The sequence below is a fragment of the Gordonia sp. VNK21 genome (assembly GCF_046098115.1).
GTDB lineage: Bacteria > Actinomycetota > Actinomycetes > Mycobacteriales > Mycobacteriaceae > Gordonia.
The window spans coordinates 131799-187560 of record NZ_JBJURU010000005.1; the positions used below are offsets into that span (position 1 = coordinate 131799).

General features: G+C 69.8%; 59 protein-coding genes (2 of these 59 only partly in view). 17 read left to right on the plus strand and 42 right to left on the minus strand.

Going from position 1 to position 55762, the window contains the following annotated elements:
* The 8 genes from ACJMNC_RS07455 to mtrA form a co-directional block, all read right to left on the minus strand.
* A protein-coding gene (locus ACJMNC_RS07455) for a wax ester/triacylglycerol synthase family O-acyltransferase (protein WP_408947309.1) crosses the window boundary here: on the minus strand, positions 1-1035 show its 5' portion. 462 nt of this gene lie to the left of the window's left edge; only the first 1035 of its 1497 coding nucleotides appear in the window; the start codon lies at positions 1033-1035; its stop codon lies off the left edge, out of view.
* A gap of 75 nt (positions 1036-1110) precedes the next feature.
* On the minus strand, positions 1111-1638 hold the full coding sequence (locus ACJMNC_RS07460) for an Rv3235 family protein (RefSeq protein ID WP_408947310.1): 528 nt from the start codon (positions 1636-1638) through the stop codon (positions 1111-1113).
* Between the two features lie 75 nt (positions 1639-1713).
* Positions 1714-4464, minus strand: a complete 2751-nt coding sequence (gene secA / locus ACJMNC_RS07465) for a preprotein translocase subunit SecA (protein WP_408947311.1) — start codon at positions 4462-4464, stop codon at positions 1714-1716.
* Between the two features lie 116 nt (positions 4465-4580).
* On the minus strand, positions 4581-5318 hold the full coding sequence (hpf, locus tag ACJMNC_RS07470; protein WP_408947312.1) for a ribosome hibernation-promoting factor, HPF/YfiA family: 738 nt from the start codon (positions 5316-5318) through the stop codon (positions 4581-4583).
* A 228-nt stretch (positions 5319-5546) separates the two neighbouring features.
* Positions 5547-6239 (minus strand): ComF family protein, encoded by a 693-nt coding sequence (locus ACJMNC_RS07475; RefSeq protein WP_408947395.1) that lies wholly within the window; start codon positions 6237-6239, stop codon positions 5547-5549.
* Positions 6240-6321: 82 nt separating this feature from the next.
* Entirely contained in the window at positions 6322-8046 is a 1725-nt protein-coding gene (locus tag ACJMNC_RS07480) for an LpqB family beta-propeller domain-containing protein (protein WP_408947313.1), read from the minus strand.
* Positions 8043-9653, minus strand: coding sequence for an MtrAB system histidine kinase MtrB (gene mtrB, locus ACJMNC_RS07485; RefSeq protein WP_408947314.1), 1611 nt, complete (start codon positions 9651-9653; stop codon positions 8043-8045). Before mtrB ends, ACJMNC_RS07480 begins: the two co-directional genes overlap by 4 nt.
* A complete protein-coding gene (mtrA, locus tag ACJMNC_RS07490) occupies positions 9650-10336 on the minus strand; it encodes an MtrAB system response regulator MtrA (RefSeq protein ID WP_408947315.1) in 687 nt (228 codons plus the stop codon). The genes mtrB and mtrA overlap by 4 nt, the downstream gene beginning before the upstream one ends.
* An 88-nt stretch (positions 10337-10424) precedes the next feature.
* On the opposite strand from mtrA, the gene ACJMNC_RS07495 reads away from it, so the two are divergent.
* Positions 10425-11060: a dTMP kinase gene (locus ACJMNC_RS07495; RefSeq protein WP_408947316.1), complete on the plus strand. Its 636-nt coding sequence runs from the start codon at positions 10425-10427 to the stop codon at positions 11058-11060.
* Positions 11061-11326: 266 nt separating this feature from the next.
* On the opposite strand, the gene ahcY is transcribed toward ACJMNC_RS07495, so the two are convergent.
* The 10 genes from ahcY to ACJMNC_RS07545 form a co-directional block, all read right to left on the minus strand.
* Positions 11327-12805, minus strand: a complete 1479-nt coding sequence (gene ahcY / locus ACJMNC_RS07500; RefSeq protein ID WP_408947317.1) for an adenosylhomocysteinase — start codon at positions 12803-12805, stop codon at positions 11327-11329.
* An 88-nt stretch (positions 12806-12893) separates the two neighbouring features.
* Positions 12894-13076: a MetS family NSS transporter small subunit gene (locus tag ACJMNC_RS07505; protein WP_408947318.1), complete on the minus strand. Its 183-nt coding sequence runs from the start codon at positions 13074-13076 to the stop codon at positions 12894-12896.
* Complete coding sequence (locus tag ACJMNC_RS07510; RefSeq protein ID WP_408947319.1) at positions 13073-14614, minus strand: sodium-dependent transporter; 1542 nt, start codon at positions 14612-14614, stop codon at positions 13073-13075. Before ACJMNC_RS07510 ends, ACJMNC_RS07505 begins: the two co-directional genes overlap by 4 nt.
* A gap of 106 nt (positions 14615-14720) precedes the next feature.
* Positions 14721-15650, minus strand: coding sequence for a cation diffusion facilitator family transporter (locus ACJMNC_RS07515; RefSeq protein WP_408947320.1), 930 nt, complete (start codon positions 15648-15650; stop codon positions 14721-14723).
* Between the two features lie 138 nt (positions 15651-15788).
* The gene (locus tag ACJMNC_RS07520) at positions 15789-16082 is read right to left on the minus strand and encodes a WXG100 family type VII secretion target (RefSeq protein WP_408947321.1); all 294 of its coding nucleotides are present in this window, start codon (positions 16080-16082) and stop codon (positions 15789-15791) included.
* Between the two features lie 105 nt (positions 16083-16187).
* Positions 16188-16496, minus strand: a complete 309-nt coding sequence (locus ACJMNC_RS07525) for a WXG100 family type VII secretion target (protein ID WP_408947322.1) — start codon at positions 16494-16496, stop codon at positions 16188-16190.
* Between the two features lie 67 nt (positions 16497-16563).
* Entirely contained in the window at positions 16564-17808 is a 1245-nt protein-coding gene (locus tag ACJMNC_RS07530) for a hypothetical protein (RefSeq protein WP_408947323.1), read from the minus strand.
* Positions 17805-18110 carry a type VII secretion target gene (locus ACJMNC_RS07535; protein ID WP_408947324.1) on the minus strand — a complete coding sequence of 102 codons (306 nt, stop codon included), beginning with the start codon at positions 18108-18110 and terminating at the stop codon, positions 17805-17807. Before ACJMNC_RS07535 ends, ACJMNC_RS07530 begins: the two co-directional genes overlap by 4 nt.
* Positions 18107-18472: a YbaB/EbfC family nucleoid-associated protein gene (locus ACJMNC_RS07540; protein ID WP_408947325.1), complete on the minus strand. Its 366-nt coding sequence runs from the start codon at positions 18470-18472 to the stop codon at positions 18107-18109. Before ACJMNC_RS07540 ends, ACJMNC_RS07535 begins: the two co-directional genes overlap by 4 nt.
* A 55-nt stretch (positions 18473-18527) precedes the next feature.
* The gene (locus tag ACJMNC_RS07545) at positions 18528-18878 is read right to left on the minus strand and encodes a hypothetical protein (protein WP_408947326.1); all 351 of its coding nucleotides are present in this window, start codon (positions 18876-18878) and stop codon (positions 18528-18530) included.
* Here ACJMNC_RS07545 and ACJMNC_RS07550 point away from each other — a divergent pair.
* Positions 18871-20304 carry a MinD/ParA family protein gene (locus ACJMNC_RS07550; RefSeq protein WP_408947327.1) on the plus strand — a complete coding sequence of 478 codons (1434 nt, stop codon included), beginning with the start codon at positions 18871-18873 and terminating at the stop codon, positions 20302-20304. The genes ACJMNC_RS07545 and ACJMNC_RS07550 overlap by 8 nt on opposite strands.
* A 119-nt stretch (positions 20305-20423) precedes the next feature.
* Positions 20424-21455: an alpha/beta fold hydrolase gene (locus ACJMNC_RS07555; RefSeq protein ID WP_408947328.1), complete on the plus strand. Its 1032-nt coding sequence runs from the start codon at positions 20424-20426 to the stop codon at positions 21453-21455.
* Here the strand turns inward: ACJMNC_RS07555 and ACJMNC_RS07560 are convergent.
* Positions 21448-22821, minus strand: coding sequence for an NAD(P)/FAD-dependent oxidoreductase (locus ACJMNC_RS07560; RefSeq protein ID WP_408947329.1), 1374 nt, complete (start codon positions 22819-22821; stop codon positions 21448-21450). The two genes, ACJMNC_RS07555 and ACJMNC_RS07560, sit on opposite strands and share 8 nt — an antisense overlap.
* A gap of 122 nt (positions 22822-22943) precedes the next feature.
* Between ACJMNC_RS07560 and ACJMNC_RS07565 the strand changes: the two genes are divergently transcribed.
* The gene (locus ACJMNC_RS07565) at positions 22944-23810 is read left to right on the plus strand and encodes a LysR family transcriptional regulator (protein ID WP_408947330.1); all 867 of its coding nucleotides are present in this window, start codon (positions 22944-22946) and stop codon (positions 23808-23810) included.
* A gap of 7 nt (positions 23811-23817) precedes the next feature.
* On the opposite strand, the gene truA is transcribed toward ACJMNC_RS07565, so the two are convergent.
* From truA to infA, 8 genes are all read right to left on the minus strand, one after another.
* A complete protein-coding gene (truA, locus tag ACJMNC_RS07570; RefSeq protein ID WP_408947331.1) occupies positions 23818-24723 on the minus strand; it encodes a tRNA pseudouridine(38-40) synthase TruA in 906 nt (301 codons plus the stop codon).
* Positions 24724-24734: 11 nt separating this feature from the next.
* Positions 24735-25325, minus strand: a complete 591-nt coding sequence (rplQ, locus tag ACJMNC_RS07575) for a 50S ribosomal protein L17 (protein ID WP_408947332.1) — start codon at positions 25323-25325, stop codon at positions 24735-24737.
* 63 nt (positions 25326-25388) lie between these two features.
* Complete coding sequence (locus ACJMNC_RS07580; RefSeq protein WP_408947333.1) at positions 25389-26441, minus strand: DNA-directed RNA polymerase subunit alpha; 1053 nt, start codon at positions 26439-26441, stop codon at positions 25389-25391.
* A 79-nt stretch (positions 26442-26520) separates the two neighbouring features.
* A complete protein-coding gene (rpsD, locus tag ACJMNC_RS07585) occupies positions 26521-27126 on the minus strand; it encodes a 30S ribosomal protein S4 (RefSeq protein ID WP_408947334.1) in 606 nt (201 codons plus the stop codon).
* Positions 27127-27149: 23 nt separating this feature from the next.
* Positions 27150-27557, minus strand: a complete 408-nt coding sequence (gene rpsK, locus ACJMNC_RS07590) for a 30S ribosomal protein S11 (protein WP_408947335.1) — start codon at positions 27555-27557, stop codon at positions 27150-27152.
* Complete coding sequence (rpsM, locus tag ACJMNC_RS07595) at positions 27557-27925, minus strand: 30S ribosomal protein S13 (RefSeq protein WP_408947336.1); 369 nt, start codon at positions 27923-27925, stop codon at positions 27557-27559. The genes rpsK and rpsM overlap by 1 nt, the downstream gene beginning before the upstream one ends.
* A 172-nt stretch (positions 27926-28097) precedes the next feature.
* Positions 28098-28211 (minus strand): 50S ribosomal protein L36, encoded by a 114-nt coding sequence (rpmJ, locus tag ACJMNC_RS07600; protein WP_026917227.1) that lies wholly within the window; start codon positions 28209-28211, stop codon positions 28098-28100.
* Positions 28212-28256: 45 nt separating this feature from the next.
* A complete protein-coding gene (infA, locus tag ACJMNC_RS07605; RefSeq protein WP_005187701.1) occupies positions 28257-28478 on the minus strand; it encodes a translation initiation factor IF-1 in 222 nt (73 codons plus the stop codon).
* Positions 28479-28780: 302 nt separating this feature from the next.
* Here infA and ACJMNC_RS07610 point away from each other — a divergent pair, with 302 nt between their 5' ends.
* From ACJMNC_RS07610 to dtd, 5 genes are all read left to right on the plus strand, one after another.
* Positions 28781-29188: a phage holin family protein gene (locus ACJMNC_RS07610; protein WP_408947337.1), complete on the plus strand. Its 408-nt coding sequence runs from the start codon at positions 28781-28783 to the stop codon at positions 29186-29188.
* A gap of 3 nt (positions 29189-29191) precedes the next feature.
* Positions 29192-30097 carry a DUF4396 domain-containing protein gene (locus ACJMNC_RS07615; protein ID WP_408947338.1) on the plus strand — a complete coding sequence of 302 codons (906 nt, stop codon included), beginning with the start codon at positions 29192-29194 and terminating at the stop codon, positions 30095-30097.
* Between the two features lie 38 nt (positions 30098-30135).
* The gene (gene fdhD, locus ACJMNC_RS07620; RefSeq protein ID WP_408947339.1) at positions 30136-31002 is read left to right on the plus strand and encodes a formate dehydrogenase accessory sulfurtransferase FdhD; all 867 of its coding nucleotides are present in this window, start codon (positions 30136-30138) and stop codon (positions 31000-31002) included.
* A 66-nt stretch (positions 31003-31068) separates the two neighbouring features.
* A complete protein-coding gene (locus ACJMNC_RS07625) occupies positions 31069-33393 on the plus strand; it encodes an FdhF/YdeP family oxidoreductase (protein ID WP_408947340.1) in 2325 nt (774 codons plus the stop codon).
* 27 nt (positions 33394-33420) lie between these two features.
* On the plus strand, positions 33421-33867 hold the full coding sequence (gene dtd / locus ACJMNC_RS07630) for a D-aminoacyl-tRNA deacylase (protein WP_408947341.1): 447 nt from the start codon (positions 33421-33423) through the stop codon (positions 33865-33867).
* On the opposite strand, the gene ACJMNC_RS07635 is transcribed toward dtd, so the two are convergent.
* The 10 genes from ACJMNC_RS07635 to rpsH all read right to left on the minus strand — a co-directional run bounded on the left by ACJMNC_RS07635 (position 33772) and on the right by rpsH (position 40744).
* Positions 33772-35130 carry a glycosyltransferase 87 family protein gene (locus ACJMNC_RS07635; protein ID WP_408947342.1) on the minus strand — a complete coding sequence of 453 codons (1359 nt, stop codon included), beginning with the start codon at positions 35128-35130 and terminating at the stop codon, positions 33772-33774. The two genes, dtd and ACJMNC_RS07635, sit on opposite strands and share 96 nt — an antisense overlap.
* Positions 35131-35141: 11 nt before the next feature.
* Entirely contained in the window at positions 35142-35936 is a 795-nt protein-coding gene (map, locus tag ACJMNC_RS07640; protein WP_408947343.1) for a type I methionyl aminopeptidase, read from the minus strand.
* Between the two features lie 6 nt (positions 35937-35942).
* Entirely contained in the window at positions 35943-36491 is a 549-nt protein-coding gene (locus ACJMNC_RS07645) for an adenylate kinase (protein WP_408947344.1), read from the minus strand.
* A complete protein-coding gene (gene secY, locus ACJMNC_RS07650) occupies positions 36488-37822 on the minus strand; it encodes a preprotein translocase subunit SecY (RefSeq protein WP_408947345.1) in 1335 nt (444 codons plus the stop codon). The genes ACJMNC_RS07645 and secY overlap by 4 nt, the downstream gene beginning before the upstream one ends.
* A 241-nt stretch (positions 37823-38063) precedes the next feature.
* The gene (gene rplO / locus ACJMNC_RS07655; RefSeq protein ID WP_408947346.1) at positions 38064-38507 is read right to left on the minus strand and encodes a 50S ribosomal protein L15; all 444 of its coding nucleotides are present in this window, start codon (positions 38505-38507) and stop codon (positions 38064-38066) included.
* The gene (gene rpmD / locus ACJMNC_RS07660) at positions 38507-38689 is read right to left on the minus strand and encodes a 50S ribosomal protein L30 (RefSeq protein WP_408947347.1); all 183 of its coding nucleotides are present in this window, start codon (positions 38687-38689) and stop codon (positions 38507-38509) included. The genes rplO and rpmD overlap by 1 nt, the downstream gene beginning before the upstream one ends.
* 2 nt (positions 38690-38691) lie before the next feature.
* Positions 38692-39348 carry a 30S ribosomal protein S5 gene (gene rpsE, locus ACJMNC_RS07665; RefSeq protein WP_408947348.1) on the minus strand — a complete coding sequence of 219 codons (657 nt, stop codon included), beginning with the start codon at positions 39346-39348 and terminating at the stop codon, positions 38692-38694.
* Between the two features lie 46 nt (positions 39349-39394).
* Positions 39395-39790, minus strand: coding sequence for a 50S ribosomal protein L18 (gene rplR, locus ACJMNC_RS07670; RefSeq protein ID WP_408947349.1), 396 nt, complete (start codon positions 39788-39790; stop codon positions 39395-39397).
* A gap of 3 nt (positions 39791-39793) precedes the next feature.
* Positions 39794-40330, minus strand: coding sequence for a 50S ribosomal protein L6 (rplF, locus tag ACJMNC_RS07675; protein WP_408947350.1), 537 nt, complete (start codon positions 40328-40330; stop codon positions 39794-39796).
* Between the two features lie 15 nt (positions 40331-40345).
* A complete protein-coding gene (rpsH, locus tag ACJMNC_RS07680) occupies positions 40346-40744 on the minus strand; it encodes a 30S ribosomal protein S8 (RefSeq protein WP_408947351.1) in 399 nt (132 codons plus the stop codon).
* A gap of 518 nt (positions 40745-41262) precedes the next feature.
* Between rpsH and ACJMNC_RS07685 the strand changes: the two genes are divergently transcribed.
* On the plus strand, positions 41263-41745 hold the full coding sequence (locus tag ACJMNC_RS07685) for a Dps family protein (protein ID WP_408947352.1): 483 nt from the start codon (positions 41263-41265) through the stop codon (positions 41743-41745).
* A gap of 164 nt (positions 41746-41909) precedes the next feature.
* Here ACJMNC_RS07685 and ACJMNC_RS07690 read toward each other — a convergent pair whose 3' ends face one another.
* Positions 41910-42776: a universal stress protein gene (locus tag ACJMNC_RS07690; RefSeq protein ID WP_408947353.1), complete on the minus strand. Its 867-nt coding sequence runs from the start codon at positions 42774-42776 to the stop codon at positions 41910-41912.
* A 122-nt stretch (positions 42777-42898) separates the two neighbouring features.
* Positions 42899-44005, minus strand: coding sequence for a tellurite resistance/C4-dicarboxylate transporter family protein (locus tag ACJMNC_RS07695; protein ID WP_408947354.1), 1107 nt, complete (start codon positions 44003-44005; stop codon positions 42899-42901).
* Positions 44006-44239: 234 nt separating this feature from the next.
* On the opposite strand from ACJMNC_RS07695, the gene ACJMNC_RS07700 reads away from it, so the two are divergent.
* The 7 genes from ACJMNC_RS07700 (at position 44240) to ACJMNC_RS07730 (ending at position 53875) form a co-directional block, all read left to right on the plus strand.
* Positions 44240-45070 carry a DUF2127 domain-containing protein gene (locus ACJMNC_RS07700; protein ID WP_408947355.1) on the plus strand — a complete coding sequence of 277 codons (831 nt, stop codon included), beginning with the start codon at positions 44240-44242 and terminating at the stop codon, positions 45068-45070.
* Between the two features lie 282 nt (positions 45071-45352).
* The gene (locus ACJMNC_RS07705) at positions 45353-49078 is read left to right on the plus strand and encodes a nitrate reductase subunit alpha (RefSeq protein WP_408947356.1); all 3726 of its coding nucleotides are present in this window, start codon (positions 45353-45355) and stop codon (positions 49076-49078) included.
* The gene (narH, locus tag ACJMNC_RS07710; RefSeq protein WP_408947357.1) at positions 49078-50736 is read left to right on the plus strand and encodes a nitrate reductase subunit beta; all 1659 of its coding nucleotides are present in this window, start codon (positions 49078-49080) and stop codon (positions 50734-50736) included. The genes ACJMNC_RS07705 and narH overlap by 1 nt, the downstream gene beginning before the upstream one ends.
* A complete protein-coding gene (gene narJ, locus ACJMNC_RS07715; protein WP_408947358.1) occupies positions 50736-51476 on the plus strand; it encodes a nitrate reductase molybdenum cofactor assembly chaperone in 741 nt (246 codons plus the stop codon). The genes narH and narJ overlap by 1 nt, the downstream gene beginning before the upstream one ends.
* A 6-nt stretch (positions 51477-51482) precedes the next feature.
* Positions 51483-52229 carry a respiratory nitrate reductase subunit gamma gene (narI, locus tag ACJMNC_RS07720; RefSeq protein WP_408947359.1) on the plus strand — a complete coding sequence of 249 codons (747 nt, stop codon included), beginning with the start codon at positions 51483-51485 and terminating at the stop codon, positions 52227-52229.
* Positions 52226-53461: a nitrate/nitrite transporter gene (locus tag ACJMNC_RS07725; protein WP_408947360.1), complete on the plus strand. Its 1236-nt coding sequence runs from the start codon at positions 52226-52228 to the stop codon at positions 53459-53461. Before narI ends, ACJMNC_RS07725 begins: the two co-directional genes overlap by 4 nt.
* Before the next feature lie 81 nt (positions 53462-53542).
* Positions 53543-53875: a cupin gene (locus tag ACJMNC_RS07730; protein ID WP_408947361.1), complete on the plus strand. Its 333-nt coding sequence runs from the start codon at positions 53543-53545 to the stop codon at positions 53873-53875.
* A gap of 77 nt (positions 53876-53952) precedes the next feature.
* Here the strand turns inward: ACJMNC_RS07730 and ACJMNC_RS07735 are convergent, their stop codons facing one another.
* The 3 genes from ACJMNC_RS07735 to ACJMNC_RS07745 all read right to left on the minus strand — a co-directional run.
* Complete coding sequence (locus ACJMNC_RS07735; RefSeq protein WP_408947362.1) at positions 53953-54849, minus strand: type IV toxin-antitoxin system AbiEi family antitoxin domain-containing protein; 897 nt, start codon at positions 54847-54849, stop codon at positions 53953-53955.
* Between the two features lie 142 nt (positions 54850-54991).
* Positions 54992-55636: a CE1759 family FMN reductase gene (locus ACJMNC_RS07740; RefSeq protein WP_408947363.1), complete on the minus strand. Its 645-nt coding sequence runs from the start codon at positions 55634-55636 to the stop codon at positions 54992-54994.
* On the minus strand, positions 55633-55762 hold the final stretch of the coding sequence (locus tag ACJMNC_RS07745; protein WP_408947364.1) for an LLM class flavin-dependent oxidoreductase. It continues 1001 nt past the right edge of the window; only the last 130 of its 1131 coding nucleotides appear in the window; the start codon falls outside the window, past its right edge; its stop codon occupies positions 55633-55635. The genes ACJMNC_RS07740 and ACJMNC_RS07745 overlap by 4 nt, the downstream gene beginning before the upstream one ends.

A 55762-nucleotide genomic window follows, 5' to 3' on the forward strand; every position in this document is an offset into this window, starting at 1 on the left:
CGCCGGCGCGTCCTCGCCCACCGGCAGATCGGTGACGAAGTCCTGTTCGCCCTCGCAGGTCCAGCCCGCGGTCTCGGCGGCCGCCCGGTCGTCGCCGGCCGACGGGTCCCGGGTGATCAGCGGCAGCACCGCGCGCACCGTCTCCCCGTGGCCCACCGTCTCCTGGATCGAGAGCAGCCAGCGCCGCAGCACGCCGGTCACGATGCCCAGCACCACATCGGTGAAGCTGCATTCGAAGCGCTCCGCCACCTTTCGGCACTCGTCGCGGCCGATGGTGGCGAAGGTGACCAGTCGGGCCGCACCCACCGTGTTGTTGAGCGGGCTGTCCGGCGCGCTGTTGACCAGGTTGCCCACCGCCGAGCCGACGAATCGCGCCGACCGGTCGGTGAGGGCGAGCAGATCGGCCACCGGGCCGTTGCCCCGGAGCACTGAGTCGGCCACTTCGCCGGGCCGGGCGAAGGCCTCGGCCAGCGCCCCCATGGCCACCGCGGAACCGCCCGGACGGCTGTCGGGAGACCACAGTTCCTCGGGTAGCGGCGGCGCATCCGGCCGCGGATCGGCGAGCACCTCGGACAGTTCCCGGTTCGCCTCGCCGTCGACGAGCGCCCGATGCGACTTGACCAGCACCGCCATCCGGCCGCCGGAGAGACCTTCGATCAGGTTCAGCTCCCACAGCGGACGGCGCCGGTCCAGACTCCGCGACATGACCCGGGCGATCAGCTCCTGCAACTGCTCGTCGGTGCCCGGCTGCGGCAGCGCCGAGAGCCGGACGTGGTAGGTGATGTCGAAGTCGACGTCGTCCACCCAGAGCGGCCGAGCCAGACCCAGCGGCACCTCGACCACCACCTGCCGGTACCGCGGCACCAGCTGGAGGCGGTTCTCCACCAGCGAGACCAGCCGGCCGTAGTCGAGCGGGCCGGTGCCGCTGTCCCGCGCACCCGGATCCAGCACGAACAGCACACCCAGGTGGGTACTGCTGTTCGGGCCGTCCAGGAAGTAGTACATCGCCGCTTCGGGCGACAGTCGGTTGACCATGATGACGTTGATGTTAGGCGCCCCGGCGCATTTCGTGGAACTCGCCACCGCGGCGGCGCACCCGGGCACCGATCGTCAGACGATGGCGAACTCGGTGAGGATCCAGCGGTCCTCCAGCTTCCGCGGCAGGGTGCCCGCCGGCGAGACCCTCACCGGCCGCAGTTCCATCCGTCCGGCCACCGCCCGCACCCGTCCGCCGCGCACATAGGAGCCGAAGTAGTCGGCCAGCGCCGCATCGTGCAGTTGCACGTGCACCCGGCACAGCCGGGCGCAGTCGTCACCGGGACCGACCACCCGATGCTGGATGAGCGCGGTCAGCTGGGCGAGCACCTGTTCGTCGACGCACCGGCTGAGCAGACCGCGCGGCCGCCGGCCGTCGAGGACCTCCAGTACTCGTTGCAGCGCGCCGAGAGCCGCCGCCCGCACCGCGGTGGCCGCCTCCAGGTCCGGTGGCCGGCTGCGGCCGGTGCGGCGAGCCCCGGGCGGCGCGGCGGCCCGCACGGGAACCGGAGAGGTCCCAGTAATCGATCCGCCGGCGATCGATCCGCCGGCGATCGAGGCGCCGGTGATCGAAGCATCTGTCTCGAGCAGTATCCCCGTCATACAGAATCCGACGCGCCGGGAACCGTTTCGGTTCCACGACGCGCCGGAATGTCTGCGGATTCGTCCTGTGCGGGGCTACTTCTGCTGGCGCCGCCGCTCGCGCTGGGCCCGCCGCTGCGCCTCGCGGCGCTCCTTGCGGGTGCCGCCGAGCACCTCGGACGGGGTGCCCGAGGCATGCTCCTCGACCTCCGAGTGGACCTCGGGGTCGCCGGCCTCGGACGGCCCGCTGTAGCTGACGACACCCTCGGCGGCCTCGTCGCCGCCCAGGTCGGTGCCGGCGAGCATGTCGCTGACCGTGCTGCCCAGCTGCGGCTCGGGGGCCTGGGTCTGCACCTGAGCGTTGAAGATCAGGGTGACCGTCTCCTCCTTCATCGCCTCGAGCATGGCCACGAACATGTCGTAGCCCTCGCGCTGGTACTCGACCACCGGGTCGCGCTGGGCCATCGACCGCAGGTGAATGCCCTCGCGCAGGTAGTCCATCTCGTAGAGGTGATCGCGCCACTTGCGGTCGAGCACCATCAGCAGCACCGAACGCTCGAGCTGCTGCATGGCGCCCTCGCCGGCGATACCGGCCAGTTCGGTCTCCCGACGGTCGTAGGCCTCGAGGGCGTCCTCGACCAGAACGTCGCGCAGTTCGTCGGCGCTCACGTCGTCGCGTTCGCCGAACTCGTTCTCACCGACCACCTGCTGCTTGTCCAGCGAGATCGGGTACAGCTTGGCCAACGCCTCCCACAGGGTGTCGAGGTCCCAGTCCTCGGTGTAGCCCTCGGCGGTGGCACCGTCGACGTAGGCGCCCACCACGTCGGCCACCATCTGCCGGACCTGCTCGCGGTGGTCGTCGCCCTCGAGGATCTCGCGGCGCTCGGCGTAGATGACCTTGCGCTGCTCGTTCATCACCTCGTCGTACTTGAGGACGTTCTTGCGGATCTCGAAGTTCTGCTCCTCGACCTGGGTCTGCGCGCTGCGGATGGCGCGGGTGACCATCTTGGCCTCGATCGGCACGTCCTCGGGCAGGTTCACCCGGTTCATGATCGATTCGAGCGCGGCACCGTTGAAGCGGCGCATGAGCTCGTCGCCGAGCGAGAGGTAGAAGCGCGACTCGCCCGGGTCGCCCTGACGGCCGGAGCGGCCGCGCAACTGATTGTCGATCCGTCGCGACTCGTGGCGTTCGGTGCCGAGCACGTACAGCCCGCCCGCCTCACGCACGTCGTCGGCCTCCTCGGCGGCGGCCGTGCGGGCCACCTCGATGGCCTCGTCCCAGGCGGCCTCGTATTCGTCGGGAGTGTTCACCGGATCCAGCCCGGCCTTGCGCAGCCGGGTGTCGGCGATGACGTCCGGGTTGCCGCCGAGCACCACGTCGGTACCGCGGCCGGCCATGTTGGTGGCCACGGTCACGGCGCCGAGCCGGCCGGCCTCGGCGACGATCTGCGCCTCCTGCTCGTGGAACTTGGCGTTGAGCACGGTGTGCGTGATGTCGCGCTCGGTGAGCAGCCGGGACAGGTACTCGGAGCGTTCGACGCTGGTGGTGCCAATCAGCACCGGCTGGCCCTTCTCATGCCGCTCGGCGATGTCGTCGACGACGGCGTTGAACTTGGCCTCTTCGGTCTTGTAGATGAGGTCGGTCTGGTCCTTGCGCACCATCGGCTTGTTGGTGGGGATGGGCACCACGCCGAGCTTGTAGATCTGATGGAACTCGGCGGCCTCGGTCTCGGCGGTACCGGTCATGCCGGAGAGCCTGTCGTAGAGGCGGAAGTAGTTCTGCAGCGTGATGGTGGCCAGGGTCTGGTTCTCGGCCTTGATCTCGACGCCCTCTTTGGCCTCGATGGCCTGGTGCAGGCCCTCGTTGAAGCGGCGGCCGTCGAGCACGCGCCCGGTGAACTCGTCGACGATCAGGACCTCGCCCTTGCGGACGATGTAGTCCTTGTCCTTGTGGAACAGCTCCTTGACCTTGATGGCGTTGTTCAGGTAGCCGACCAGCTGCGAGTTGCTGGGCTCGTACAGGTTGTCGATGCCCAGCCGGTCCTCGACGGCGGTGACCCCGGCCTCGTGCACGCCGACGGTCTTCTTCTTGATGTCCACCTCGTAGTGGACGTCCTTCTCGAGCAGCGGGGCGATCCGGGCGAACTCGGTGTACCACTTGCTCGACGAATCGGCCGGACCGGAGATGATCAGCGGCGTGCGGGCCTCGTCGATCAGGATCGAGTCCACCTCGTCGACGACGGCGAAGTTGTGGCCGCGCTGAACCAGCTCCTCCATGCTGTGCGCCATGTTGTCGCGCAGGTAGTCGAAGCCGAACTCGTTGTTGGTGCCGTAGGTGACGTCGGCGGCGTAGGCCTCCCGGCGCTGATCCGGATTCATGCCGGTGAGGATGACCGCGGTCTCGAGGCCCAGGAAGCGGTGCACGCGGCCCATCCACTCGGCGTCGCGCTTGGCGAGGTAGTCGTTGACGGTGACCACGTGCACGCCCTTGCCGCTGAGCGCGTTCAGGTAGGCCGGCAGCACACAGGTCAGGGTCTTGCCCTCACCGGTCTTCATCTCGGCGATGTTGCCGAAGTGCAGCGCCGCACCACCCATGATCTGGACGTGGAAGTGCTTCTGGTCGAGCACGCGCCAGGCCGCCTCGCGGGCCACGGCGAAGGCCTCGATGAGCAGATCGTCGAGGGTCTGACCCGATTCGAGGCGTTCCTTGAACGCTGCGGTCTTGGCCTGCAGCTCGGTGTCGCTGAGCGCTTCCATCTCGTCGGAGAGCGACTCCACCTGAGCCGCGATGCCGTCGAGCCTCTTGACCATGCGCCCTTCACCCAGGCGCAGCAGCTTGTTCAGCACGGTCTTTACGTCCCCATCGGTCGATGACAAAGAATCCGGCCTGCACCGCAAACGGGCAGGCCGGACTCCATGGTAGCGGTCTTTATCGTCAGACCTCGTTCAGCAGGCCGGAAAGCTCAGGCCAGCCGGATCAGCCCGTAGTCGAAGGCGTGCCTGCGGTAGACCACCGACGGCTTGTCGGTCTCCTTGTCGTGAAACAGGAAGAAGTCGTGCCCGACCAGTTCCATCTCGTAGAGCGCATCGTCCACGCTCATCGGCACCGCCTGGTGCTCCTTGACGCGCACGATCTGGCCCGGCTCGTAGTGCTCGACGCCGTCGGCCCACTTGTCCTCGGCCTCGGCGAGGGTCTCCGGATTCGGCGAATCCTCGATCGCCGCCGGCGCGATCGCCTCGCTCAGCGACTGGGCCCGGCCCGGACCGTCCTTGCGGATCCGCTTCCGGCCCTTCGCCCGGCGCAGCCGCTTCTGCATCTTGTCCATCGCCAGCTCGGTGGCCGCGTAGAAGTTCTCGCCGCTGGCCTGCGAGCGGATCACCGGTCCGTCGCAGCGGGCGGTGATCTCCACGACCTGCGCCTGCTTGGCCTGTCGCCGGTTCGGCTCGTGGTAGAGCACCACTTCGAACCGGTTGATGGTGGTGTCGAAGCGCTCCAGCCGGGAGAGCTTGTCACCGAGGTACACGCGGAAATGGTCGGGAACCACCACATTGCGCCCGCTGACCTGCACCTCCACGGTGGGCTGGCCGGGCTCGGCCACGTCGGCGAGATGTGAGGGGCGCTCGAACGCCTTCTCCAGCTCGGCCACGGTGGCCGGGGCGCTCTTCGGCTCGCGCTGTCCTTTGCGATGAACGACGGACATATGTGATTCCTCCTCCGATCGCGCTATCCGGAATGGCCCCGGATAGGTACCAATTCGCTTGCCGCACAACGCAATTGAGCGACAGGCCGTTTTCCGGGCCGGACGGCCCGGAAAACGTTCCCCTGCACCTATGACGTTATCGGGTTTGGCCCGCTTCGGCCACGTTTCAGCACGTGATTCTCGCCCTCTCTGCCGCCCGCCCGATCGCCGCGTCCGCCGCCTCGCCGATCACACCCCGGCGAGCACCACCGCCACGTCCACCGCGACGCCGCACCGGGCCAGTGCGGCCACCGACACCGCGGCCGTCGCACCGGTGGTCAGCACGTCGTCCACCAGCACCACCGTGCACCGGCGGCGCCGCACCGGAGGCGGCGGCGGACCGGTCACCACCACCGCACCGCGCAGATTGGCCAGCCGCCCGCCGGCGTCGAGGCCGGCCGAATCCCGGGCCGGCCCGGCGGTCCGCAGCAGCTCGGCCACCCGTACCCGCGGCCCCAGCTCGGCCCCGGCCGCCCGGCTCACCGCGGTGACCGGATCACCGCCGCGGCGCCGCGCCGCTAGCGCCCGGGTGGGTGCCGGGATCAGCACCAGCCCGCCGGTCGCAGGCAGATCACCCCAGCGGGCGAGGGCGATCAGTGCCCGGGCGAGGACGGTGCCGAAGACCGGCACCAGGTCGGTGCGCCGATGCTCTTTGAGTTCGACGATCCCGCGCCGCAGCGGTCCGCGGTACCGGCCCGCCGCGAAGGCCGGCACCCCCGGATCCACCCGCGGACGCAGCCGGACCGGCACATCGTGGAGCGCCCGCGCACAGCGCGGACACCAGCGCACCCCGGGGCGGCCGCACCCTCCGCATTCGAGCGGCATCGCCAGTTCGGCGGCCGCCGCCAGCCAGCCCGGAATCCCCGCCCTCACCCCGGCGATGCTCGTCGCCGGGCACCGCCGCCGCCAGCCCTCCGTCCACAGTCCGGCCGCCCCACAGTCCGGCCGGCGACCGGCCGAGCGGTTATGAACCGGGGACCACCGGAACGGTGCCGGCCGCCACGTCGTCCACCCCGGTCCAGTACTGGTCCTGTGCGCCGCTCGAGGTCCGCAGCACCAGCACCGTCCGGCTGTCGCCGACGAAGACCGAGCTGCGGCCGGCGGCGATGCTCAGCACCGGCGGTTTGAGGTTGCCCGAGACCATCGGCACCACGGGCAGCCCGGAGAGCGGAATCCGCATCACCGGGGTCTCCTCGCCCTGCCGCGCCACGTACACCGATTCCGGACCGCCCCAGGTCAGCGACACCACCGGGGTGTCGATGCCGTAGGCGGCCGGGTAGACGCCGGTCAGCGCCGGCAGCCCGCGGTCGTTGGTGGAGATCACCGCCAGCATCACCTTCCCGCCCACCAGCAGGACCACCCGTACACCGTCGGGCGACACCTTCATCGCGGTGATCGGGCCCGGCGCCGCCGCGGTCACCTCGGAGACGTCCAGTTCGGACGAGCGGACCTCACCGGTGTCGGCGTCGGCCGTCCACAGGCTGGGCTTGCCGTCGACCACCGCGAAGCCCGTCTGCGCGCCGGCGCCGAACGACGGTGTGGCGATCACCGCGCCGCTGAGCACCTCGGCGACGTCCTCTCCGTAGCGGCCGCGCACCAGCACCTGCCGGTCGCCGCGCTGCGCCACCGCGGTCACCCACTGCTGGTCGGCGGAGATCGCCGCGGCCCGCAGGTCGTGTGCCGCGCCCAGCACGCCCTGCACCGCGACCGGGCCGGACGGACCCACCCGGTACAGTCCGCCGTCGCGCACCAGGTGCAGCGGCGGGGTCCCCTGGTCGGGGTCCGGGTCGAAGCTCTTGACGTCGGCCATCTCCCAGCCGGCCTGCCGTTCGGGCACCAGCGGTCCGCCGTCGGCGGTGATCTGGTACGTCCCGCGGATCCCGGCGCCGGCCAGCGTCCAGATCAGCTGGGCGGCGATCATGGTGCGGTACCGGGTGTCGGACTCGGTCAGCCCGCCCAGCGAGATCCGCACGTCGCTGCCGTCGACGTCCACCGGGCCGTGCATCTGGATGTCGCCGCTGCTCGAGACCGCACCGGCGAGGTTGTCCGAGGGGCCGGCCAGCAGCCGCACGATCAGATCCGTCGGGCTGATCGAGGCGCCGTAGAACCAGCGCGGATCGGAGACCAGGTGGGTGACCGTGCGGTCCGGGTAGTACAGATTGGCCGAGCGGTAGGCGGCCTCGAACTGCGCGAGATCGGTGATCGCCCCGGTCGGGAGGTCGCCGTTGATCCGCCAGGCGCCGTTCACCCGGATCAGGTTCAGCGGGACCGTCGTCCGGCCCTGGGCCGGGGTCAGCCGGCCCTCCGGGCTGAGCTCACCGGTCGTCGCACCGATGATGCGCAGCCGCACCGCGCTCTCGCTGCGTTCGTCCACCACCACCCGGACATCGTCGAGCACCGTCATCGGACCGGTGTCGTCCCACCGGCCGGAGGCGCCGGCGGTGAGGAAGCGGCGGGCGGCGCGGTGACCGGAGTCGGGGTCGGCGGAGGCCTTGAGGAAGTTGCGGACCAGCGTCTCCGGATCGTCGCTGCGGCGCGGGGTGGGCACCAGGTCGGTGGGCAGCGCCCGGTTGAACTCCTTGATCGGCTGCGGCGCCGACGACTCGGGAATGGCCACGCAGCCGGTCGCGAGCAGCACCGTCAGCACGGTCAGCAGCAGCGCCGTGACCCGGCGCGACAGGGTTCTCATTTCGCAGCCTCCCCGGTGGGGCTGAGCGGCAGCGGACTGCCGAGCAGCTTGTGACCGCGCACCAGCGGCAACGTCAGCCGGAAGCAGGATCCCACCCCGGGCTCACCGGCCGCCTCGAGCCTGCCCTGGTGCAGTCGGGCGTCCTCGATACTGATGGCCAGACCCAGACCGGTGCCACCGGAGCGGCGCACCCGGGACGGGTCGGACCGCCAGAACCGGTTGAAGACCAGCTTCTCCTCCCCCGGTTTGAGCCCGATGCCCTGGTCGACCACGGTGATCGCCACCGCCTCGCCGTCCGAGCGCATGGTGAGGGTCACCGGCCGCTGCTCGCCGTGGTCGATGGCATTGGCCAGCAGGTTGCGCAGAATGCGCTCCACCCGGCGCGGATCGATCTCCGCGTACACCGGCTCCACCGGCAGATCCACCACCAGTTCGGTACCGGTGTCGGCGGCCAGCGGGGTGACCGTGGCCAGCGCCGCCTCGATCGGGATGGCCATGTTCTGCCGTTCGGCGGACAGCTCGGCCTGGCCGGCGTCGTGCCGGGAGATCTCCAGCAGTTCGGTGAGCAGCGTCTCGAAACGGTCGAGTTCCTTCTCCAGCAGTTCCACCGAGCGCCGCTGCACCGGACTGAGGTCCTCGCGCTCCTCGTAGAGCACGTCGGCGGCCATCCGCACGGTGGTCAGCGGGGTGCGCAGCTCGTGACTGACATCGGAGGTGAACTGCCGTTGCAGGCCGCCGAACTCCTCGAGGTGGGTGATCTGTTTGGACAGGCTCGCCGCCATGTCGTTGAACGAGACGGCCAGCCGGGCGAACTCGTCGTCGCCGCGGACCGGCATCCGCTCGGAGAGCCGGCCGTCGGCGAACCGCACCGCGATGCGCGAGGCGGCACGCAGCGGACCCACCACCTGCCGGGTCACCAGCCAGGCGATCGCCGCGAGCAGCAGGAGCAATGCCGCGCCGCCGGCGAGCATGGTGCCGCGCACCAGCGAGACCGTGTTCTCCTCGTCGGCCATCGGGAAGATCAGATACAGCTCCAGATCGGGCACCGGGGTGTCGAGCGGGGTGCCCACCACCAGCGCCGGGATCCGCCGACCGTCGCGATCGACGGTGGTGTACTGGTACGCCACCTGCCCGCGGGAGACCATCTGCTGCAGCTGGGGGGTCACGTCGGCGACCGGCCCCACCCCGGCGGCGGGCGTACCGCCGTTCGCCGCCGGCACCATCACCACGCTGTCGAACGATCCCGAGGTCGCCGAGTTCTGTGCCGCGTCGACGTCCTGGTCGGGCAGCAGCATCCGGACCCGGGCGAGCCGGGTCTGCAGGGAGACGGTGGTGTCGGTGGTGGCCAGGACGCGTTCGACCACACCGCGGCCGCGTTCGAGCTGGTTGGCCGCCACATCCTGTTTGGCGTCCAGCAGCCGGCCGGTGATCTGGCTCATCAGCACGAAGCCGACGGCCAGCAGCACCACGAACGAGAGCAGCAGCGTGGAGACCACAACGCGCAGTTGCAGGGACCGGCTCCACACCGACTGCAGCGCGTGGCCGATCCGGGCGGCCACGCGCTGCAGACCGGCGACGGCCCGGTTGAGACGCCGGGTGTTGATCACGGAGGTCCGGCCTTGTAGCCGACCCCTCTCACGGTGAGCACGATCTCCGGGTTCTCCGGGTCGGTCTCGACCTTGGCGCGCAGCCGCTGGACGTGCACGTTGACCAGGCGGGTGTCGGCCGGGTGCCGGTATCCCCAGACCTGTTCGAGCAGCACGTCGCGGGTGAACACCTGGCGCGGTTTGCGGGCCAGCGCCACCAGCAGGTCGAATTCGAGCGGGGTCAGCGAGATCGGGACGCCGTCACGGGTCACCTTGTGCGCGGGGACGTCGATCTCGACCGGGCCGATCGAGAGCAGTTCGGTCGGCTCGTCGGCGGTGCGGCGCAGCCGGGCCCGCACCCGGGCGACGAGTTCCTTGTGCTTGAACGGCTTGACCATGTAATCGTCGGCGCCGGATTCAAGGCCCAGGACCACGTCCACGGTGTCGGATTTGGCGGTCAGCATGACGATCGGAACACCGGATTCGGCGCGGATGGCGCGGCACACGTCGATGCCGTTCATGCCGGGCAGCATCAGATCGAGCAGCACCAGGTCGGGCCGCAGGTCGCGCACCGCGTCGAGGGCGAGCGAGCCGTCGCCCACGACGAAGGGCTCGAATCCCTCGTTCGACAGGGCGATGGTCAGCATTTCGGCCAGCGAGGCATCGTCGTCGACGACGAGAATCCGAGGCTTCATATCGACCATCGTGGCACTCTCCGGGGCTCAACCGCCGTATCGACACGGGCGGGCCCGCCCGCCGGGGGCGATGCGGCGCGCGTAGAGTCCTCCGATCATGGGCATTCTGGTCGCGATCGAAGGTCTGGACGGCGCCGGCAAGAACACGTTCGTGCAGCGGCTGCTCGGTGATCCCCGGCTGCGGGGGCTGACGGCGGAGACGACGACTTTCCCGGGCTACGGCCGGTCGATCGAAGCCGATCTCGCGGCCGAGGCGCTGCACGGGGAGCACGGCGACCTGAGCGGCAGCGCCTATGCGATGGCGATGCTCTTCGCGCTCGATCGCCGCCGGTCCAGGGAGGCGCTGCAGCAGGCCCGCCGCCGCACCGATGTGCTGGTCTGCGATCGGTATGTGGCCTCGAACGCCGCCTACAGCGCGGCCCGCCTGGGCCAGGGCCCGGACGGCGAGGTGACCCGGTGGGTGGCTGAGCTGGAGTTCGGCCGCTTCGAGCTGCCCCGCCCGGACCTGCAGGTGCTGCTCGGCGTGCCGCCCGAGGTGGCGATGGAGCGGGCCGCCGGCCGGGCCGCCACCGATGCGAGCCGGGCCCGGGACGCCTACGAACGCGACGCCGGCCTGCAGTCCCGCGTCTACCGCGCCTACCTCGACCTCGCCGACGCCTCCTGGATGAGCCCGTGGGCCGTCGCCGACGGCGACGCTGCCGTCGACGCCGTCCTCGCCGCCCTGGACTCCTAACTGCTCTCGACTCCTAACTGCAAAGATCGTCCGCTCACAGCCAGTCCGAGGGCATATTGCCCTCGGAGCGCCTCAGATCGGACGATCTTTGCAGCCCCACTTGTCAGGCCCACCGGAAAGCCCCGCGGAGCACACCCGCCACAGAGACGACGAGACCCGTGGTGGCCATGTTCTTCTGAGGCCCTCCGCAGCGACGAGCCCCCAGGGCGAGGAGCGAGGACTGCCCGAAGAAGAACATGGCCACCACGGGCCATCAACGACCTGAGTCAGTACCGGTAGTGCTCCGGCTTGTACGGCCCTTCGACGTCCACACCGATGTACTCGGCCTGCTCCTTGGTGAGCTTGGTGAGGGTGCCGCCGAGCGCTTCGACGTGAATCCGCGCGACCTTCTCGTCGAGGTGCTTGGGCAGCCGGTAGACCTCGTTGTCGTATTCGTCGTTCTTGGTCCACAGTTCGATCTGTGCGATGACCTGGTTGGAGAAGCTGTTGCTCATCACGAACGACGGGTGCCCGGTGGCGTTGCCGAGGTTCAGCAGCCGGCCCTCGGAGAGCACGATGATCGAGTGCCCGTCCGGGAAGACCCACTGGTCCACCTGCGGCTTGATGTTGATCCGGGTCATGCCCTCGGCCGATTCCAGGCCGGCCATGTCGATCTCGTTGTCGAAATGGCCGATGTTGCCCAGGATGGCCTGGTTCTTCATCTGCTTCATGTGCTCGAAGGTGATGATGCCCAGGTTGCCGGTGGAGGTGACGACGATGTCGGCGTTGCCGATGGCCTGTTCGACGGTGACCACGTCGAAGCCGTCCATCATCGCCTGCAGGGCGTTGATCGGGTCGATCTCGGTGACCTGGACGCGGGCGCCCTGGCCGGCCATCGACTCGGCGCAGCCCTTGCCGACGTCGCCGTAGCCGCAGATGAGCACCTTCTTGCCGCCGATGAGCACGTCGGTGCCGCGGTTGATGCCGTCGATCAGCGAGTGCCGGGTGCCGTACTTGTTGTCGAACTTGGACTTGGTGACCGAGTCGTTGACGTTGATCGCCGGGAACTTCAGGTCGCCGGCGGCGGCGAACTGGTAGAGCCGGAGCACACCGGTGGTGGTCTCCTCGGTGACGCCCTGCACGGAGCCGGCGATCCGGGTCCACTTGCCGGCGTCGGCGGCCAGCGAGGCGCGCAGCAGTTCCAGGAAGACCTTGTACTCGGCCGGGTGATCGTCGTCGGTCGGCGGTACCACGCCGGCGGCTTCGAACTCGGCGCCGCGCAGCACCAGCATGGTGGCGTCGCCGCCGTCGTCGAGGATCATGTTGGCCTCGTGGCCGTCGGGCCAGGTGAGCATCTGCTCGGCGGCCCACCAGTACTCTTCGAGGCTCTCGCCCTTCCAGGCGAACACCGGAACGCCCTTCGGCTCCTCGGGGGTGCCGTGCGGGCCGACGACGACGGCCGCCGCCGCGTGATCCTGGGTGGAGAAGATGTTGCACGACGCCCAGCGGACCTGTGCGCCGAGCGCGACGAGGGTCTCGATGAGCACGGCGGTCTGCACGGTCATGTGCAGCGAACCGGAGATCCGGGCGCCCTTGAGCGGGGCGACGTCGGCGTATTCACGCCGCAGTTCCATCAGGCCCGGCATCTCGTGCTCGGCGAGGCGGATTTCCTTGCGGCCGTAGTCGGCTGCGGAGAGGTCGGCGACCTTGAAGTCGATGCCGTTGCGAACTTCTGCGGTAGGTGCGCTAGTGGGCGCGGGGGTCATGTGATCCCTTTCGTGTGTCAGCCGTCATATCCGGATGTCCGGCACCACGTTAGCCGGTGCTCACCGGTCTGGGGACGGCGGTGCGCGCTCAGGTGTCGCGCATGGGATGCGGCTCACTCTCGCGCGCCGCATCGTCCGCGATCTGGGCGTCGGTCTCGTCGGGGAGATCGGTCACCTCGGGCCGCAGATTGAGGAAGACGACGGCGGCGATCAGCCCGCCCCACACCAGGACGACGGCCACCACCAGCAGGGCGATCGCAGGACCGGTCATCGCTTCGCTCCTTCCAGCGGAGGCCAGGCCACGAAGGCCGGATCGTCGCGCCCCTTCCAGCCGGTCAGCGCCAGGCCGGCGGCCACGACGACGGCCAGGACCACCGTGCCCCAGCCGAAGACGCCGATGTACCAGTCCGGGTAGCCCTCATAGCCGTCGACGATGAGCTCGCGCAGCTTCTGCACCAGCATGACGGTGAGGAAGACCGGCGCGAACACCCCGACCAGCGGTATCCACCAGCGGCCCAGCTTGAAGGTCGACACCGTGTTGAGGTGCAGACGCAGCAGCTCGCCGCGGCGGGCGAGCCAGACGACGGTGACGCACATGACGATCGCCGAGGTCACCACGCCGACGTTGTTGGCGAACATGTCGACGGTGTCGAGCGCCACCAGTCCGGTGGTGGTGGCGAAGAGCCCGAAGGAGAAGGCCGCGCAGACGACGCCGACCGAGACGGCCGCGGTCCGCTGCGACAGCCCGAACTTCTCCTGCAGCGCCACCGAGACGCCGACGACCAGCGAGACCAGTGAGGTGAAGCCGGCGATCACCAGCGAGCCGAAGAACAGTGCGCCGAAGAGCGCACTGCCGGGCATCTGGGAGATCACCGCCGGGAAGGTGACGAACGACAGGATCGGTCCGGTGAGGCCTTCGAGCTGATCCACCGCGACACCCTGTTGGTGGGCCAGGAAGCCGAGCGCCGAGAAGACGCCGATGCCGGCGAGGATCTCGAACGACGAGTTGGCGAAGCCGACGACGAGTCCGGAGGAGGTCATGTTGGCCTTGCGGCGCTGGAACGATGCGTAGGCGATCATGATGCCGAAGGCGATCGACATGGAGAAGAAGATCTGGCTGTACGCGGCGATCCAGACGTCCAGGTCGGTGAGGGCGCCCCAGTCCGGGGTGAACAGCGCGTTGAGGCCGTCGGTGGCGCCGGGCAGGGTCAGGGCGCGGATCACCAGGGCGCCGAAGCCCAGCACGAGCAGCGGGATGCCGATGACGTTGACCTTCTCCACGCCGCCGGAGATGCCGGTGGCCAGCACGATGATGATGAGCACCCAGACCAGCGCCAGCGGCCACGCCACCCCGGCCACCAGTTCGGAGGAGATGCCGGGGTCGGCGGCGTGCAGATAGTCGTTGAGGAAGAAGTTCTGGGTGTCCGACCCCCATTTGGTGCCGAACGAGAAGTAGAAGAAGCTCATCGACCAGGCGATGACCGCGGCGTAGTAGATGGAGATGATGAACAGCAGCATGGTCTGGAACCAGCCGATGCCTTCGGCGCGGCGGTGCAGCCGGCGCAGGGCGAGCGGGGCCGATCCCCGGAAGCGGTGGCCGATCCCGTAGTCGAGGAACAGGATCGGGATCCCGGCTGTGATCAGCGCGATGAGGTACGGGATGAGGAAGGCGCCGCCGCCGCTCTCGTAGGCGACCCCGGGGAACCGCCAGATGTTGCCCAGTCCCACGGCCGAACCGATGGCCGCCAGGATGAACCCGCGGTTGCTGGTCCAGGTGTCACGCTGGGCATCGGTCCCCGACTGCGCCACCGAGTGCTCCTTCGTTCGTCCGGCGATTGCGCTCGAAGGTATCGCAGTTCGGTGTCACCCGCTGACGTTTCCCCGGCGGGCGCGGCGCGTCACGCCGGCGCCCCGATCAGGTCGACGATGCGCCGGTCCGGTCGATGTCTGGCTCGAGGTAGATGACCCGCGTGTGCGGGACCGCGGCCCGGACCCGGGCTTCGGCGCCGTCGATGGCGCGGGCGATCGCCTGCGCGGACGAGCCGGGTTCGATGGCGATCTTGGCGGCCAGCATCAGCTCGTCGGGACCGAGGTACTGGGTCTTGTAGTGGATGACCCGGACCACGCCGTCACCGGGCAGTGCGGCGACGATGGCGGCCTCCTCGGCTTCGGTGGCGCCCTCGCCGATCAGCAGGCTCTTCATCTCCCTCATCAGCACGATCGCGATGATGCCCAGCAGCGCACCGATGCAGACGGTGCCGATGCCGTCCCAGACGGCGTCGCCGGTGGCCATCGACAGGCCGACGCCGCCGAGGGCGAGCACCAGACCGATCAGCGCGCCGCTGTCTTCGAGCAGCACGACGGGCAGTTCCGGGTTGCGGGAGGTGCGGATGAACGACCACCAGGAGCTGTCGCCCTTGAGCGGTGCCGACTCCTTCCGCGCGGTGTTGAAGCTGTAGCCCTCGAGGGCGATGGCCACCAGCAGGATCGCGATCGCCACGTACGGGGATTCGAGTTCGTGATCGTGGGAGTGCTGGATCTTGTGGATGCCCTCGTAGAGCGCGAAGAGGGAGCCGAGCGAGAAGATCACCAGTGCCACGACGAAGGAGTAGAAGTATCGCGCCCGGCCGTACCCGAACGGGTGCAGCCGGTCGGCGGCCTGGCCGGCGCGCTTCTGGCCCAGCAGCAGCAGGCCCTGGTTGGAGGTGTCGGCCACCGAGTGAACGCCCTCGGCGAGCATCGACGACGAGCCGGTGATGGCGAAGCCGACGAATTTGGCGACGGCGATGCCTGCGTTCGCCGCCAGCGCCGCGATGATCGCCCTCGTGGATCCTTCGGCAGACATCGGCCACTCCTGATCGCTCGGCCCGTGCGGGCGGATGGGGCCGCACCGGTGGTGCGGCGGATCCAGCGTAATGCCCGCACGGGCCGGACCGGGTGCAGGGCGGTTCGGCGCCGCCGCACCCGGTCCGGTCCGGCCGGTTCAGACCCCGAAGGTGCGTCCCACCTGGTGGTCGGTCTCGAACATCCGGTTCGAGGCCTTGGCCACTCCGGTACCGAGCCCGTCGAGCCGCGTCCGGGCGTCGAAGAAGAGCTTGTCCCAGTGGTCCTGCGCCTCCTGGTAGGCGGCCGCGCCGCCGGACTCCCAGTTGGCGGCGAGTGCGGTGACCTGCCTGCGCAGGCTGCCGGCCAGCTCTTCGAGCCGGGAGAATTGGGCTTTGAGGTCGCCGGACAGGGCGCCCAGGCCGTCGAAGTCGTATCGGATCACGCCGTTCATCGCGTCATGCCTTTCATCGTGTGGTGTGGTTCATCGCGCCGGCGCACCGTGCCGGTGCACCGCTGCGGGCGGCGCCACCGGCGGAGCCGGGCCCGCCCGGTGCCGTCAGCCGTCGGCTCCGGCCGAGCCGGTGATGGTGGCGGCGGCCACCGCGTCCTCGTCGTCGTAGCCGCGGAAGCCGACGGTCAGTTTGTTCTCGATGTCGCCGAGCGCCTGCTCGAGCCGCACGGCCACGGCGTGCCAGTCGGTGTGGGTGGCGTCGAACGAGGACGCGGCGGCGCCGGTCCAGGCCGACAGCCCCTGCACCGAGCTGGTCTTGATGCGGCCGATCACCTCCCGCATGTCGGCGACCACTCCTTTGATGGATGCGGCGCTGGCCTGCCCGGCCGCCACATCCAGATTCAGCTGTTTCACTTCTTCCCCCTCGAGGTGTGGTGTGCCCCGGACGCGGTCGCGCCCGGGTCGTCGGTGACGGCGGCCGTCAGACCTGCCGCTCCCACGGTTGTGTGGCCGCCGGGCCTGCGGTCTCCGCGAGCCCGGACGACTCGGTCCAGCCGGGCGCGTCCTCACCGCGGGCCGCGAGCAGCGGTTCGGTGCTCGCCGGCCGGTCGCCGAGCGTCACCACCGGCTCGGGCCCCGGCGCGGCGGGCTGCGCCGTGGCCGGGGTGAGCCCGGCCGGGCTGAGCGCCGCCGGGCGGACGGTGACCGGACGGTCGCCGGTGGCGGTGTCCGACGGTGCGCTCCCGGCGGGCACCGCGCCGGGCACGGCCCTGTCCGCCACGGTGCTCACCGGGACGGCGTTCCCGGTCACGGTGCTTCCGGGCAGGGTGCTTCCGGGCACGGGGTCCGACGGCCCGCCCGGCGTGGTCGAGGCGCCGGCCGCTCCCCCGGCGCCGCCCAGCAGAGCACCGGCCAGCTGGGCCGCGGTCCCGACCAGCGGGGCCGCGCCGTCGAGCAGGTCGGCGGTCAGTGCCAGCGGCGAGCCGGTGTTCGGTGCGGCGGCCACCGGGACCGGACTGCCCTGCGCGGCGACCTCGGCGGTCGGCGCGGCCAGCTGTGCGTGGGTGGCGCTGACCGCCGCGATGCCCTCGGCGAGCCCCTCGGCGGCGATGCCCAGCGCGGCGAGCTGTCCGGGCGGAGTGCCGATCACGGGCAGGGTGGCCGCCAGTTTCCCGGCGGTGGCCACCACGATCCCCTGCACCTGGGCCAGGCCGGTGGCGACGATCCCCAGGGCGCCCTGCAGGCCCGCGCTCAGCGCGGTGCCCTGAGCGGCGACCGCGGCGGTGTCGGCCGCGGTCGCCGCCGACCGGGTGGCGGCGGCTCCCGCCGCGTCGCCGGTCCACAGTCCGTCGACGGCGCGCAGCGCACTCGATGCCACGCCCATCCCGGTCTGCAGCGTCTGCGCCAGCCCGGTGAGGGCCGCCACCGGATCCTGGCCTGCGCCGGCGTCACCGGGGATGCCGGTTCCGCCGGCCGTACCGGTGCCGAAGACCCGGAGCAGACCGGTCAGCGGCGCGAGCAGGCCGGTCGGGTCGAGCGCTGCGGCGAGACCGGACAGGTCGACCTCTGGTGTCACCGCGCCGAGGTCGGGCAGCAGGTCCGGCACCCGGCCGCCGAGGTCGGCCAGCAGTTGACCCGGCGTCGTGTCGAGGAGCGCGGGCAGGCCGGTGGGGGCGAGCAACTCGCCGAAGGTCGCCTCCCCGGCGGCCGGCGCGAGCGCGTTCACCGGGACCCCATCCCGGCCGCACCGGCGGTGTCGGCGGCCGTGAATCCGGCCAGGCCCGCGGTGGTGGCCGCGGACGTCCCGGCATGGACGGCGGCGAGTTGGGCCACCGCCGCCAGATGGTTGGCCTGGGCGGCGGTGAAGGCGGCCAGGAACTCCTGGCCGATCAGGCCGAACGCGCCCACCAGCACCGCGCCCTGGGCGGCGAGATCCAGGGTGCCTGCGGTCGCCGTGGCCGCCGCCAAGCCGTCTTCGGCGGCTGCGAGGGCGGCGAGCGCATCGGGCGCCACCGTCACATTCGTCATCGTGATCCCCATTCCTCGATGTGGTCCGGGCCGGCCGGCCCGGGCGACGTCCCGTCGGCGGTGTCGGCGCCGAGGGCTTCCTGCAATTCGGTCAGCACTGCTGTGCGGCGGACCGCCATCGCGGCGGCGGCACCGCCGGCGGCCGCCAGTACGGCCTGCGCCAGCCGGTCCGCATCGCCGCCGCCCGCACCGGGTGCGAGCCGCAGTCCGACCAGCCCGCCGCCGGCGTCGACGACGGCCTGCACCCGGCCGTCGTCGCCCTCGCCGGTCTCACGTGCGGCGGCGAGCTGCTCGCGGGCGTGCTGCAGTGCGTCGAGCCGGTCCCTGGCGCGGCAGAGCACCGCGTCGAGTTCGGCGGTCATCGCGCCGCCCCCGCACGCACCGGTCCGGCCGTCGGCGCCGCGGCCGCGGTGACCGTCACCGGACTCCCCCGTCCTGCTCCCACAGCCGGTCCGCGTCCGCCTCGAGCCGGACCAGATCCTCTCTGCCGGTCAGTCCGAGAGCAGCCGTGACCTCCGGGCCGGCCCCGGACTCGATGAGCGCGGCGCGGGCATGCAGGCCGGCCCCGGCCCGGGCCACCGCGCACAGCGCGACGATCCGTTCGGCGAGCCGTTCCGGGCTCGCCGCGAGTTGCCCGGGTGAGATCGACAAGGTCACCGGCAGCCCGTCGGCGGTGACCGCCAGCGCGATGGAGCCGTCCCGTGCGGAGGCGGGGAACAGCCGGCCGTGATCGGTGCCGGGCGGGCCGGCGGAGTCAGCGATGGTCATGCGAATTAGACGCAGCGCCGGCCGTTTCGGTTCCATCCGGATCGGCGGCGCGGCGCGCGGCGGCCGAAGGCCCGTCGGTGTTGGACGCGCCGGCCGCCGCCCGGGTTCCATCGCCGTCATCCCGGGCGGTTCGCCGCCCGGCACCCGTAGCGTGACGGCCCGGCGCCGGAGTGGGCCGCCATCGCAGACGAGGGGAACTGTCATGACCGGAACCGACGACACACTGGCACCGTGGCTGCAGCCGGCAGCGCACAGCGGAACGGCACCGTCGATCGACCTGTCGGGGATCGGTGTGCCGCCGCCGGTCCCCGCCTCGGCGCCGGGCATCGCGCCGGGCCCGCCGCGTCCGGCGCCGACGCCCACCGGCGCACCCGCACCTCCGCCGATGCTTCCGCCCACGCCGCCGCAGATGCCTCCGCCCGGGCCCGCACCGATGTCGCAGGCCGGAGCCCACCAGGGTCCGGCCCGCGGGCCGGCGCTCGACGACGTCGCGGTGCTCCGCAAGTCCCGCCGGGCACCGGCCGGCGGCTGGCGGCGGGCCGTGCACACCCTCTCGGCGGGGCTGGTCAATCCGGGCCAGTCGCCGTCCGAGCTGGAGTATCAGGACCTGCTCGAACGGCTGCGCCGGCCGGTCCGCGGCGACTACCGGATCGCGGTGCTCTCCCTCAAGGGCGGCGTCGGCAAGACCACCACCGTGGTGGGTCTGGGCGCCACCCTGGCCGGCCTCCGCGGCGACCGGGTGATCGCCGTGGACGCCAACCCCGACCTGGGCACCCTGGCGCAGCGGGTGCCGCAGCAGACCGGATCCACGGTGCGCGACCTGCTCGCCGACCCGCAGATCCACCGCTACTCGGACGTGCGCGCCCACACTTCGCAGGCTCCGAGCCGGCTCGAGGTCCTGGCCTCCGAACGCGATCCGGCCGCGGCCGAGGCCTTCTCCGAGGACGAGTACCGCGGGGTGCTCGCGATCCTGGCCCGTTACTACAACATCATCCTGACCGACTGCGGGACCGGGATGAGCCATTCGGCGATGCGCGGCGTCCTGGACCTGGCCGACGCGGTGGTCCTGGTCAGCTCGCCGGCGCTGGACGGGGCGCGCAGCGCCGGAGCCACCCTGGACTGGCTCGCCGGGCACGGTTTCGGCCACCTGATCTCCCGCTGTGTGGTGGTGCTGTCCTCGGCCCGGCCGGGATCGTCGGGTATCGACGTCGACCAGCTGACGCAGCACTTCCTGGCCCGCTGCCGGGCGGTGCACCGGATCGGCTTCGACGACCACCTGGCCGAGGGCGCCGAACTGGACCTGGATCTGCTGCATCGGCGCACCCGGCGCAGTCTGGTCGAGCTGGCGGCCACCCTCGCCGACGACTTCGGCGGCACCTCGCTGCGCCGCCGCCCGCCGTTCGAGCGCGGGCAGCCCGGGCGGTGAGCACCGGCGGCATATAGAACCCGTTCCACCCCTCGCCGCGCGCGATCAACCGGCCTGCGGTTGAATGAGTGGTGAACGCGCGGTAGCCGCCGCGCGGACACACCCTCGCGGGAGGAACCATGACCGAGTCGAACTCGGCGCTGCCTCCGGTGCGAATCGAGTACCGCACCGTGCACGGCTACCGCCGTGCCTTCCGGATCGCCGGCAGCGGCCCGGCGATCCTGTTGCTGCACGGGATCGGTGACAATTCGTCGACCTGGGATCCGGTGATCGCCCGGCTCGCCCGCACGCATACGGTCATCGCCCCCGACCTGCTCGGGCACGGACTGTCCGACAAACCGCGCGCCGACTACTCGGTGGCGGCCTTCGCCAACGGCATGCGCGACCTGCTGGTGGTGCTGGGCATCCCCAAGGTCACCGTCGTGGGGCATTCCCTCGGCGGCGGGGTGGCCATGCAGTTCTGTTACCAGTTCCCGCGCTTCGCCGAGCGGCTGGTGCTGGTCGCCGCCGGCGGCGTGACCCGCGAGGTGAATCCGGCCCTGCGGCTGGCCACCCTGCCCGGCGCCCCCGCACTGCTGCAGACCCTGCGGGTGCCCGGCGTGCTGCCGGCGCTGCGCGCCCTCTCGGGCACCCTGTCGACCATGGAGTCCGCGCCGGGTCTGCCCGCCCGGCTCTCCCCCAAGCAGCTGATGACCGACCATGAGGATCTGCTACGGGTGCTCAGCGACCTGGCCCAGCCGGGTTCGCAGGCCGCCTTCGTCCGCACCCTGCGTGCGGTGGTGGACTGGCGCGGCCAGTCGATCACCATGGTCGACCGCGCCCACCTCACCCAGTGGCTGCCGATGCTCATCGTCTGGGGGTCCAAGGACACCGTCATCCCGGTGCATCACGCGCAGATCGCGGGCGCGGCCATCCCGCATGCACAGGTCGAGATCTATTCCGGCGCGGGGCATTTCCCGTTCCACGACGATCCGGACCGGTTCGTCGACGACGTCCTCACCTTCATCGCGAGCACCGACCCGGTGGACTTCGATCCGGTGAGCTGGCGTGAGCTGATGTGCGCCGGCCGGCGCCTCGACGACATCGTCGGCGACGATCAGCTCATCGAAGAGGTCCTCGAGGCCATGGAGGACGAGCGCAGCGTCAGCTGACCGGGTGCGCCCGCCGCGGCTCCCCCGACCGATCCTCCCCTGAAGGATGCTCTGCAGAAGAACGCTCTGCCGACGGCTGCTCTGCTGAGGGCTGCTCCGCCGGCCGATCCGCAAGTGACGGTTCCGCCGGTGCCGCGCCGGGCCGGGCGTCGAGGCCGTCGAAGCCCGGACGCTGTCGGCCGGCGAAGGCCTTGAACCAGGAGGCGACGGCGACGAACCGGTTGCGGAATCCCACCAGATAGAACAGGTGCACGGCCAGCCAGGTGAACCAGCCGGGCAGTCCCGTGAGGCGGACGCCGCCGGGGGCGTCGACGACGGCGTTGTGCCGGTTGACCACCGCCATGCTGCCCTTGTCGCGGTAGACGAAGGCGGTGCCCGGCTTCGTCTTCCCACGGACGATGTCGGCCGCGTGCCGGCCCTGCTGCATGGCCACCGGGCTCTGTCCCGGGTAGCCGTTCAGGCTGGTCATGTCGCCGATCGCGAAGACATCGTCGCGGCTGCCGGCGGTCAGATCCGGGTTGATCAGCAGCCGTCCGGCGCGGTCGGTGCGGCAGCCGGTGGCCTCGGCGATCACCTTCGCCAGGCCGGTGGCCTGCACGCCGGCCGACCAGACGACCGTCGCCGCGGTGATGGTCTGCTCCCGTCCGTCGGCATCGCGCACCCTCACCCGGCCGGCGTCGTCGATGTCGGTGACCATGGTGCCGGTGAGCACCTGGACACCGGCCTTCTCCAGGGTGGTGCGGGTGAAGTCCGAGAGGGCTCCGCCGTACACGGGCAGCACGTCGCCGGCGCCCTCCACCAGGTAGACGTCCGGCTCGACATCGGTGAAGTGCCGGGCGCCGAGTTCGGCGATCTGGCCGGCGAGTTCGACCCCGGTGGCCCCGGCGCCGACGACCACGAAGCGGTGCGCGGCCTCGTCGGCCGGGTCGCCGGTGAAGCAGTCGTGCAGGTGACGGCGCAGCGTGACGGCGTCGTCGAGGGTTTTGAGCGAGAAGGTGCGCTGCGCCCATTCGTCGTGGCCGAAGTACCCCTGGCGGGCACCGGCGGCGACGATGAGCGAGCCGTACTGGATCTGGCGATCGCCCTCCGGGGTGCGGTAGGTGACCACCTTGGCCTCGGCGTCGACGGCGGTCACATAGCCGCGGACCACGTCGACGCTCTTCTTGCCGGAGAGCACCGCGGCGATCGGCGGGGCGATGTCGGAGCCGGGCAGCACACCGGTGGCCACCTGGTAGAGCAGCGGCTGGAAGAGGTGCTCGTCGGTGGCCGAGATGAGCGTGGTGGTCACCCCCGAGCGCGCCAGCCGTTTGGCGGCGGCCAGACCGCCGAAGCCTGATCCGATGACGACTGCCGCCGTGGTCTCCATAAGCGCCGTTCCTCTCCGCGTCGTTGCGATACTTCCACTTTGGTGAATGGATCAGCGCACTTCAACCTGTTCAGAACTGTTCTGAACATAGGAACGATCTGTTTTGCTCATATGATGAGGGAATGGAGTTCCGTCAGCTGGAGTATTTCGCAGCCATCGCCGAGACCGGCGGTTTCGCTCGTGCCGCCCAGCGCTGCTTCGTCTCCCAGTCGGCGGTCAGCCATCAGATCGCTGCCCTCGAACGCGAGCTGGGCGCCGAGCTGTTCGATCGCAGCAACCGCGCGGTGCGGCTCACCGAGGCGGGGCAGACCCTGCTCCCCCGGGCCCGCGAACTGCTCACCCTGCGCGACGAGGCGGTCGCCGCCTTCGCCCCGCAGCCCGACCGGGTGCGGATCGCCGCCAACATGTCCTTCGCCCGTGCGGCGCTCGCGGCGGTCGCGGCCGTCCGCGAGCGGCACGACGAGGCCGAGATCGACTTCTCGATCAAACCCTTCGCCCAGCGGGTGGCGGCGGTCGCCGACGGCGAGGCCGATCTGGCGCTGGTGCGCGGCCCGGTCGAGCACGACGGGGTGTACCTGGATCCGCTCTGGGTGGAGCAGCCGGTGATCGCCTTCGCGGCCCGCCATCCCCTGGCCGGATCCGGGCGCACCCCCGATCCGGCCCAGCTGGCCGAGTATCCGCTGCTGCTGCCGCCCGCCGGCCACCAGGTACTGCTGCATCGGCTGGTGGAGAAGGTCTTCGATCAGGCGGGGGTGCCGGTCTGCTGGGGTCCGGAACTGCGCGACGGCTATCCGGCCGCGTTCGAACTGATCAACCGTCCGGACAGCTGGACCCTGCTGTACGAGGACCCGCTGTCTCCGGGCATCGCCTGCCGCCGCGGGCTCGAGTTCACCCTCACCGTCTCGGCGGTGCTGCGCACCGATGCCACGCCCAATCCGCTGGTGGCCGATCTGCTGACCGAGCTCTCGCACGGCTATCGCCGCCGGTGAACGACGGTCAGCCGCCGCAGCAGCCCCCAGCCGACCGGCCGCCCACCTCGTGGGCGCGGCGCACGTCGCGCGTGCGCCGGTTGCGCGCCGCCCACTGCTCGGGCGGCGGATAGTAGACCTGAGCCAACGACAGTCCGCGGGCCTGGGCCACGGGGACCTTCGCACTGCGGCTGCGTTCGTCGAGTAGCGCCGCGCACCAGTCTTCGGTGCGTCGTCCGTCGCCCACACTGGCCACCGCCCCGACCAGGGACCGCACCATCGACCAGCAGAAGGCGTCCGCGCGCACCCGGCCCACCAGCACCCCGTTCTCGTCGCGCCGCCAGACGAACTCCTGGAGCTCGCGGATGGTGGTCGAACCCTCCCGGTAGCGGCAGAAGGCGGCGAAGTCGTGCAGCCCCAGCAACCGCGACGCGGCCGCGTTCATGGCCTCGACGTCGAGCGGGCGCGGCCAGTCGGCGGTGATGCGCGCGAGGGTGGGCTCGGCCCCCCAGGCGGCGTCGGCGAGCCGGTATTCGTAGCGGCGGGCCAGCGCCGAGAAGCGGGCGTCGAACTCCGCCGGGACGGCGTCGACCGCCTTGACCCGGACGTCGCCGGGAAGCATCCGGGCCAGCCGCCGGACCAGCCGTGACGGGTCGCCGCCGATCGAGCGGGTGTCCAGGGCGGCGGCCGGCACATCGCAGTGCGCCACCTGCCCGCCGGCATGCACTCCGGCGTCGGTGCGGCCGGCCACGGTGAGCCGCACCGGTGACCGCATGATGGTGCTCAGCGTGGTCTCGAGGGTCTCGCACACGGTGCGGCGGCCGGGCTGGGTGGCCCAGCCGGAGAAGTCGGTGCCGTCGTAGCCGATCAGCAGGCGCAGACGGCAGAACCCGCCGTCGCCGGGGGCGACAGCGGGTTCCGCGGTGTCAGACATGACGGATGCGACTACTTCTCGTCGGCATCCTCGGCGTCGCTGCCGTCGACGTCGGCGCCGGCGGCTTCGGCCTCGACCGCGGTGGCGGCCGACGACTGCTCGTCCACGGCCTCCGAGACGGCCTCGGCGTTCTCCACCTGAGCCTCGGTGGCCTCGGCCTCGACGGCCTCGACCGGGTTCTGCTCCGCAGCCTTCTTCTTGGAGGCGGCGGCGCGGGTGGCCCGGCTGGCCTCCGACGACGCGGTGGACTCGCGCACCAGCTCGATCACGGCCATCGGGGCGTTGTCACCCTTGCGCGGCAGCGTCTTGATGATGCGGGTGTAGCCGCCGTCGCGGTCCGCGAACGACGGACCGATCTCGGCGAACAGCACATGCACGATGTCCTGGTCGCGGATGTCCTTCAGCACCTGACGACGGTTGGCCAGCTGGCCGGCCTTCGCGTGGGTGATGAGCTTCTCGGCGTACGGACGCAGCCGCTTGGCCTTGGCTTCGGTGGTGGTGATTCGGCCGTGCTCGAACAGCGCCGTGGCCAGATTGGCGAGGATCGCCTTCTGGTGGCTGGCCGACCCGCCGAGGCGGGCACCCTTGGTGGGCTTGGGCATTTCTTCTCCTAGAGGGGACTCACCTGTCCGTCAAGACCGGTGCGTCGTGATGGTTCTTCCAGCTCAGAGCTGTTCGGTCTCGGCGAAGTCCTCGCCACCGTCGGCGTCGTAACCGCTCTCGTCGGCCCAGGTGCCGGTGGCCGGGTCGTAACCGGCGACCTGCGACGGGTCGAAGCTGGCCGGGCTGTCCTTGAGGGACAGGCCCATGCCGTGCAGCTTGACCTTGACCTCGTCGATCGACTTCTGGCCGAAGTTGCGGATGTCGAGCAGGTCCGACTCGGTACGCGCCACCAGCTCGCCGACGGTGTGCACACCTTCGCGCTTGAGGCAGTTGTACGAACGGACCGTCAGCTCCAGATCCTCGATCGGCAGGCTGAAGGCGGCGATGTGGTCGGCCTCGGCGGGCGACGGCCCGATCTCGATGCCCTCGGCCTCGACGTTGAGCTCCCGAGCCAGGCCGAAGAGCTCGACCAGGGTCTTGCCGGCCGACGCCAGGGCGTCACGCGCGGTCATGGAGTTCTTGGTCTCCACGTCGAGCACGAGCCGATCGAAGTCGGTGCGCTGCTCGACACGGGTGGCCTCGACCTTGTAGGTCACCTTGAGGACCGGCGAGTAGATCGAGTCGACCGGGATACGGCCGATCTCGGCGCCGGTGGCCTTGTTCTGCACGGCCGGCACGTAGCCGCGGCCCCGCTCGACGACCAGCTCGATCTCGAGCTTGCCCTTGTCGTTGAGGGTCGCGATGTGCAGATCCGGGTTGTGCACCGCGACACCGGCCGGCGGCACGATGTCGGCGCCGGTGACGGCACCCGGGCCCTGCTTGCGGACGTACATGGTGACCGGCTCGTCCTCTTCGGAGCTGACCACGAGGCCCTTGAGGTTCAGGATGATGTCGGTGACATCCTCCTTGACCCCGGGGACGGTGGTGAACTCGTGCAGAACACCGTCGATGCGGATGCTGGTGACCGCCGCGCCCGGAATGGACGACAGCAGCGTGCGCCGCAGCGAGTTGCCCAGGGTGTAACCGAAGCCCGGCTCCAGCGGTTCGATGACGAACTTGGACCGGTTCTCGGCGATGACCTCTTCGGACAGAGTGGGTCGCTGTGAGATGAGCATGTGGTGGACTTCTCCTTCGGCCGACCGCTATTTGACGGCCTCGAGGTGGACCAGACAGCGTGCGCTGGCTGGGTGGGGACTACTTCGAGTAGAACTCGACGATGAGCTGCTCGGTCAGCGGGACCTCGATCTGCGCGCGCTCGGGCACGTTGTGCACCAGGATGCGCAGGGTCGACGGAACCACCTGCAGCCACGCCGGAACCGGACGGTCGCCGAGGGTCTCCTTGGCGATCTGGAACGGGGTGGTCTGCAGCGACTTCGGCCGGACGTCGATGATGTCGTACTGGCTGACCCGGAAGCTCGGGACGTCCACGCGCTGGCCGTTCACGGTGAAGTGACCGTGGCTGACCATCTGGCGGGCCTGACGACGGGTCCGGGCCAGGCCGGCGCGGTACACGACGTTGTCGAGGCGGGTCTCGAGGATCTTCAGCAGTTCGTCACCGGTCTTGCCGGGGCGACGGTTGGCTTCCTCGTAGTAGCGACGGAACTGCTTCTCCATCACGCCGTAAGTGAAGCGGGCCTTCTGCTTCTCCTGCAGCTGCAGCAGGTACTCGGTCTCCTTGATCCGCGCGCGGCCGTGCTGGCCGGGCGGGTACGGGCGACGCTCGTACGCCTGGTCTCCACCGATGAGATCGACGCGGAGACGACGGGACTTCTTGGTTGCGGGGCCGGTATAACGAGCCATGGTTTCTCTTCCTCCCTCTCCCGCTAGACCCGGCGCCGCTTGGGCGGACGGCAGCCGTTGTGCGGCTGCGGGGTCACGTCGGAGATGGTGCCGACCTCGAGGCCGGCTGCCTGCAGCGACCGGATGGCGGTCTCACGACCCGAGCCCGGTCCCTTGACGAATACGTCGACCTTCTTGACGCCGTTCTCGGCGGCCTTGCGAGCGGCGTTCTCGGCAGCGAGCTGCGCGGCGAACGGGGTGCTCTTACGCGAGCCCTTGAAGCCCACGTGGCCGGACGAGGCCCAGCTGATCACGTTGCCCTCGGGATCGGTGATCGAGATGATCGTGTTGTTGAACGTCGACTTGATGTGTGCGTGGCCGTGCGGAACGTTCTTCTTATCGCGACGGCGAGTGCCCTTCTTGGGGCCTGCGCTACGTGACTTCGGAGGCATTACTTCTTCTTCCCGGCGATGGTCTTCTTCGGGCCCTTGCGAGTGCGGGCATTGGTCTTGGTGCGCTGACCGTGAACGGGCAGGCCACGACGGTGGCGCAGACCCTGGTAGCAGCCGATCTCGATCTTGCGACGGATGTCGGCCTGCACCTCACGGCGCAGGTCGCCTTCGACCTTCACCGAGGATTCGATGTACTCACGCAGCTTCGCGACGTCTGCGTCGGTCAGATCCTTCGCGCGCAGATCCGGCGAGAGGCCGGTGGCGGAGAGGATCTCCTTCGAGGTGGTGCGACCCACCCCGTAGATGTAGGTGAGTGCGATCTCCAGCCGCTTTTCGCGGGGAAGATCCACACCTGCAACACGTGCCATGTGGCGTTTCCTTAATCTTTCAGAGGTCTGCTCCCAGTCCGTCCCGACTCGGCGTCGGGCCCCGGCCTCTGAACCGGGGGTGGGCGTCCGCGCGTCTGCGGATGCTGGTGCTGGGAGTTCCTTGGGTACTGCCTGTGTTCAGTTGTTCAAGCGACCTTGAGAAGGGCGACGATCAGCCCTGACGCTGCTTGTGGCGCAGGTTTTCGCAGATCACCATGACCCGTCCGTTACGGCGGATCACCTTGCACTTCTCGCAGATCGGCTTGACGCTCGGCTTGACCTTCACGTCAGCTTCTCCTTTTGTCTCCCCGGGTCGATTCCCGGGAGGGGCTTACTTGTAGCGGTAGACGATCCGTCCACGACCGAGGTCGTAGGGCGAGAGCTCCACTACCACCCGATCCTCGGGCAGGATGCGGATGTAGTGCTGCCGCATCTTGCCGCTGATGTGGGCCAGCACCTTGTGGCCGTTCTCGAGCTCGATGCGGAACATCGCATTGGGCAGAGGCTCGACAACGCGACCCTCGACCTCAATGGCTCCGTCTTTCTTAGCCATGTCCTCCGCGATTCTCCTCCGGGAAGGCGATACCTCGTGTCCCCGGTCGGATTCGTTCATTTTCCGCTACGGTTGGCACATCGAGCGGTCCCACCGACACCGATCACCGAGGTGACCGGTCGCGGGCATGCGGGATCCCTGCGACGCACCGAGGTTCAATACTACGCGAGGAGCGCGCCGCCTCCAACTCAGCGAGCGCGCAGGCCGAGATCAGCCGCGGTGCGGGTCGGCGCCGGCGGCCGCGGAGACTTCCTGCGCGGGTCGTACCGTCCGGCGCCGTCCGTACTGGCAGACTGATGTCCATGCGCGACTTCGTCCTCCGGACCCTGCTCACCGGTTTCTCGCTGTGGATCGCCACGCTGATCGTCCCCGGTCTGTACTTCGACTTCGGCGACGTGCACAGCTGGTGGGCCAAGTGCGGCATCGTCGTCCTGGTGGCCGTGGTCTTCGGCCTGGTCAACGCGGTGGTCAAGCCGATCGTGCAGATCCTGTCGATTCCGCTCTACATCCTCACCCTGGGCCTGATTCACATCATCATCAACGCGCTGATGCTCGAGCTCACCTCCTGGCTGACCCGGAACGTCTTCCCGTGGGGGCTCGAGGTGGAGCGCTTCTGGTGGACCGCGATCTTCGGGGCCCTGGTCATCTCGGTCGTCGGCTGGCTCACAGCCATTCTGCTGCCGGACGACGTCGACACCCTGTACAGCTGAGTTGTGCTGCATAATTCCGACATACCCGGCTGGCTGCTGATCGTCGCATCGATCTCGCTGGCGCTCGGTGTCGCCTGCGCCGTGCTGGTGGCCGCCGACATCGCCCGCCACCCGCAGCCGATGCGGGTGATGAACGTCGTCTGGCCCGTCTGCGCGCTCTTCGGCTCCGTGCTCTGGGCGGCCGCCTACTTCTGGTGGGGCCGCGCGCAACGGCCGACCGCCGCCGACGACGCGCAGGACATGAGTGGCATGGACATGTCCGGTATGGACACGAGCGGTACGGACATGCCGGGCATGAAGATGAGCAGCTCGGACACGAGCGGTACGGGCATGCCGGGCATGGACATGAGCAGCTCGGACATGGGCGGTATGGACATGCCGGGTATGGACATGCGCCCGGCGCTCGGCCTGTCCGGACGACCGCACAGCCGGCCGGTCTCGGTCTTCGTGGGGACCAGCCACTGCGGCGCCGGCTGCTCGCTGGCCGACCTGATCGTCGAATGGACGATCTTCGCGGTGCCGTCGGTGGCCGTCGTCGGCGGCCTGCACTGGCTGTTCAGCGACGAGCTGTACGCCGGCTGGGTGATCGCCTACGTGGTGGCCCTGATCATCGGCATCGCCTTCCAGTTCTTCGCGATCGCACCGATGAACCCCCAGCGCGGCGTCGCGGCCAATGTGGCGGCCGCGGCCAAGGCCGACGTGCTCTCGCTCTCGGCCTGGCAGATCGGCATGTACGGGGCGATGGCCGTGGCACAGCTGGCGGTCTTCCCGGCCTGGCTCGGCGACCGGGTGGCGGTGGACACCCCGGTGTTCTGGCTGACGATGCAGGTGGCGATGCTCGCCGGATTCTGTACGGCCTATCCGGTGAACTGGTGGCTGATCCGGGCCGGGGTCAAAGAGGCGATGTAAGGCGCCCTACGGCTCGGGGAGCGGATAGACTCGCGCCCATGGGACGCATCACGGCCCGGCGGCCGGTTGTCCGCGTCCGGCGGGGAGCAGCACCGAGTCCCCGGGCCGACGTACTCGCCGTCGAGGAGCCACTGGAGATCCGGGTGAACGGCTCGGTGCTCAGTGTCACCATGCGCACCCCCGGCCACGACGTCGACCTGGCGCTGGGATATCTGGTCGCCGAGGGCGTGATCTCCGCCCCCGGCGACGTCCTCACCGCCCGCTACTGCGCCGGCGCCGTCACCGCCGCCCCCGGCGAGCCGCCCGCGAACACCTACAACGTCCTCGACGTGGCGCTCGCCCCGCACGTGCGCCCGCCGTCGGCCGACCTGGTGCGGCGCACCACCACCAGCAGCGCCTGCGGGGTGTGCGGATCCACCAGTCTCGACGCGGTCGCCGCGGCGGCGCGCTTCGCCGGCGTCGACGACGCGGTGACCGTCGACCTGGAGCTGCTGCTGGATCTGCCCGAGCGGCTGCGGGCCGAGCAGTCGGCGTTCGACAAGACCGGCGGCCTGCACGCGGCCGCCCTGTTCGACGCGGCCACCGGCGAGCTGCTGGTGGTGCGCGAGGACGTCGGCCGGCACAACGCCGTCGACAAGGTGATCGGCTGGGCGCTGCGCGAGGGCCGGCTGCCGCTGCACGGCACCGTCCTGCAGGTCTCCAGCCGCAGCAGCTTCGAGCTGGTGCAGAAGGCCGGCATGGCGGGCGTCCCGGTGCTCGCGGCGGTCTCCGCCCCCTCGTCGCTGGCCGCCGAGCTGGCCGAACGTCTGGGCATCACCCTGGCCGGCTTCGTCCGGGGTGACACGGCGGTCCTGTACTCGCGCTCTGAGCGCGTCGTCACAGAAGCGGCGATCAGCAGCCGCTGACCGGCCGTCGCTCATAGACTGGACTCACCCCCCCTCCAGCTCACAGCCCACCCGAGCGAGGACCGCATGACCCATACGCCGCCCGTCGACGACTTCACCGATGCACATCTGACAGTGAGTCCTCCCGCCACCTGGGCGGTGGGACTGACCGCCATCGAGAAGGCGATGCTGCCCGCCCTCGGAGAACTGGACCCCGAGCGCACCGCCAAGGTCTCCTTCTCCATCAACCACAAAGCCGGCTTCGACTGCCCGAGCTGCGCCTGGGCCAACCCGGACCGCTCCAAACCACTCGAGTTCTGCGAGAACGGCATGAAGTCGGTGATCTGGGAGTCCACGCCGACGGTGATCCCGCGCCGCTTCTTCCAGGAGCATTCGCTCACCGATCTGGCCGGCAAGTCCGAGTACTGGCTGGGCCGGCAGGGCCGCATCGGCGAGCCGATGTACAAGCCCGCCGACGCCGACCACTACCGCCCCATCTCCTGGGACGAGGCCCTCGATCTGGTGGCCGAGCGCCTGCGCGGCCTCGACGACCCCGACGAGGCGGTGTTCTACACCAGCGGGCGGATCACCAACGAGCCGGCCTTCCTGTTCCAGCTCCTCGCCCGCGCCTACGGCACCAACAACCTGCCGGACTGCTCCAACATGTGCCATGAGGCGACCGGCGCCGGCATGGTGCCGGCGATCGGGATCGGCAAGTCCACCATCCACTACGACGACTTCGCGGAGGCGGATCTGGTCATCGTGATGGGCCAGAACCCGGGTACCAACCATCCGCGGATGCTCAACGCGCTCCAGGACACCAAGGTCGGCGGCGGCGCCATGGTGGCGGTGAACCCGCTGCCCGAGGCTTCCCTGCTGCGCTTCAAGAATCCGCAGAAGCCGGTCGGCCTGATCGGCGACGGCATCGCCCTGGCCGATCAGTTCGTGCACATCAAGATCGGCGGCGACATGCACCTGATCCAGGCGGTCGCCAAACGGGTGCTGCTGGCCGAACAGGTCACGCCCGGGCAGGTGCTCGACTGGGACTTCATCAACGAGCACTGCGAGAACTTCGAGGCCTACCGGGACCACATCCTGGCGATCGACGACGACGAGGTGCTCGCCGCGACCGGCCTGCAAGCCGCCGAGATCGAGGAGCTCGCGGAGCGTTACCTGAACTCCGACGCCACCATCGTCACCTGGGCTCTGGGCATCACCCAGCACAAGCAGGCCGTCGGCACCATCGCCGAGATCATGAACCTGCTGATGCTCAAGGGCAACATCGGCAAACCGGGCGCCGGCGCCTCCCCGATCCGCGGGCATTCGAACGTGCAGGGCGATCGCACGATGGGAATCTGGGAGCAGATGCCCGACTCCTTCCTCGACGCGCTCGCCGGCGCCTTCGGTTTCGAACCGCCGCGCGCGCACGGCCTCGACAGCGTCAACGCGATGAACGCGATGGAGGAGGGCCGCATCCGGGTGTTCTTCTCGATGGCCGGCAATCTGGTGGCGGCCATCTCCGATTCGGCCCGCGCCGAGGCCGGCATGCGCCGGGTGGATCTGACGGTCTCGGTGACCACCAAACTCAACCGCTCACATGTGGTCACCGGCCGCGAGTCACTGCTGCTGCCGGTGCTCGGCCGCACCGAGTACGACGAGCAGGCCACCGGCCGGCAGGCCACCAGCGTCGAGGACACCGTCTGCTTCGTCAACCGGACCCACGGCGAACTGCCGCCGGTGTCGAAGGATCTGCTCTCGGACGTGTCGGTACTGTGCCGGCTCGCCCAGCGCCTCGTTCCCGATGTCGGCACCATCGACTGGGCCGGCTTCGAGGCCGACTACGACCGCATCCGCGATGCCATCGAGGCGACGATCCCCGGCTTCGAGAACTTCAACGAGCGGCTCCACCGCGACAAGGGCTTCCTGCTGCCGCATCCGCCGCGCGACGCCCGCCGCTTCCCCACCCCCTCCGGACGGGCCCGCTTCACCGTGCACACCGCCGAACACGTCGCGGCGCCGCCCGGCCGGCTGATCCTGCAGACGATGCGCGCCCACGACCAGCACAACACCACCATGTACGGTCTCGACGACCGCTACCGCGGGATCAGCGGCGGCCGGTTCGTGGTCTTCGTCAGCCCGGAGGACCTGGCCGACCTGGGCCTGTCCGACGGGCAGACGGTGGACGTCTTCAGCGAATGGCCGGGCGAGCCCGACCGGGTGCTGCGCGGCTACCGGGTGGACTCCTATCCCACCAAGAAGGGATGCGCGGCGCTGTACTTCCCGGAGGGCAATGCGCTCATCCCGCGCGGCGCGGTGGCCGACGGCTGCAACACCCCGGCGTCCAAGCAGATCATCGTGCGCCTCGAACCCGGAACCACGCCGGCCGCCACCGGCCGGCCGGTCACCGAGTAGCACCGGCGGCCCGGTAGCCTGCCGGGCATGCGGGCAGTGGTGCAGCGGGTCAGTGCGGCGTCGGTCAGTGTCGACGGCGAGGTGGTGGGCCGTTTGGAGCTGTCCGACGGCCGGCAGGGTCTGGTGGCCCTGGTCGGGGTGACCCACGACGACGGCCCCGCCGAGGCCGCGAAACTGGCCGAGAAGCTCTGGCGGCTGCGGATCCTCGACGGCCCCGACGGTCAGGCCGGAGCCGCTGATCTGAACGCCCCGATCCTGGTGGTCAGTCAGTTCACCCTGTACGCCGACACCCGCAAGGGCCGTCGCCCGTCGTGGCAGGCGGCCGCGCCGGGTCCGGTGGCCGAACCGCTGGTCGATCGGCTCGTCGACGAGTTGCGGTCAGCGGGCGCCGTCGTCGCCACCGGCCGGTTCGGCGCGCACATGACGGTCGACCTGGTCAACGACGGTCCGGTCACCCTGATCCTCGACGTCTGATCGGCCGGATCCGGCCCGAGCCGCGGCATCGTCCGGATGGTCGGCGGTCCGGCCGGCGGTGAGGCACCAGCGCAGGCAGGACACGGCCAGCACCAGCACCACCAGGTTGCGGACGGTGAACACCAGCGCCCCGCCGAGATTGGACGGGTTGTCCACGGCCAGGCCGTAGGTGCCCGGATACACCAGCAGAGTGCAGAAGGCGGCAAGCACGGTCTGCCAGGCGATGGTCGAGACGATGCGGCGCCGGCTCACGATCAGCGCCACCGCCACGGCCGGCGCCAGCCACACCAGATACTGCGGCGAGAAGACCTTGTTGGTGACGATGATGCCCATGACCGCGGCGAGGAAGAAGGCCAGTGATCGCAGCGGCGTCCAGTCGTCGCGCAACAGCCGGGCCACCGCCCAGGCGAGCGCGGCCAGCACCACCAGCGCCGTCCCGACGGTGCTCACCGTCTGCAGGGTCTGCGCACCCGTCCCGGAGATCTCCCAGCTCTTGGAGGCCGCGAGCTGCACATGCCAGCGTTCGGTGTCGCCGGTGATCGCGTAGGCCAGCAGCAGCGGCGTGGCCAGGATCGACTCGACCTGCAGACCGCGGTCGGTCTGGTAGGTCAGCGGCGAGGTGAGCCGGTCGGTGCCGCCGATCGCCAGCACGATCAGCGCCAACACCACCAGCCCGCCCACGAACCACGCGATGCGCGTCCAGGTGCCGGCCCGTCGCCAGCCGCCGACCAGTCCGGCCGCCAGCACACCCGGCCACAGCTTCATCATGGTGGCCACCGCCAGCAGCACCGGCGCCCACCGGGATCTGGCCGGCGAATCGCTCACCAGCAGGGCGGCGGTCGCGGCCACCAGCATGCCCGGAAAGATGTCCAGCCGGGTCAGGAAGATCGGGCCGGAGACTGCGGCGAAGGCCACCCAGAACCAGGCGGCCCGGTGCCCGGGATCGCGGTCCCAGCGCAGCAGGCAGTAGGTGAAGACCGCCGAGACGATCAGGCTCAGCGCGATGAAACCGGCGACGAAGGCGCCCTCGTCGTCGGTCAGCAGCGACACCAGCCGGGTGGGCCAGGTGCCCACCTCCGGATACTCGTCCATGGCGGTCGCGTCCCGGCCGGTCATCCCGCGGAAGTAGTACTGCACGTCGCCGGTGGAGGTGCCGGCGATGCTGATCCAGATCACCGGGATCAGATGAGCGGCCAGCCAGCCGGCCCACACCCAGCGCCGATCGCTCCGCCAGTGCGGCGCCGCCGCCTGCTGTGCGCTCATGGTCGTCGAGGTCAGGGCCGCAGGGTCAGGATCCGCGGACCGTCCTCGGTCACCGCGACGGTGTGCTCCCAGTGCGCGGCCCGGCTGCCGTCGTCGGTGACCACCGTCCAGTCGTCGTCGAGCGTGGTGGTCTCGCCGACGCCGAGAGTCAGCATGGGTTCGATGGCGAGGGTGGAGCCGACCACCAGTTCGGGGCCGTGGCCCGGTGCGCCCTGGTTCGGCAGGAACGGGTCGAGATGCATCTCGCGGCCGATACCGTGCCCGCCGTAGCCGTCGACGATCCCGAAGGCCCGGCCGAACTGCTTCTCGGCCGCGTGGGTGCCGGCCTCGATCGCCGCGGAGACGTCGGTGAGCCGGTTGCCCGGAACCATCGCCGCGATCCCCGCGTTCATCGACAGCCGGGTCGCCTCGGACAGGTCGGCGTCGGCGGCCGAGAGCCCACCGACCCCGAACGACCAGGCGGAGTCGCCGTGCCAGCCGTCGAGGATGGCGCCGCAGTCGATGGAGACCAGGTCGCCCTCGGCCAGGACCACGCTCGGCGACGGGATGCCGTGCACCACCACGTCGTTCACCGAGCTGCAGATCGAGCCCGGGAAACCCTGATAGCCCTTGAACGAGGGCACCGCACCGGCCTCGCGGATCACCGTTTCGGCGATCTCGTCGAGGTCGGCGGTGCTCACTCCGGGCTTCGCCGCGTCCCGGCAGGCGACCAGCGCCGCCCCGACGATGGCCCCGGCCGCCGCCATGGCGTCGAGTTCACCGGCGGAGCGGAACGGTACGACTTTCCGCCTGCGGAAGCGACCCACGGGGTCTTAGGCCTTGCCGAGCGCCGAGAGCACCCGCTGGTGCACCTCGTCGATCTCGCCGATGCCGTCGACCTCGGTGATCGTGCCGGCGTAGTGGTCCAGCAGCGGCGCGGTCTCGGCGTTGTACACCGACATCCGGTTGCGGATCACGTCCTCGGTGTCGTCGGCGCGGCCGCGGGCGAGCATCCGCTCGACCACCACGTCCTCGTCGACGGTGAACGAGAGCACGCCGTCGAGCTTGGCGTTCAGATCGGTCAGGATCTGCTCGAGGGCCACCGCCTGCTCCGTGGAACGCGGGAAGCCGTCGAGGATGAAGCCCTCCGTCGCGTCCGGCTCGGCGAGCCGCTCGCGCACCATGTTGATGGTGATCTCCGGCGGCACCAGGTTGCCGGCGTCGAGGTACTTCTTGGCCTCGAGGCCGATCGGGGTGCCCTGCGAGATGTTCGCTCGGAACAGGTCGCCGGTGGAGATGTGGGGGATGCCCAGCGCCTCCGACAGCTTTTCGGCTTGCGTGCCCTTGCCCGCTCCGGGCGGGCCGAGAATCACCAGTCTCACTTCAGGAACCCTTCATACTTGCGTTGCATCAACTGGCTGTTGATCTGCTTCATGGTGTCGAGGCCGACGGCCACCATGATCAGAAGCGCCGTACCGCCGAACGGCATGTTGGCCATCTCTCCGCCGCCGCTGCCGACCTCCATGAACAGGTTCGGCAGGATCGCGATGAGACCCAGGTACAGCGAGCCCGGCAGGGTGATGCGGTTCAGCACGTAGCCGAGGTACTCGGCGGTCGGCCGTCCCGGACGGATACCGGGGATGAAGCCGCCGTAGCGCTTCATGTCGTCGGCGCGTTCCTCCGGGTTGAAGGTGACGGCCACATAGAAGTAGGTGAAGAAGATGATCAGCAGGAAGTAGACCAGGATGTGGAACCAGCTGGCCGGGTTGATCAGGTTGTCCTGCAGCCACACCTGCCAGCCGGAGACCTCGCCGGAGCCCTGCGTCAGGCTCAGGATCAGCTGCGGGATGTAGAGCAGCGAGGAGGCGAAGATGACCGGGATGACGCCGGCGGTGTTGACCTTGATCGGGATGTAGGTGGACGAGCCGCCGTACATCTTGCGGCCCACCATGCGCTTGGCGTACTGGACCGGGACGCGGCGCTGCCCCTGCTCGATGAAGACCACCGCGAGCAGGATCACCAGGATCGCGACGCAGACCAGGCCGAAGGCCAGACCGCCGCGGCTCTGCAGGATGTTGCGGCCCTCGGCGGGCAGACGCGCGGCGATACCGGCGAAGATCAGCAGGGACATGCCGTTGCCGATGCCGCGCTCGGTGATCAGCTCGCCCATCCACATCACCACGCAGGCGCCGGCGGTCATCACCAGGACGATGATCGACAGGGCCAGGATCGAATGGTCGTGCAGGATGGCCTGCGCGTCACAGTCCGCGCCCGAGGTGGGCAGCAGGGTGCCGTTGGAGGCCAGGGCCACGATGCCGGTCGACTGGAGCAGTGCCAGCGCCACCGTCAGGTAGCGGGTGTACTGCGTCATCTTGTTCTGGCCGGACTGGCCTTCCTTGCGCAGCTGCTCGAAGCGCGGAATCACCACGGTCAGCAGCTGCACGATGATCGACGCCGTAATGTACGGCATGATGCCGATCGCGAATACCGACAGCTGCAGCAGTGCGCCGCCGGAGAACATGTTGATCAGTGAGTAGATCTGCCCGGAGTCACCACGGCTGGCGGCGTCCACACAGTTGTTGATCTCCCGGAAGTCGACGCCGGGCGACGGCAGGGTCGCACCCAGGCGGTACAGCACGAGGATTCCGAGGACGAAGAAGATCTTCTTCCTCAGGTCGGGCGTCCGGAAGGTCGCCACCAGGGGGGAAAGCACTAAATCCTCCTACCACCTCGGGCCGGTCGGCCGGTCGGTGCTTTCGGGCTACTACTCGACAAGAATCAGGAGGTGCCGCTCGGCGGTCGGACCGACCGGAGACACCAGGAAAAACTCTAACAGTCCGCCAGACACAGCCGGTCAGGTGAGCGGGCGCGCAGTCGGTATTCGACCGTTTGCCCGGCTCACCTGACCGGGGTGTGTCATCGCTTTCGCGTGGCGGTGATCACCGGGTAGCGACTCACAGCTCGGTGGCGGTGCCGCCGGCGGCGGTGATCTTCTCCTTGGCGGAGCCGGTGAACTTGTTGGCCGTGATGTCGACCTTCACCGTCAGCTCACCGTCGCCGAGCACCTTCACCAGCTGGTTCTTGCGCACGGCGCCGGCGGCGACGAGCTCGTCGACGCCGATGGTGCCGCCCTGCGGGAACAGCCGGGAGATGTCGCCGACGTTGACGACCTGGTACTCGACCCGGTTGCGGTTCTTGAAGCCCTTGAGCTTCGGCAGCCGCATGTGGATCGGCATCTGGCCGCCCTCGAAGCCGGCCGGCACGTTCTTGCGGGCCTTGGTGCCCTTGGTGCCGCGGCCGGCGGTCTTGCCCTTGGAGCCCTCACCGCGACCCACGCGGGTCTTCTCGGTCTTCGACCCGGGAGCCGGGCGAAGATGGTGCAGCTTGATAGCGCTCATTACTTAACCTCTTCGACGGTCACGAGGTGCCGGACCACGTTGATCAGACCACGGTTGATCGGCGTGTCCTCGCGGGTGACGGTCTGCCGGATGCCCTTGAGGCCAAGGGTGCGCAGGCTGTCACGCTGGTTCTTCTTGGTACCGATGGTGCCCTTGATCTGGGTGATCTTCAGCTCAGCCATGGTCATGCTCCTTCAGTGGTGGCGGAAGCAGCGGCCGCAGCACGGGCACGCAGCATGCCCGCCGGAGCGACCTCTTCCACCGACAGACCGCGGCGGGCCGCGACCTCTTCGGGCTGCTGCAGCGACTTGAGCGCGGCGACGGTGGCGTGCACCACGTTGATCGCGTTGTCCGAGCCGAGGCTCTTGGCGAGGACGTCCTTGACGCCCGCGCACTCGAGCACGGCGCGCACGGCGCCGCCGGCGATCACACCGGTACCCGGGCTGGCCGGGCGCAGCATGACGACGCCGGCCGCGGCCTCACCCTGAACCGGGTGGGTCACGGTGCCGCCGATCATCGGGACGCGGAAGAAGTTCTTGCGAGCCTCTTCGACACCCTTCTGAATGGCTGCCGGCACTTCCTTGGCCTTGCCGTAGCCCACGCCGACCATGCCCTGGCCGTCGCCGACCACCACGAGGGCGGTGAAGCTGAACCGGCGGCCACCCTTGACCACCTTGGAGACGCGGTTGATGGTGACGACGCGCTCGAGCTGGTTCCGCTCTTCGCGGTCGCGGCCTCCGCGGTTGTCACGACGGTCGCCGCGTCCGCGGCCCCCGCGCTGATCGTTGCTGTTGCTGTTTCCGGCGGGTCCGTTTCCGCCGTCACGCTGACGTCCGGGCATCAGAGGTTCCCTCCGGTCATGGTCATGGTGTTGGTCATCGTCATCATCAGAACTTCAGTCCTCCCTCGCGGGCGGCGTCGGCCAGGGCCGCGATGCGGCCGTGGTAGGCCTTGCCGCCGCGGTCGAAGACCACGGTGTCGATGCCGGCGGCCTTGGCGCGGGCGGCGACGAGTTCGCCGACCTTGGCGGCCTGAGCCGACTTGTCACCGCCGGCGGCACGCACGTCGGCCTCGATCGAGCTGGCGGCGGCCAGGGTGTGGCCGGTCAGATCGTCGATGACCTGCACGTGGATGTGCCGGCTGCTGCGCTTGACGGCCAGGCGCGGACGAGCCGCGGTGCCGTTGACCTTCTTGCGGAGACGGGCATGACGACGGTTGGTCGCGGTGCGACGCCGAGTCGACACGTCCGTGCCGAGGGCCTTGCGAGTTGCTGTATCAGTCATGGCTTACTTACCCGTCTTTCCGACCTTGCGGCGAATCTGCTCACCCTCGTAGCGAATGCCCTTGCCCTTGTAGGGGTCCGGGCGCCGCAGCCGGCGGATGTTGGCCGAGATCTGGCCGACCAGCTGCTTGTCGATGCCCGACACCGAGAACTTGGTGGGCGACTCGACGGCGAAGGTGATGCCCTCGGGGGCCTCGATCGGCACCGGGTGGCTGTAGCCGAGGGCGAACTCGAGGTCCTTGCCCTTGGCCTGCACGCGGTAGCCGACGCCGAAGATCTCCATCTTGGTGGTGTAGCCCTCGGTCACGCCGACCACGAGGTTGTTCACCAGCGAACGGTTCAGGCCGTGCAGAGCGCGGTTGCGGCGCTCGTCGTTGGGCCGGGTGACGACGATAGTGCCGTCTTCCTTGGCGACCGCGATCGGCTCGGTGACGGTCAGGCTCAGTTCCCCCTTGGGGCCCTTCACCTTGACGTCCTGGCCGTCGACGGTCACGTCGACTCCGGCGGGGATAGCGATGGGATTCTTACCAATACGCGACATGTTCTTAGCGCTCCCCTACCAGACGTAGGCGAGGACTTCGCCGCCCACGCCCTGGTTGGCTGCCTGACGGTCGGTGAGCAGGCCGGACGACGTGGAGATGATGGCCACGCCGAGGCCGCCCAGGACCTTGGGCAGGTTGGTGGACTTTGCGTACACCCGCAGACCCGGCTTGGAGACGCGGCGCAGACCAGCGATGCTGCGCTCCCGGCTCTGGCCGTACTTGAGGGTGACGGTGAGGTTCTTGCCGACTTCAGCGTCCGTGACCTGGTAGTCGGTGATGTAGCCCTCACGCTTGAGGATCTCGGCGATGTTCACCTTGATCTTCGACGACGGGAGGGTCACCTCGTCGTGGTACGCCGAGTTGGCGTTGCGCAGACGCGTCAGAAAGTCTGCGATCGGGTCAGTCATGGTCATGGTTGACCGTCAACCTTTCTCGTGGCGGTTCCCATACAACGACGAACCGGGCTGACGCCCGCACCGTCGGTGGGCCTTCCACGAAGTGGATAGTTGTGCAAGGTTCTGCGGCTGATCGCTCGGGCCGCGACCTTGTCCGGTTCCATTGGCTTTTCACCGGGACCGGAAAAGGTATGAAGTTGTTGCTCCCGGGGGCACAGTTCACCCAGGCAACCGCTCTAGTGTAGAAAACCCGCGCCCAGAACCCAAATCCTGGGCTTTCCCACTCCCGCCTCGCGCTTTCTCCAGCTTCGCGTCGCCGGCTGCCCCCAACTAATCTGGACTCAATCCAGATTAGCTGATAGAGTGGAAGCAACGACGGCGAGGACGGATCCACCGCTCCCCAGCCCGGAGCACACGGTCCGTCGTCAGCCCCTCGCCGCCGTCTGGAAAGTCCGGAAATCGAAGTGTCCGACCGCACGCCCACCAGGCGTCGGCGGAACGGTCTCGGCAGCACAGTCGCCGGGAGAGGAGTCACCATGACCGACACCACCGCACCCATCAAGGGCCTGCTCGACGACGACGCCCGGCAGATCGCCGGCGACGCCCTGCAGGCCACCCTCGTCGACCTGATCGACCTGAGCCTGATCGCCAAGCAGGCGCACTGGAACGTCGTCGGCGTCAACTTCACCGCCGTGCACGCCGACCTCGACGAGCTCGTCGACGTGACCCGCGAGTTCTCCGATGCCACCGCCGAGCGGGCCACCGCCATCGGCGTGAGCCCGGACGGCCGGAGCGCGACCGTCGCCAAGACCACCGGCGCCCGCGGCATCGGCGAGGGCTGGATCGGCGACACCGACACCGTCTCGGTGATCGTCGAGAACCTGGCCGCGGTCACCGGCGGCATCCGCGAGCGGATCACCGCGACCGGCGACGTCGACCCGGTCACCGAGGACCTGCTCATCGGCATCGCCGCCCGGCTCGAGCAGCTGCACTGGATGTGGCAGGCCCGCAAGGCCTGACCCGAGCGGCCCGGCCACGGGTACCGCCTCGATCCGCCGTTCGCATCCTCGTTTCGGGTTCGCGGCCTCAGCTCAGGCCGCGAACCCGAAACGGCGCAGCGGAATGGGGCTCGTGGGGCGCCGCGGGCGTCCCACGGCGCCGAACACGGCCTCAGCGCCGGACGTCAGTCGCGGACGATCATCACCGCGCAGTCGGCGCCGTGCAGCACCGACCGGCTGGTCGAGCCGAGCAGCGCACCGCTGAGCTCGCCGCGGCCGCGGCTGCCCACCACCACCAGCTGGGCCTCGCGCGCCGCACCCAGGATCTCGCCTGCGGCGCCGCCGGTGCCGACCACGGTCTCCACCGGCACATCGGGGTTGTCGGCCTGCCCGCCCGCCAGCTGCGAGCCGAGCGATTCGCGGGCCTCGTCGACCACGCGCTGCTCCCAGTCCTCGCCGTGCTCACGGAACGAGAACCGCGGGTGCGCGTCGTAGGTGTGCACGGCCACCAGCGGCACCCCGAGCAGGGCGGCCGCGCTGAAGGCGGCGGCGATCGCCGCGGTGGAGACCGGCGAACCGTCCACACCCACCACCACCGGACCGTCGGTGCGGGCGCCTTCCGGGACGACGACGAGCGGGCACGCCGAGTTGGCGGCCAGGTCCGAGCTCACCGAACCGAGGACCAGACCCTCCACACCGCCGAGTCCGCGCCGGCCCACCACCAGCAGGTGGGCGCGCTGGGACACCTCGCGCAGCACGTGCGCGGGCCGGCCGCTGAGCACCTCGCCGGACTCCTCCACCTCCGGTGCCACCTCCCGCACCAGGTCGCGGGCGATCTGCAGGGCGCCCTCGGCGAAGGCACGGGAGGCGTCGGTGTAGGCCTGGGCGAGCGCGATCGCCGAACCGTATTGCAGGGGTTCGGGTTCGACGACGGAGACCACCTGCAGCGCGCGGTTCTCCCGGGCGGCGGCCGACGCCGCCCACCGGACTCCTTCGAGCGCCAGATTCGATCCGTCCACCGCCACCACGATCGGTGCGTTCAGCGTCGACACAGCCCATCAACTCCCTTGAGGTCGGATTCCGGTCCGCCCTGCTGATCGCGGCCGGTGATCGCTTCCACCGTACTGGTGAACCGCACCGATACGCGCCGTGACCCGGCTGCTCGTGCGCGGGGTCACGGCGCCGCCGCGGGCCCGGCCGCCGGCGCGGCGGCCACCGGCTCCGCCGACGCCCAGCGGGCGAAGGCCACCAGCATGGCCAGGGCGACGACGGCCCACACCGCCAGCGCCACCCAGCTCTCCGCCAGACCCACGTCCACCAGCCATCCGGTGCCGCGGATGTGGCCGAGCTGCCGGGTGGACTCGCCGTACATGCCGATGGGGAACACCATGGCCCACAACGCGGTCCGGTAGCGGCGGATCCCGCCGGGCCGCATCGTCTGCCAGACGGTCAGCAGGATCAGCATCGGCACCAGCCAGGTCCCGAACGACCAGACGGCCATCGCCACCGCGCCGACGACGGCCTCCGACATCACCGCCTGTTCGGTTCCGGTGGCCAGGACCTCCGCGGCTGCCAGCACCGAGATGGCCCCGGAACCCATGAACACCCAGTACGGCGACACCTCGTCGTCCGGCTGCAGCGGTATCAGCAGCAGCCGAGCGCCGACCAGTACCGCGACGATCACCAGCTGCAGGATGCCGATGCCCCAGCAGATCGTGGCGAAGGTGGCCATCCCGGCGTTCCCGGTCTCATGCGCGTAGGCGCCCGAGGAGACCGCGATCGACTGGGTGGCGACCACCCACAGGAACCAGGTGCCGTCCACCCGCTGAAGGCCCGGCGTCTCGCCGCGCGTGAGGCCCAGCAGGATTCCGGGGATCACGGTGTACTCGAGCAGCACCCAGGAGACGGTCGAGACGATGATCAGGGCCAGCGCCCACGCCGTCTGCCCCATCGCCGCCAGCCGGGCCGCGAGCACCCCGCCGGCCGCGGTGAACGCCAGCGTCCCGAAGCGCCGGGTCCGGGTCTGCTCGAGCAGCGCCCGCGGCCCGGTGCCCGCCAGTACGCCGACCACCAGCCCGGCATAGCCGGCGACGGCCAGCCAGAACAGGATCAGCGAGAGCTGATCGGCACCGGTGTTGTGCATCGCGGTCGAGACGATCCCGGTGGCCATCACATAGGTGAACTGGTCCGGCCGCGCGCCGGTCAGCCCCGCCCACCAGCGCCGCAGCCCGGTGGCACCGCTCTCGGCGCCGGGCGCCCCCTTCGCGTGCGTCGTGACCATCGTCGCTCCCCTCCGCGCGCCACCCCTGGCGTCCGCCCACAGCCTAAGCGTCCGGCACCCGCCGCCGGGCCCGGTCGGCCGACCGGTCCGTGCCGGCTTTCCGCCGATCGCAACAACCGGCCCACACCGATCGGCGGCGGCCCGCAGCGGCAAGGGGCGACGGCCGCCCATGCGGTCTGTGCCACGGCCGGTGCGCCGCGCGCCGGACCGGGTGGGCCCGCGTACGTTGACCGCATGAGCTGGGACTGGGAGCTGATCGGGTGCGCGGTCGGCGGGCATGCCACGTACCGGCCGACGGAGGCGGCCCTGGCCGGACTGCTGCGCGTGGAGACCGCGGCGGGCACCGGCTGGCGGTGCCTGCGCTGCGGCTCGTTCGTTCCGGGCGAACCGTCCGGCCACGGCCCGGCCGATCAGGCCCCGGCGGTGGCGCGCGGGGTGATGCTGCGGGATCTGGTGATCCAGCGGCTGCTGGCCCTCGACCGGCTGATCCATTTCCTCGTCCTGCTCACGGCCGGAATCGTGGTGATCGGGCTGCGCCACAGTCAGGATGCGCTGCGCGACGACGTCACCCGCGAGATGCCGCTGCTCGAGCCGATCGCCGGACAGTTCGGCTGGCACCTCGACGACTCCCCGACGGTGCGGCTGATCGAGTCCTCGTTCCGGCTGTCGCCGACGGCCATCACCCTGATCGGCACGGCCCTGATCGCCCTGGGCGTCCTCGAGCTCGTCGAGGCCGTCGGACTGTGGCTGCTGCGCCGCTGGGGCGAGTACTTCTCGGCCGTGGTCACGGGCGTCTTCATCCCGGTGGAGATCTACGAGCTGACCGAGCGCGTCTCCGTCCTCAAGGTCCTGGTACTGGCGATCAATGTGGCGGCGGTGCTCTGGCTGGTCTGGCGCAAACGGCTGTTCGGCGTCCGCGGAGGCGCCGCCGCGTACCGGGCCGAGCACAGCGCGCAGGATCTGCTGTCCGTCGAACGCGCCGCCGTCCTGCCCGCCACACCACCGGCGGACGTGGGCGCCAGGGCCGCACCTCCCGGGGAAACAGGGCCTAAATACCCTGTCTGACCTGCAGTTTCAGCAGTGTGTCGAGAACCACGAAAATCGTGATACCGAGGCCCGGATCGCACTCCGGGAACCCGGCCAGGAGAGACCGACGGCACCGCCCGGCGCCCCGCGCACGGTCCATACCTGCGCCGACGCACCGGGCGACGGACAGGGTGAACCGCACGCAAACACCTCACAGCAATAAACAGGCAATTGTGAGTATCAGATTCCACCGGGAAGCGTCACCTGAAGTCCGTTTAAACGAGCCTTCCTGCTCACAATTAAGTCCTACGCTTCGTAGTTATGAGCGACTCGTCCGGAGTTCAGGGTCAGGCGGCACAGGCACTTCTCGACGTAGGGCGGTTCTTCACCCGATGGGATGAGACCGACGACGCCCGCGCCGTGTTCCGGGAGGGCGGTCGCGCCGGCGACGTCTTCTACCGTGACCGCTGGAGCCACGACAAGATCGTCCGCTCCACGCACGGCGTCAACTGCACCGGCTCCTGCTCGTGGAAGGTCTACGTCAAGGACGGGATCATCACCTGGGAGACCCAGGAGACCGACTACCCGTCGGTGGGTCCGGACCGCCCCGAATACGAGCCGCGCGGCTGCCCGCGCGGCGCCGCCTTCTCCTGGTACACCTACTCCCCGACCCGCGTCCGCTTCCCCTACGCCCGCGGCGTGCTGGTGGAGATGTTCCGCGAAGCCAAGGCCCGCCTCGGCGGCGACCCGGTGCTCGCCTGGGCCGACATCGTCGGCGACCCGCTGCGGCGACGCTCCTACCAGCAGGCCCGCGGCAAAGGCGGCCTGGTGCGGGTGGACTGGTCCGAGGCCGTCGAGATCGCCGCCGCCGCGCACGTGCACACCATCAAGACCTACGGCCCGGACCGCTGCGCCGGGTTCTCCCCGATCCCGGCCATGTCGATGGTCAGCCACTGCGTCGGCACCCGCTTCATCCAGCTCATCGGCGGCGTGATGACCTCCTTCTACGACTGGTACGCCGACCTCCCGGTGGCCAGCCCGCAGGTCTTCGGCGACCAGACCGACGTCCCCGAATCCGGCGACTGGTGGGACGCGAGCTACCTGATGATGTGGGGCTCCAACGTCCCGGTCACCCGCACCCCGGACGCCCACTGGATGGCCGAGGTCCGCTACCGCGGCACCAAGGTGGTCACCGTCTCCCCCGACTACGCCGACAACACCAAGTTCGCCGACGAATGGCTGCCCGCCCAGGCCGGCACCGACGCCGCCCTGGCGATGGCCATGGGTCACGTCATCCTCAAGGAGTTCTTCGTCGACCGGGACACCCCGTTCTTCACCGACTTCACCACCAAGTACACCGATCTGCCGTTCCTGATCCACCTCGACCGGCAGGACACCCCCGACGGCCCCACCCTGGTGCCCGGCAAGTTCATGACCGCCGACGAACTCGGCTCACCCGGCGACGACGCCGCCGACGAGGACCTGTGGAAGACCGTCCTGATCGACTCGGCCACCGGCGACCCCGTCGTCCCGACCGGCTCGCTCGGCTTCCGCTACGCCGCCTCCGGAGAGGGCAAGTGGAACCTGGACCTGCAGGGCGTCACCCCGCTGCTGAGCCTCTACGGCACCGACGGCGCCGACGGCGTGCAGGTGAGCTTCCCGGTCTTCGACGCACCCGACGGCAGCGGCGAGGTGATCCACCGCGGCGTCCCCGCCCGCGAGGTCAACGGCCGGCTGGTCACCACCGTCTTCGATCTCATGCTGGCGCAGTACGGCGTGGGCCGCGACGGCCTGCCCGGCACCTGGGCCGGCGGCTACGACGACGTCACCAGCCCCAACACCCCCGCCTGGCAGGAGGAGATCACCTCCGTGCCGGCCGAGGCCGCCATCCGCATCGCCCGCGAATTCGCCCGCAACGCCATCGACTCCGGCGGCCGTTCGATGATCATCATGGGCGCCGGCATCTGCCAGTGGTTCCACGGCGACGCCACCTACCGGGCGAGTCTGTCGCTGCTGCTGCTCACCGGCTGCATGGGCCGCAACGGCGGCGGCTGGGCGCACTACGTCGGCCAGGAGAAGTGCCGGCCGATCACCGGCTGGATCTCGCTGGCCAACGCCCTGGACTGGACGCGCCCGCCGCGCACCATGCCGGGCACCTCGTACTGGTACATGCACACCGACCAGTGGCGCAACGACGGTTACTCCACATCGGCGCTGGCCAGCCCGCTCTCCCGCGGCACTCTCGACGGCAAGCACACCGCCGATGCCATCGCCCAGTCCGCGGCGCTGGGCTGGATGCCGTTCTATCCGCAGTTCTCCACCAACCCGCTCGACGTCGCCGACCAGGCGAAGGCCGCCGTCGACGCCGGAACCGCCGAGACCCCGGCCGCCTATGTGGCCCAGCAGCTGTGCGACGGCGGGCTCACCCCGGCGATCGCCGACGTGGACGCCCCGGAGAACTGGCCGCGCACCCTGGTGCTGTGGCGCTCGAACCTGCTCGGCTCCTCGGCCAAGGGCGACGAGTACTTCCTGCGCCATCTGCTGGGCACCCACCACAACGTGCTCGGCACCGAGAATCCGAACACCCCGCGCCCGAAGGACGTGCGCTGGCATGAGCAGGCCCCCGAGGGCAAGCTCGACCTGATGCTGTCGGCGGACTTCCGGATGACGTCGACCACCATGCTCAGCGACATCGTGCTGCCCGCGGCCACCTGGTACGAGAAGCACGACCTGTCGTCGACCGACATGCACCCGTTCGTGCACGCCTTCTCGCCGGCCATCGACCCGCCGTGGGAGGCCAAGAGCGACTTCGAACTCTTCCACCTGCTCGCCCAGGAACTGTCCAAGCAGGCCCGCACCCACCTGGGCACCCGGCGCGACCTGGTGAGCGTGCCCATGCAGCACGACACTCCGGGCGAGACCGCCCAGCCGCACGGCCGGGTGGTGGACTGGCGCGAGAGCGGCACCCCGGGGGTGCCCGGCAAGAACATGCCGGCCTTCACCGTCGTCGAACGCGACTACACCGCGATCGGCGACAAGCTCGCCAGCGTGGGACCGCTGGCCGACAAGCTCGGGCTGGGCGTGAAGAACGTGGTCTTCGACATCGAATCGCAGATCCCCAAACTGGCCGCCGCCAACGGGGTGATGCTCGGCGGCGCAGGCGACGGCCGGCCGGCGATCGACACCGACAGCAAACTGGCCGAGGCGATCCTGCTGTTCTCCGGCACCACCAACGGCGCACTGGCCGTCGACGGTTTCGAAAAGCTCGAGAAGCGGGTCGGCAAGCCACTGGCCGACTATGCGGCCGGTGCCGAGGAGAAGCGCATCACCTTCGCCGACACCCAGCGGCAACCGGTGCCGGTGATCACCTCGCCGGAGTGGTCGGGGTCGGAGACCGGCGGCCGGCGGTACGCCCCGTTCACCGTGAACATCGAACGGGACAAGCCCTTCCACACCCTCACCGGCCGGCTGCACTTCTATCTCGACCACGACTGGATGATCGACATCGGCGAATCGCTGCCGCTGTACCGGCCGCCGCTGGACATGCACAAGCTCTTCGGCGAACCCAAGCTCGGTCCGCACGGCGATCAGCAGATCACGGTCCGCTTCCTGACCCCGCACAACAAGTGGTCGATCCACTCCGAGTACCAGGACAACCTGTTCATGCTCTCGCTCTCCCGCGGCGGGCCGACGGCCTGGCTGTCGCAGGAGGATGCGGCCGCGATCGACGTGCACGACAACGACTGGGTCGAGTGCGTCAACGCCAACGGCGTCTTCGTCTGCCGTGCGGTGGTCAGCCACCGGATCCCGGCCGGCGTCACCTACGTCTATCACGCGCAGGAGCGCACCATCGACGTGCCGAAGTCCGAGGCCACCGGCCGGCGCGGCGGCATCCACAATTCGGCGACCCGGCTGCTGGTCAAACCCAGCCACCTGATCGGGGGCTACGCACAGCTCTCGTACGCCTTCAACTATCTCGGGCCCACCGGGAATCAGCGGGACATCGTCTCGACCATCCGCAAGCGCAGCCAGGAGGTGACCTACTGATGCGAGTCATGGCGCAGGTCGGGATGGTGATGAATCTCGACAAATGCATCGGTTGCCACACCTGTTCGGTGACCTGTAAACAGGCCTGGACCAACCGGGCCGGCACCGAATACGTGTGGTTCAACAATGTGGAGACGCGGCCCGGTCAGGGCTATCCGCGCCGCTACGAGGATCAGGAGAAGTTCAAGGGCGGCTGGCATCTGAACCGGAAGGGCCGGCTGCGGCTGCGCACCGGCGGCCGGCTGCAGAAGCTCTTCACCATCTTCGCCAGCCCCGTCCAGCCCACCCTCGACGACTACTACGAGCCGTGGACCTACGACTACGAGATGCTGATCAACGCTCCGCTCGGCGACGACTTCCCGGTCGCCAAGCCCAAGTCGCTGATCACCGGCGAGGACACCAAGATCACCTGGTCGGCCAACTGGGACGACAACCTCGGCGGCGCCCCCGAGCACGGGGACCTCGATCCGATCGTCAAGAAGCTGCGCGACGAGGCGTCCGAGCAGATCAAGTTCTCCTTCGAGCAGACCTTCATGTTCTATCTGCCGCGCATCTGCGAGCACTGCCTCAACCCGTCGTGCATGGCCTCGTGCCCGTCCGGGGCGATCTACAAGCGGGCCGAGGACGGGATCGTGCTGGTCGACCAGGACCGGTGCCGCGGCTGGCGCCAGTGCATCACCGGCTGCCCGTACAAGAAGATCTACTTCAATCACCGCTCCGGCAAGGCCGAGAAGTGCACGTTCTGTTACCCGCGCATCGAGGTCGGTCAGCCCACCGTCTGCTCGGAGACCTGTGTGGGGCGCCTGCGCTATCTGGGGATCTTCCTCTACGACGCCGACCGGGTCACGCAGGCCGCGTCGACGCCCGACGAGAAGGACCTGTACGAGGCGCAGCTGGATCTGATGCTCGACCCGACCGACCCGGAGGTGATCCGGGCGGCCCGGGATCAGGGCATCCCCGACGACTGGATGGACGCGGCACGACGCTCCCCGGTGTACGCGCTGGCCAAGACCTACCGGGTGGCGCTGCCCCTGCATCCGGAGTACCGCACCATGCCGATGGTCTGGTACGTGCCGCCGCTGTCCCCGATCGTCGACCTGCTCTCCGAGCAGGGCCACGACGGCGAATCGCAGGAGAACCTCTTCGGGGCCATCGACACCCTGCGCATCCCGGTCGGCTACCTGGCCGAGCTGTTCACCGCCGGCGACACCGAGAAGGTGACCGCGGTGCTCAAGAAGCTCGCCGCCATGCGCGCCTACATGCGCGACGTGACGCTGGGCCGGGAACCGAATCCGCTCATCCCCGCCTCGGTGGGGATGGACGAGAACACCATCTACCAGATGTACCGGCTGATGGCGATCGCCAAATACGAGGAGCGGTACGTCATCCCCACCGCGCACCTCGAGCAGGCGCACGCTCTGGAGGAGACGGCCTGCCCGCTGGACTACGACGACGGTCCGGGCATGTACGAGTCGGGTCCGTTCGGGGAGGCCAGCGGCCGTCCCGAGCCGGTCTCGGTGGAGACCTTCCACGCCCTGAAGAACCGGCAGACCAGCGACACCCCGGCCGGCGAGAGCACGCTGCGGGGCCGCACCAATCTGCTCAACTGGGACGGCAACGGCACTCCCGCCGGGCTCTTCCCGGAGAAGAGCCGGTGATGCGCACTCCCTTCTCCACGCGCCGGCGGCACACCACCGCACCGGCGCTGCGCGATCACCGCGTCGCCCACCTGGTGGCCTCGCTGGCCCTGGGATACCCGGACGACGAACTGCTCGCCCGGCTGCCGTCGATGGCCGCCGCCCTGGCCGAGCAGCCGCCCGGCGACGAGGCCGCCGCGGCGCTGACCCGGTTGGTGGACTGGCTCGGGCGGACCGACCCGGAGCAGTTGCGCCGCGACTACGTCGACGTCTTCGACCTGTCCCGGCGGCACACCCTGTATCTGAGCTTCTGGTCCGAGGGCGACACCCGCCATCGCGGCACGGTGCTCACCGAGTTCAAGCAGGTCTACCGGGAGTCGGGGTTTCTGGTCGACACCCACGGCGAGCTGCCCGACTACCTGCCGATGGTCCTCGAGTTCGCCGCCCGCGTCGACCCGGTGCGCGGCGCGCAGCTCCTGCAGGACAACCGGCCGGCCATCGAACTGATCCGGCTGGCGCTGCTCGAGAAGGACAGCGGCTACGCCGACGCGCTGGTCGGGGTGTGCCACACCCTGCCCGGACCGTCGCCGGCGGACAAGGCCGCGGTCCGCGCGCTACGCGAGGCCACCACCCCGATCGAGCTGGTGGGCCTGCAACCGTACGACCCGCGCCTGCTGCCGCTGTCGGTGGACGGGCAGCCGGGCCGGCCCCCGACCCTTCCGGACGCCTTCGGCGCCGGACCCGACACCGGACCGAGGTGAGCAGCGATGGACATCTTCCTGTGGGGCGTCCTGCCCTACATCGCACTGCTGATGGTGATCGGCGGGACCATCTGGCGCTACCGCTACGACAAGTTCGGCTGGACGACCCGCTCGTCTGAGCTGTACGAATCCCGGCTGCTGCGCATCGGTTCCCCGCTCTTCCACTACGGGATCCTGATGGTGATCGCCGGCCATGCGATCGGCCTGGTGATCCCCGAGTCGTGGACCAGCGCGGTGGGCCTGTCGGAGACCGGCTATCACTGGATCGCCGCCGTCGGCGGGGTCATCGCCGCGGCCGCGACGCTGGCCGGCGTGGCCATCCTGATCTACCGCCGCCGCGCCACCGGCCCGGTGTTCATGGCGACCACCCGCAACGACAAGCTGATGTACCTGGTGCTGGTCTCGGCGCTGGTCGCCGGCACCTACATCACCGTCGTCGGCATGATCGATCCGCACGGTGAGGGCGTGAACTACCGGGAGACCGTCTCCCCGTGGTTCCGGTCGATCTTCGCCTTCCAGCCGGACATCGACGCGATGGCCGCGGCTCCGCTGCGCTTCCACGTCCACGTGGTGATCGGCATGTGCCTGTTCATCCTGGTGCCGTTCACCCGGCTGGTGCACATCTTCACCGCCCCGCTGCACTACCTGTTCCGCCCGTACATCGTCTACCGCAGCCGCGACGCCCTCCCCGCGCCCGGAAACCAGCCCTCCCGCCGCGGCTGGGCACCCGTCGGAGTGAAGGACCGATCATGACCACCACAGCGCCGACGAGTACCGAAGTCTTCCCCCGGGAAGGACAGACCCGGAATCTGGTGCTGGCCACCCTGGCCTTCGCGATCAGTTTCTGGGCCTGGAACATGATCGCCCCGCTGGGCGTGCAGTACGCCAAGGACATGGACCTGTCGTCGACCAACAAGTCGATCCTGGTGGCGGTGCCGATCCTGGTCGGCTCGCTGGGCCGGATCGTGGCCGGGGTGCTCACCCCGCGCTTCGGCGGCCGGGTGATGTTCACCGCGCTGCTGCTGATCTCGGCGCCGTTCGTGATCCTGGTGGCCGTCGCCGGCGACCTCGGCTCCTACCCCCTGCTGCTGGTGATGGGCTTCTTCCTGGGCATCGCCGGCACCACCTTCGCCGTCGGCATCCCGTTCCTGAACACCTGGTACGAGCCGTCCCGGCGCGGGCTGGCGACCGGCATCTTCGGCGCCGGCATGGGCGGCACCGCCCTGTCGGCGTTCTTCACCCCTCGCTTCGTCGACTGGTTCGGCTACTTCCCCACCCACCTGATCATCGCCATCGCCCTGGTCGCGGTGGCCCTGGTGTGCTGGGCGTTCATGCGCGACGCCCCCGGTTTCACCCCGAACACCGAGCCACCGCTGCCCAAACTGGCCGACGCCCTCAAACTGCCGATCACCTGGCAGATGTCGTTCCTCTACGCGGCGGCCTTCGGCGGTTTCGTGGCCTTCTCCACCTATCTGCCGACGTACCTGAACGACGTCTACGACATGCACAACCTGTCCGACGCGGGGGCGCGCACCGCCGGGTTCGCGATCGCCGCGGTGATCGCCCGGCCGGTCGGCGGCGCCCTCTCGGACCGGTTCGGCGCCCGGCTGATCACGGCGATCTCCTGTGGCGGCGCCGCGGTCCTGGCGGTCTGGATGATCTTCAAACCCGAGCTGGATTCGGGGCTCGCCGCGATCGACTTCATCCTGATGGCGATCATGATGGGGCTCGGCTCGGGCTCGGTGTTCACCTGGGTGTCCACCGCTTCCCCGCCCGAGCGGGTCGGTGCGGTCACCGGCCTGGTGGGTGCGGCCGGCGGTCTCGGCGGCTTCTTCCCACCGATGCTGATGGGCGCCACCTACGACGCGCAGGCGCACTCGTACACGATCGGGCTGTCGCTGCTGGTGGCGTTCGCCGCCGTCGCCTGCCTGTTCACCGTCTTCGGCATTCCGCGAAAGGAGTCGGAGACGGCCACCGGAAAGTAGCGTCCGAGGGGTGCGCTACCGCCCGCGCCGGCCATCCCGGCCCCGACCGATGCACTCGTCCTCGATGAAAGGTCACAGCCCGTGAGCACCTCCCTGTCCACCCTGGTTCCCGAACTGCTCGACGAGGCGCGCGCCCATTCGTCGGGCCGGGCCGCGCGCACCGTCCGCGGCCACACCGAGCATCGGCTGCGGCACACCGTGATCGCGCTGACCTCCGGCAGCGTGCTGGCCGACCACGAGAGCCCGGACGAGGCGACCCTGCTGGTGCTGGCAGGCCGGGTGCGGCTGACCGATGCGACCGGCGGCGGCGACGGCTGGACCGGCTGTGCCGGCGATCTGACCGACATCCCTCCGGTGCGGCACGGACTGACCGCCGAGGAGGACTCGGCGGTCCTGCTCACCGTCCGCCTCTGAACTGCCTCTGACGAACAGGAGTGTCGAATCGACCCGCACATACCGGGTCGATTCGACACTCCTGCCGTTCGCGAAGCTCAGCAGTCGCGCTGGATCGCCTGCGCGGACAGCATCGCGGCCACCTTCTCTGCACAACCGATCGGGTCCTCTTCCAGATCGTGCAGGGTGAAATGCAGGCGGGCCCACCCGGCGGCCTGCAGCGCGTTGTCCTTCTGCCGATCGGACCGGAACGAGTCCAGACTGCTGTGATAGGCCCAGCCGTCGATCTCCACCGCCAGCCGCAGTTCCGGCCAGGCGAAGTCGATGCGCCAGCCGGCGATCGGGAGCTGCTCGACCCAGCCGGTGATGCCTTCGGAGCGCAGCAGCTTCGCGAACAGTCGTTCAGCGTACGACTCGGTGTCACCGGAGGCGATCGCCAACCAGTGCCGCGCTGCCGCGAGTCCCCATCGGCCACTGTTGCGGTCGAGTGCATCGCGCAACTCCTGCAGTGCCACCGCCCTGGTCTGCAGAGTCCGGTCGATCAGCCGGGCGCCGTACTCCATTCCGGCCGCCGCGAGCAGCACGGTCAGCGGCTTTCCCGTCACCGCCAGGCCGCGACAGTCCGCCACATCGGCGGGCAGGAAGCTGCGCCGCACCAGGTCCACGCCGGTGTGGCTCCACCGCTCACCGGTGGTGGCGTGCGGCGCCGAGATCGTCAGCGGTGCCGCCAACTCGGTGACCAGCCCGTGCCACCACGCGGCCGTCGACCGATCGGCGACCCCGCCGTGCGCGAGTACCGCCCCACGTACCAGCGCCGCTTCCGAGAACGGGTGCGTCACACAGCGATAGACGCCGCGGGCCATCACCACCCACTCTCCGCGGCTGACACGCCCGTCGATCTGATGCCGCGACATCCCCAGTGCGAACGCCTCGGTCCGGCCGATGACGCCGTCGTGATCGGCTAGCCAGCGGGCCACCGTCCCGGTATCTCCCATGCCCTGTTGGACGCAACAGCGGGCCACCCGGTTCCACCGACACTCCGGGTACCGGCCGGCGTCACCTGAGGATCGCCGGCAGAGTGTCGAATCGACCCGCCAGGAGCGGGTCGATTCGACAGTCGGCGACAATCGGCGGCGGTCAGGAACCGCCGAGCAACCGGGCGAAGTTCGCGATGCCCGCCGCCTCGGCGGAAGCAGTGCCGTCATGCTCCGGCGGTGACTGCTCCGCGGACGACGGTGCGGTGGCGCCGAGCAACGCCGCGAGCTGGCCGGCGGCCCGGTCGATGCGTTCGGCCAGGGCTGTGGTGTCGCCGGAGGAGGCCGCCCAGTCCTCACTCGCCGCGTACACGCCGGTGGGGACCACCACGGTGCGCAGGTAGCTGAACAGCGGCCGCAGTGCGTGGTCGAGCACCATCGAGTGCCGGGGACTGCCGCCGGTGGCCGCGATCAGCACGGGGGTGGCCGTCATGGCGTCGACGTCCACCAGGTCGAAGAAGGCCTTGAACAGCCCCGAGTAGGAGCCGTTGAACACCGGGGTGGCGGCGATCAGCGCGTCGGCGTTCTGCACACTGCGCACCGCCGGAGCGGCGGCGCCGGTGGCGAATCCGGCCGCCATCGAGGCACCGAGGTCGACGGCCAGGTCGCGCAGGTCGATCACCTGCACCTGTACCTCCCGTCCGTCCAGGGCGGCCACGGTCGCCTCGGCGAGACGGTCGACGAGGAGCCGGGTCGACGACGGCTCGGAGAGTCCGGCGTTGACGGCGACCACGGTCAGTGGTTTCATGCGTGCACCCGCTCTCCGGCGGTACCGGCGTCCGCGGTGGTGCCGGCGGCCGCAGCGGTATCGCGGGCCGCCACCAGCGAGGCGTGAGTGGGGGCGTCGGGCACGCTCTCCGGACGGTTCTCGGCG

Coding starts and splice junctions, on each gene's coding strand:
- ACJMNC_RS07550 (WP_408947327.1), top strand. CDS start 18,871: ATGGTCATGCGAATTAGACGCAGCGCCGGCCGTTTCGGTTCCATCCGG.
- ACJMNC_RS07505 (WP_408947318.1), bottom strand. CDS start 13,076: ATGACCGGTCCTGCGATCGCCCTGCTGGTGGTGGCCGTCGTCCTGGTG.
- ACJMNC_RS07685 (WP_408947352.1), top strand. CDS start 41,263: ATGACCGACACCACCGCACCCATCAAGGGCCTGCTCGACGACGACGCC.
- ACJMNC_RS07495 (WP_408947316.1), top strand. CDS start 10,425: ATGGGCATTCTGGTCGCGATCGAAGGTCTGGACGGCGCCGGCAAGAAC.
- ahcY (WP_408947317.1), bottom strand. CDS start 12,805: ATGACCCCCGCGCCCACTAGCGCACCTACCGCAGAAGTTCGCAACGGC.
- ACJMNC_RS07515 (WP_408947320.1), bottom strand. CDS start 15,650: ATGTCTGCCGAAGGATCCACGAGGGCGATCATCGCGGCGCTGGCGGCG.
- narH (WP_408947357.1), top strand. CDS start 49,078: ATGCGAGTCATGGCGCAGGTCGGGATGGTGATGAATCTCGACAAATGC.
- ACJMNC_RS07725 (WP_408947360.1), top strand. CDS start 52,226: ATGACCACCACAGCGCCGACGAGTACCGAAGTCTTCCCCCGGGAAGGA.
- rplF (WP_408947350.1), bottom strand. CDS start 40,330: ATGTCGCGTATTGGTAAGAATCCCATCGCTATCCCCGCCGGAGTCGAC.
- truA (WP_408947331.1), bottom strand. CDS start 24,723: ATGTCTGACACCGCGGAACCCGCTGTCGCCCCCGGCGACGGCGGGTTC.
- fdhD (WP_408947339.1), top strand. CDS start 30,136: ATGGGACGCATCACGGCCCGGCGGCCGGTTGTCCGCGTCCGGCGGGGA.
- narJ (WP_408947358.1), top strand. CDS start 50,736: ATGCGCACTCCCTTCTCCACGCGCCGGCGGCACACCACCGCACCGGCG.
- ACJMNC_RS07705 (WP_408947356.1), top strand. CDS start 45,353: ATGAGCGACTCGTCCGGAGTTCAGGGTCAGGCGGCACAGGCACTTCTC.
- ACJMNC_RS07560 (WP_408947329.1), bottom strand. CDS start 22,821: ATGGAGACCACGGCGGCAGTCGTCATCGGATCAGGCTTCGGCGGTCTG.
- rpsK (WP_408947335.1), bottom strand. CDS start 27,557: ATGCCTCCGAAGTCACGTAGCGCAGGCCCCAAGAAGGGCACTCGCCGT.
- rpmD (WP_408947347.1), bottom strand. CDS start 38,689: ATGGCTGAGCTGAAGATCACCCAGATCAAGGGCACCATCGGTACCAAG.
- ACJMNC_RS07610 (WP_408947337.1), top strand. CDS start 28,781: ATGCGCGACTTCGTCCTCCGGACCCTGCTCACCGGTTTCTCGCTGTGG.
- ACJMNC_RS07695 (WP_408947354.1), bottom strand. CDS start 44,005: ATGGTCACGACGCACGCGAAGGGGGCGCCCGGCGCCGAGAGCGGTGCC.
- ACJMNC_RS07625 (WP_408947340.1), top strand. CDS start 31,069: ATGACCCATACGCCGCCCGTCGACGACTTCACCGATGCACATCTGACA.
- rpsE (WP_408947348.1), bottom strand. CDS start 39,348: ATGCCCGGACGTCAGCGTGACGGCGGAAACGGACCCGCCGGAAACAGC.
- mtrA (WP_408947315.1), bottom strand. CDS start 10,336: ATGGTCGATATGAAGCCTCGGATTCTCGTCGTCGACGACGATGCCTCG.
- ACJMNC_RS07535 (WP_408947324.1), bottom strand. CDS start 18,110: ATGACGAATGTGACGGTGGCGCCCGATGCGCTCGCCGCCCTCGCAGCC.
- ACJMNC_RS07540 (WP_408947325.1), bottom strand. CDS start 18,472: ATGACCGCCGAACTCGACGCGGTGCTCTGCCGCGCCAGGGACCGGCTC.
- ACJMNC_RS07565 (WP_408947330.1), top strand. CDS start 22,944: ATGGAGTTCCGTCAGCTGGAGTATTTCGCAGCCATCGCCGAGACCGGC.
- ACJMNC_RS07580 (WP_408947333.1), bottom strand. CDS start 26,441: ATGCTCATCTCACAGCGACCCACTCTGTCCGAAGAGGTCATCGCCGAG.
- dtd (WP_408947341.1), top strand. CDS start 33,421: ATGCGGGCAGTGGTGCAGCGGGTCAGTGCGGCGTCGGTCAGTGTCGAC.
- ACJMNC_RS07740 (WP_408947363.1), bottom strand. CDS start 55,636: ATGAAACCACTGACCGTGGTCGCCGTCAACGCCGGACTCTCCGAGCCG.
- ACJMNC_RS07635 (WP_408947342.1), bottom strand. CDS start 35,130: ATGAGCGCACAGCAGGCGGCGGCGCCGCACTGGCGGAGCGATCGGCGC.
- rpsD (WP_408947334.1), bottom strand. CDS start 27,126: ATGGCTCGTTATACCGGCCCCGCAACCAAGAAGTCCCGTCGTCTCCGC.
- ACJMNC_RS07460 (WP_408947310.1), bottom strand. CDS start 1,638: ATGACGGGGATACTGCTCGAGACAGATGCTTCGATCACCGGCGCCTCG.
- infA (WP_005187701.1), bottom strand. CDS start 28,478: ATGGCTAAGAAAGACGGAGCCATTGAGGTCGAGGGTCGCGTTGTCGAG.
- ACJMNC_RS07735 (WP_408947362.1), bottom strand. CDS start 54,849: ATGGGAGATACCGGGACGGTGGCCCGCTGGCTAGCCGATCACGACGGC.
- ACJMNC_RS07545 (WP_408947326.1), bottom strand. CDS start 18,878: ATGACCATCGCTGACTCCGCCGGCCCGCCCGGCACCGATCACGGCCGG.
- ACJMNC_RS07520 (WP_408947321.1), bottom strand. CDS start 16,082: ATGAACGGCGTGATCCGATACGACTTCGACGGCCTGGGCGCCCTGTCC.
- ACJMNC_RS07700 (WP_408947355.1), top strand. CDS start 44,240: ATGAGCTGGGACTGGGAGCTGATCGGGTGCGCGGTCGGCGGGCATGCC.
- ACJMNC_RS07555 (WP_408947328.1), top strand. CDS start 20,424: ATGACCGAGTCGAACTCGGCGCTGCCTCCGGTGCGAATCGAGTACCGC.
- rpsH (WP_408947351.1), bottom strand. CDS start 40,744: ATGACCATGACTGACCCGATCGCAGACTTTCTGACGCGTCTGCGCAAC.
- rplR (WP_408947349.1), bottom strand. CDS start 39,790: ATGACTGATACAGCAACTCGCAAGGCCCTCGGCACGGACGTGTCGACT.
- rpsM (WP_408947336.1), bottom strand. CDS start 27,925: ATGGCACGTGTTGCAGGTGTGGATCTTCCCCGCGAAAAGCGGCTGGAG.
- rplQ (WP_408947332.1), bottom strand. CDS start 25,325: ATGCCCAAGCCCACCAAGGGTGCCCGCCTCGGCGGGTCGGCCAGCCAC.
- ACJMNC_RS07480 (WP_408947313.1), bottom strand. CDS start 8,046: ATGAGAACCCTGTCGCGCCGGGTCACGGCGCTGCTGCTGACCGTGCTG.
- rplO (WP_408947346.1), bottom strand. CDS start 38,507: ATGAGCGCTATCAAGCTGCACCATCTTCGCCCGGCTCCCGGGTCGAAG.
- hpf (WP_408947312.1), bottom strand. CDS start 5,318: ATGTCCGTCGTTCATCGCAAAGGACAGCGCGAGCCGAAGAGCGCCCCG.
- narI (WP_408947359.1), top strand. CDS start 51,483: ATGGACATCTTCCTGTGGGGCGTCCTGCCCTACATCGCACTGCTGATG.